The organism is Leclercia sp. TB492 (assembly GCF_049974505.2).
Classification (GTDB): Bacteria; Pseudomonadota; Gammaproteobacteria; order Enterobacterales; family Enterobacteriaceae; genus Enterobacter; species Enterobacter adecarboxylatus_C.
In genome coordinates, this window is the sequence record NZ_CM127572.1 from 738,789 (window position 1) to 796,459 (window position 57,671).

A 57,671-nucleotide genomic window follows, 5' to 3' on the forward strand; every position below is an offset into this window, starting at 1 on the left:
TGCCCGGCGGCGGCGGCGTGAAGGCGGCGATCAAAGGCTATCGCATTGCGATTAAAACCGGTACCGCGAAAAAAGTCGGGCCAGATGGCCGCTACATCAATAAATACATTGCTTACACCGCAGGCGTGGCGCCTGCAAGCAATCCGCGTTTTGCGCTGGTGGTAGTTATCAACGATCCACAGGCGGGTAAATACTACGGTGGCGCCGTTTCCGCGCCGGTCTTCGGTGCCATCATGGGCGGCGTATTGCGCACCATGAACATCGAGCCGGATGCGCTGACAACGGGCGAGAAAAGTGAATTTGTAATTAATCAAGGCGAGGGAACAGGTGGCAGATCGTAATTTGCGCGACCTTCTTGCTCCGTGGGTATCAGGTTTACCTGCGCGAGTACTGCGAGAGATGGTACTCGACAGCCGTGTGGCTGCCTCGGGCGATCTTTTTGTGGCAGTAGTAGGTCATCAGGCGGACGGGCGTCGGTATATCCCGCAGGCGATAGCGCAAGGTGTAGCTGCCATTATTGCTGAGGCAAAAGATGAAGCCGCGGATGGTGAAATCCGTGAAATGCACGGCGTGCCGGTCATCTATCTCAGCCAGTTAACCGAACGTCTCTCCGCGCTGGCGGGGCGTTTTTATAACGAACCTTCAGACCAGTTGCGCCTGGTTGGCGTAACCGGCACCAACGGTAAAACCACCACCACGCAGCTGATGGCGCAGTGGGCGCAGCTGCTGGGTGAAACCAGCGCGGTAATGGGCACCGTGGGTAACGGCCTGCTGGGCAAAGTGAACCCAACGGAAAACACTACCGGCTCCGCCGTCGACGTGCAGCATGTACTGGCCGGTCTGGCCGGGCAGGGCGCAACCTTCGCGGCAATGGAAGTCTCTTCTCACGGGCTGGTCCAGCACCGTGTCGCGGCGCTGAAATTTGCCGCCTCCGTGTTCACTAACCTGAGCCGGGACCATCTCGACTACCATGGCGACATGGACAACTACGAAGCGGCGAAATGGCAGCTGTATGCCACGCACCACTTCGGTCAGGCGATCATTAATGCCGATGACGAAGTAGGCCGCCGTTGGCTGGCTAAGCTGCCGGATGCCGTAGCGGTCTCCATGGCCGACCATATCAATCCGAACTGCCACGGCCGCTGGTTGAAAGCCACCGAGGTTATCTATCACGACAGCGGTGCGACTATCCGTTTTGCATCGAGCTGGGGTGAGGGCGAAATCGAAAGCCGTCTGATGGGGGCGTTCAACGTCAGCAACCTGCTGCTGGCTCTCGCCACCTTGCTGGCGCTGGGTTATCCACTGGCGGATCTGCTCAGCACCTCCGCGCGTCTGCAACCGGTTTGCGGACGGATGGAAGTGTTCACCGCCCCAGGCAAACCTACCGTGGTGGTGGATTACGCCCACACGCCGGATGCGCTGGAGAAAGCGCTGGAAGCGGCTCGCCTGCACTGCGCCGGTAAGCTGTGGTGTGTCTTTGGCTGTGGCGGCGATCGCGACAAAGGCAAACGCCCGCTGATGGGTGCCATTGCCGAGCAGTTCGCCGATATCGCCGTGGTAACAGATGACAACCCGCGTACCGAAGAGCCGCGCGCCATTATCAACGACATTCTGGCCGGGATGCTCGATGCCGGGCGTGCCCGCGTTGTGGAGGGGCGCGCCGAAGCGGTGACCAACGCCATTATGCAGGCCGGTGAGAACGACGTGGTGCTGCTGGCCGGTAAAGGCCATGAAGATTATCAGATCGTCGGCACCAACCGTCTGGACTACTCCGACCGTGTGACCGCGGCGCGTCTGCTGGGAGTGGTGGCATGATTAGCGTAACGCTAAGCCAGCTGGCCACTATCCTGGGCGCTGAGGTCAGCGGCGAGCTGACCTTCGATGCGGTCACCACCGACACGCGTAAAATCACCCCCGGCTGCCTGTTTGTGGCGCTGAAGGGTGAGCGTTTTGATGCGCACGACTTTGCCGGGCAGGCGAAAGCAGCAGGCGCGGGTGCGCTGCTGGTGAGCCGTAAACTGGATATCGACCTGCCGCAGGCGGTGGTAAAAGATACCCGCCTGGCCTTTGGTGAGCTGGCAGCATGGGTTCGCCAGCAGGTTCCGGCGCGCATTGTGGCGCTGACCGGCTCGTCCGGTAAAACCTCCGTTAAGGAGATGACCGCTGCGATCCTCAGCCAATGTGGCAACACGCTTTATACCGCAGGCAATCTGAATAACGATATCGGCGTGCCGATGACGCTCCTGCGTCTGAATCGCGAGCATGAATATGCGGTGATCGAACTGGGTGCTAATCACCAGGGCGAAATCGCCTGGACCGTGAGCCTGACGCAGCCGGAAGCGGCGCTGGTGAATAACCTTGCCGCGGCGCATCTCGAAGGTTTCGGCTCGCTGGAAGGTGTGGCAAAAGCGAAGGGCGAGATCTACACCGGCCTGCCGGTTAACGGCATCGCTATCATGAATGCCGACAACAACGACTGGCTGAACTGGAAAAGCGTCATCGGGGATCGCAAAACCTGGCGCTTCTCACCGAATGCTGCCAATAGCGACTTCACCGCCACCAACGTTCATGTGACCTCCCACGGCACCGAATTTACGCTACAGACCCCAACGGGTGATGTGGATGTACTGCTGCCGCTGCCGGGTCGTCACAATATTGCCAATGCCCTGGCCGCCACCGCGCTGGCGATGGCCGTTGGCGCACCACTGTCGGCGATCAAAACCGGGCTGGCAAACCTGAAAGCTGTTCCCGGACGCCTGTTCCCGATCCCGCTGGCGGAAAACAAACTGCTGTTGGATGACTCCTATAACGCTAACGTCGGCTCCATGACCGCTGCGGTACAGGTGCTGTCAGAGATGCCGGGTTATCGCGTGATGGTAGTGGGCGATATGGCCGAACTGGGTGATGAGAGCGAAGCCTGTCATCTCCAGGTGGGTGAAGCGGCGAAAGCCTCCGGTATCGATCGCGTGTTAAGCGCCGGTCATCTCAGTAAAAATATCAGCCAGGCCAGCGGCGTCGGTGAGCATTTTGCCGATAAAGCGGCGTTGATCGCCAGCCTTAAGGCCCTGGTTGAAGAACAACAAATTGTGACAGTTTTAGTGAAAGGTTCACGCAGTGCCGCCATGGAAGAGGTTGTGCACGCTTTACAGGAGAATGGGACATGTTAGTTTGGCTGGCCGAGCATTTGGTCAAATATTATTCCGGCTTTAACGTCTTTTCCTATTTGACGTTTCGCGCCATCGTCAGCCTGCTGACTGCGTTGTTCATCTCCTTGTGGATGGGCCCGCGCATGATTGCCCGTCTGCAAAAACTCTCTTTCGGTCAGGTTGTGCGTAACGACGGTCCGGAATCACACTTCAGTAAGCGCGGCACGCCAACCATGGGCGGCATTATGATCCTCACCGCGATTGTGGTGTCGGTGCTGCTGTGGGCTTACCCGTCAAACCCGTATGTCTGGTGCGTACTGGTTGTGCTGGTGGGCTATGGCATCATCGGTTTTGTCGATGACTACCGCAAAGTGGTGCGTAAAGACACTAAAGGGCTCATCGCCCGCTGGAAGTATTTCTGGATGTCGGTGATTGCGCTTGGCGTCGCGTTTGCGCTCTATCTGGTGGGTAAAGACACCCCGGCGACCGAGCTGGTAGTGCCGTTCTTTAAAGATGTGATGCCGCAACTGGGCATCTTCTACATCCTGCTGGCCTATTTCGTGATTGTCGGGACCGGCAATGCGGTGAACCTGACCGACGGCCTGGACGGCCTGGCCATTATGCCAACCGTCTTTGTTGCCGGCGGCTTTGCGCTGGTGGCATGGGCGACCGGTAACATGAACTTCGCCAGCTACCTGCACATCCCGTACCTGCGCCACGCCGGTGAGCTGGTGATCGTCTGTACGGCGATTGTCGGCGCGGGCTTAGGCTTCCTGTGGTTTAACACTTACCCGGCGCAGGTCTTTATGGGTGACGTCGGTTCACTGGCACTGGGCGGCGCGCTGGGCATTATTGCCGTATTGCTGCGTCAGGAGTTCCTGCTGGTGATCATGGGCGGTGTATTTGTGGTTGAAACCCTGTCGGTGATCCTGCAGGTAGGCTCCTTCAAGCTGCGCGGACAGCGCATCTTCCGGATGGCGCCAATCCATCACCACTATGAACTGAAAGGCTGGCCGGAACCGCGCGTTATCGTGCGCTTCTGGATTATTTCGCTGATGCTGGTGCTGATTGGCCTGGCAACGCTGAAGGTACGTTAATCATGGCAGATTACCAGGGTAAAAAAGTCGTTATCATCGGGTTAGGCTTAACCGGCCTCTCCTGCGTGGACTTTTTCCTCGCGCGGGGCGTTACGCCTCGGGTGATGGATACGCGTGTCTCTCCGCCTGGTCTGGATAAACTGCCGGAGCAGGTCGAACGCCACCTTGGTGGTCTGAATGAAGAGTGGCTCAATACCGCCGATCTGATTGTCGCCAGCCCGGGCATCGCCCTGGCCCACCCGGCATTGAGCGCCGCGGCGGACGCGGGCGTCGAGATTGTCGGCGATATCGAACTGTTCTGCCGTGAGGCTCAGGCGCCGATCGTTGCTATTACTGGTTCCAACGGGAAAAGTACCGTCACCAGCCTGGTCGGTGAAATGGCGAAAGCGGCAGGGGTTAATGCAGGCGTAGGCGGTAATATCGGTCTGCCGGCATTGATGCTGCTCGATGCGGCCCGCGAGCTGTATATCCTTGAGCTCTCCAGCTTCCAGCTGGAAACTACCTCAAGCCTGCAGGCGGTGGCGGCGACCATCCTTAACGTCACCGAAGATCATATGGATCGCTATCCGTTTGGTCTGCAGCAGTACCGTGCCGCCAAGCTCCGTATCTATGAAAATGCCCGCGTTTGCGTGGTGAATGCCGATGATGCGCTGACCATGCCGGTACGCGGGGCGGACGAGCGCTGCGTGAGCTTTGGCATCAACATGGGCGACTATCACCTGAACCGTCAGCAGGGCGAAACCTGGCTGCGGGCGAAGGGTGAGAAGGTGCTGAACGTAAAAGAGATGCACCTGACGGGTCAGCATAACTACACCAATGCGCTTGCCGCACTGGCGCTGGCGGATGCCGCCGGTCTGCCGCGAGCCACCAGCCTGAAAGCCCTGACCACCTTCAGCGGCCTGGCGCATCGTTTCCAGCTGGCGCTGGAGCATAACGGCGTACGCTGGATCAATGATTCAAAAGCCACCAACGTCGGCAGTACCGAAGCGGCGCTGAATGGCCTGCACGTTGACGGTACCCTGCATCTGCTGCTGGGCGGCGACGGCAAATCTGCCGATTTCTCTTCGCTGAAACAGTATCTCAGCGGTGATAACGTGCATCTTTACTGCTTTGGCAGAGATGGTGCCGAACTGGCGGCGCTGCGTCCGGAGATCGCTGAGCAAACCGACACCATGGAGCAGGCGATGCGGCTGATTGCTCCGCGCGTGAAGCCCGGTGACATGGTGCTGCTTTCTCCGGCCTGTGCCAGTCTCGATCAGTTCAAGAATTTCGAGCAGCGTGGCGATCTCTTCACCCGCCTGGCGAAGGAGTTAGGCTGATGCGCTTCTCGCTCCCTCGCCTGAGAATGCCGCGCCTGCCAGGATTTGGCATCCTGGTGTGGATCTCGTCGGCGTTAAAAGGCTGGGTCATGGGCTCCCGGGATAAAGATTCCGATAGCCTGGTGATGTACGACCGCATGCTGCTCTGGCTCACGCTGGGGCTGGCGGCGATTGGCTTTATTATGGTCACCTCGGCCTCGATGCCTGTCGGACAGCGTCTGGCTAACGATCCCTTCCTGTTTGCCAAGCGTGACGGGCTGTACATCATTCTGGCGTTCTGTCTGGCGATGGTAACGCTACGTCTGCCGATGGCCTTCTGGCAGCGGCACAGTACCGCCATGCTGATCGCCTCGATCGCTATGCTGCTGATTGTACTGGTGGTCGGGAGCTCGGTGAACGGGGCATCGCGCTGGATTGCCTTTGGTCCGCTGCGTATTCAGCCTGCAGAATTCACCAAGCTGTCGCTGTTCTGCTATCTCGCCAACTATCTGGTGCGTAAGGTGGATGAAGTCCGTAACAACCTGCGCGGCTTCTTAAAACCGATGGGCGTAATCCTGGTGCTGGCGGTTCTGCTGCTGGCCCAGCCTGACCTCGGTACCGTGGTGGTGCTGTTCGTCACCACCCTTGCGATGCTGTTCCTGGCGGGGGCGAAACTCTGGCAGTTCATCGCCATCATCGGGATGGGGATTTCAGCAGTGGTGCTGCTGATCCTTGCCGAGCCGTACCGTATCCGCCGTGTAACCTCTTTCTGGAACCCTTGGGAAGATCCCTTCGGCAGCGGCTATCAGCTGACCCAGTCACTGATGGCATTTGGCCGCGGTGAAGTGTGGGGCCAGGGCCTGGGGAACTCAGTGCAAAAACTGGAGTATTTACCCGAGGCGCACACCGACTTCATCTTCTCCATTATCGGGGAAGAACTGGGTTATATCGGTGTGGTATTGGCACTTTTAATGGTATTCTTCGTCGCTTTCCGTGCGATGTCGATCGGCCGGAAAGCACTGGTTATCGACCACCGGTTCTCAGGTTTTTTAGCCTGTTCAATCGGTATCTGGTTCAGTTTTCAGGCTTTAGTCAACGTCGGTGCCGCAGCAGGTATGCTGCCAACCAAAGGTCTGACGTTGCCGTTAATCAGTTACGGTGGTTCGAGTCTGCTGATCATGTCGACCGCCATTATGTTTTTGCTGCGCATAGATTATGAAACGCGTCTGGAAAATGCCCAGGCGTTTACACGAGGTTCACGATGAATCAACCGAAGCGGTTAATGGTGATGGCGGGCGGTACCGGTGGACATGTGTTCCCGGGACTGGCGGTTGCGCACCATTTAATGGATCAGGGCTGGCAGGTACGCTGGCTGGGAACCGCAGACCGCATGGAGGCCGATCTGGTGCCGAAGCACGGGATTGAGATCGACTTTATCCATATTTCCGGCCTGCGCGGCAAGGGTGTTAAAGCCCTGCTGCTGGCGCCGGTGCGTATTTTCAACGCCTGGCGTCAGGCGCGGGCGATCATGAAACGCTTTAAGCCGGACGTGGTGCTGGGGATGGGCGGTTATGTCTCTGGTCCTGGCGGGCTGGCGGCGTGGTCGCTGGGGATCCCGGTGGTGCTGCATGAACAGAACGGCATTGCCGGTCTGACCAACAAGTGGCTCTCCCGCATCGCCAGCAAAGTGATGCAGGCCTTCCCCGGCGCGTTTCCGAAGGCAGACGTGGTGGGTAACCCGGTGCGTGTTGACGTGCTGGCGCTGCCGTTGCCGCAGGAGCGGCTGGTCGGGCGCGAAGGCCCGGTACGGGTGCTGGTAGTGGGCGGCTCTCAGGGGGCGCGCATTCTGAACCAGACGCTGCCGCAGGTGGCGGCGAAGCTTGGCGACAAGGTGACCATCTGGCATCAAAGCGGGAAGGGCGGTCAGCAAACGGTCGAGCAGGCGTATGCCGACGCGGGCCAGCCGCAGCATAAAGTGACTGAATTTATCGACGACATGGCGGCGGCGTATGCCTGGGCCGATGTCGTGGTCTGCCGCTCCGGCGCGCTGACGGTGAGCGAAATTGCCGCCGCAGGCTTACCGGCGCTGTTTGTGCCGTTCCAGCACAAAGATCGTCAGCAGTACTGGAATGCGCTGCCGCTTGAGAAAGCCGGCGCCGCAAAAATCTTTGAACAGCCGCAGTTTACCGCAGACGCGGTCGCCACCACCCTGGCGGGCTGGAACCGGGAGACATTACTGGAGATGGCGCAGCACGCTCGTGCCGCAGCGATCCCGGATGCAACGGAGCGGGTGGCGAAAGAAGTGAGCCTGGCAGCCCAGGTTTAACCCTCGCAGCGCGTGTTGCGCTGCACGAATTTTTTGAAGTAGTCGATGGCGTTTAGAGAATGAATACACAACAACTGGCGAAACTGCGTTCAATCGTGCCCGAGATGCGTCGCGTCCGGCACATTCACTTTGTTGGCATCGGCGGCGCCGGTATGGGCGGTATTGCCGAAGTGCTGGCGAATGAAGGCTACCAGATCAGCGGTTCCGATCTGGCGCCGAACCCTGTTACGCAACAGTTGGCGTCGCTTGGCGCGACCATCTATTTTAACCATCGCCCGGAAAACGTCCTTGATGCCAGCGTGGTCGTGGTCTCCAGCGCAATCTCTGCCGACAACCCGGAAATCGTTGCCGCACACGAAGCGCGTATCCCGGTGATCCGCCGCGCGGAGATGCTGGCCGAGCTGATGCGTTTTCGTCACGGCATCGCCATTGCCGGGACTCACGGTAAAACCACCACCACGGCGATGGTCTCCAGCATTTATGCCGAAGCGGGCCTCGATCCGACCTTCGTTAACGGCGGCCTGGTGAAAGCTGCGGGGGTGCACGCGCGCCTCGGCAACAGCCGTTATCTGATTGCCGAAGCAGATGAAAGTGACGCGTCCTTCCTGCATCTGCAACCGATGGTGGCAATTGTCACCAACATCGAAGCCGACCATATGGATACTTACCAGGGCGACTTCGAAAATTTAAAGCAAACATTTATAAACTTTCTCCACAATCTGCCGTTTTATGGACGGGCGGTGATGTGTGTTGACGATGCGGTGATCCGCGAGCTGCTGCCGCGTGTCGGTCGTCAGATCACCACCTACGGTTTCAGCGAAGATGCCGACGTCCGTGTGGAAAATTACAAACAGATCGGTGCGCAGGGGCATTTCACCCTGGCGCGTCAGGACAAAGAGCTGCTGCAGGTGACGCTTAATGCGCCAGGCCGTCACAACGCCCTGAACGCCGCGGCCGCCGTTGCGGTAGCAACAGAAGAGGGTATTGAAGACGAGGCCATTCTGCGGGCGCTGGAAAGCTTCCAGGGAACCGGCCGTCGTTTCGATTTTCTTGGCGAGTTCCCGCTGGAAAACGTTAACGGGAAGAGCGGGACCGCGATGCTGGTTGATGACTACGGTCATCACCCGACCGAAGTGGATGCAACGATCAAAGCGGCGCGCGCGGGCTGGCCGGATAAAAATCTGGTTATGCTGTTCCAGCCACACCGTTATACCCGTACGCGTGACCTGTACGACGATTTCGCTAACGTGCTGTCACAGGTTGATGCCCTGCTGATGTTGGATGTTTACTCGGCGGGTGAAGCGGCGATTCCGGGGGCAGACAGTCGTTCTTTGTGCCGCACCATTCGTGGTCGCGGCAAGATCGACCCGATTCTGGTCTCCGATCATGCCCAGGCGGCAGCGATGCTTGCTCCGGTATTGACCGGCAATGATTTGATTCTGGTGCAGGGTGCCGGAAATATCGGCAAGATCGCCCGTACGCTGGCTGAAATCAAACTTACGCCGCAAATTTCGGAGGAAGAGCGTCATGGCTGATAAGATTGCGGTCCTGTCTGGCGGTACCTCTGCTGAGCGCGAAGTTTCTCTGAATTCCGGTGCTGCGGTACTGGCAGGGCTTCGCGAAGGCGGCGTTAATGCGCACCAGGTCGATCCGAAAGAGACTGACGTGACGCGCCTGAAAGAGATGGGTTTTGCTAAAGTCTTTATCGCGCTGCACGGTCGCGGTGGTGAAGACGGTACGCTGCAGGGCTTGCTGGACATCATCGGCCTGCCTTATACCGGCAGTGGCGTGATGGCTTCGGCCATCTCCATGGATAAGCTGCGCAGCAAACTGCTGTGGCAAGGGGCTGGTTTACCGGTTGCGCCGTGGGTGGCACTGACCCGTCGTGAATTTGAGCAGGGTCTTGACGCCAGCGTCGCGGATCGTATCGCTGCGCTGGGATTACCGGTAATCGTTAAGCCGAGCCGCGAAGGCTCAAGCGTAGGAATGTCTAAAGTTGACGAAGCAGGCGATATATCATCTGCATTAGCGCTGGCATTTCAACATGATGAAGAAGTTCTGATTGAAAAATGGCTAAGCGGACCGGAATTTACCGTTGCGATGCTTGGTGAAGAAATTTTACCGTCAATTCGTATCCAACCAGCCGGAACCTTCTATGATTATGAGGCGAAGTATCTCTCTGATGAGACGCAATATTTCTGCCCAAGTGGTCTGGAAGCGGAGCGTGAGGCCATTTTAAACGCTCTGGTGCTTAAAGCCTGGCAAGTACTTGGCTGCCGTGGCTGGGGAAGAATCGACGTGATGCAGGATAGCGATGGACAGTTTTATCTGCTGGAAGCCAATACATCACCGGGTATGACCAGTCATAGCCTGGTGCCGATGGCAGCGCGCCAGGCAGGGATGAGCTTCTCGCAGTTAGTGGTTCGCATTCTGGACCAGGCGGGCTGATATGTCTCAGGCTGCGCTGAACACGCGAAACCGTGACGAAGAAGAAGAGTATTCCTCTTCACGGCGGAGTAATGGAACGCGTCTTGCAGGGATTACCTTCCTGCTTGCCGTGCTGTGTACGGTGTTTGTCAGCGGCTGGATGGTGCTCGGCTGGATGGAAGATGCACAACGTCTGCCTCTGTCGAAACTGGTGGTAACGGGTGACCGTCACTACACGCGTAATGATGATATCCGGCAGTCGATTCTGGCATTAGGCTCGCCCGGCACCTTCATGACGCAGGACGTGAATATTATCCAGAGTCAGATTGAGCGTTTGCCATGGATTAAACAGGCGAGCGTCAGAAAGCAGTGGCCGGATGAATTGAAGATTCATCTGGTTGAATATGTACCCATTGCGCGTTGGAATGATCAGCATATGGTTGACGTAGATGGTATTTCTTTCAGCGTCCCGGCCGATCGTGTCAGCAAGCAAAATTTACCCATGTTGTATGGCCCGGAAGGCAGCGAAAACGAAGTGCTGGAAGGCTTCCGTAACATGGGGCAGGTGCTGGCTAAAGATCGTTTTACCCTGAAACAAGCCGCGATGACGGCGCGTCGTTCCTGGCAGTTGACGCTGACGAACGACATTAAGCTGAATCTTGGCCGGGGTGACACGATGAAGCGTCTGGCCCGTTTTGTAGAACTTTATCCCGTTCTGCAGCAACAGGCGCAGGCTGAAGGCAAAAGGATTAGCTACGTTGATTTGCGCTATGACTCAGGCGCATCGGTCGGGTGGAGCCCGGCGCCGGTTGAGGAACCTAATCAGCAACAGAATCAGGCTCAGGTACAGGCAGAATAACAATGATCAAGGCGACGGACAGAAAACTGGTTGTAGGACTGGAGATTGGCACTGCGAAGGTTGCCGCTTTAGTAGGGGAAGTTCTGCCCGACGGTATGGTCAATATCATTGGTGTGGGCAGCTGCCCGTCTCGTGGTATGGATAAAGGTGGGGTAAATGACCTCGAATCGGTGGTGAAATGCGTTCAGCGCGCCATCGATCAGGCCGAATTGATGGCAGATTGCCAGATTTCCTCCGTGTATCTGGCGCTCTCTGGCAAGCATATAAGCTGCCAGAACGAGATTGGCATGGTGCCGATCTCAGAAGAAGAAGTCTCGCAGGAAGACGTCGAAAACGTCGTGCATACTGCGAAGTCTGTACGCGTTCGCGATGAGCATCGTGTACTGCATGTGATTCCGCAGGAGTATGCGATCGACTACCAGGAAGGGATTAAAAATCCGGTAGGACTTTCCGGCGTACGTATGCAGGCAAAAGTGCACTTGATCACATGTCACAACGATATGGCGAAGAACATTGTCAAAGCCGTGGAACGTTGTGGTCTTAAAGTTGACCAACTGATTTTCGCCGGTCTGGCGGCAAGTTATTCTGTGCTGACCGAAGACGAACGTGAACTGGGCGTCTGTGTGGTGGATATCGGTGGTGGTACCATGGACATGGCCGTCTATACCGGCGGTGCGCTGCGCCACACCAAAGTTATCCCTTATGCGGGGAACGTGGTGACCAGCGATATCGCCTACGCCTTCGGCACGCCTCCCAGCGATGCAGAGGCAATTAAAGTGCGCCACGGTTGTGCGCTGGGCTCCATTGTGGGCAAAGATGAGAGCGTTGAAGTGCCAAGCGTCGGTGGACGTCCACCGCGCAGCCTGCAGCGCCAGACGTTAGCTGAGGTCATTGAGCCGCGTTATACCGAGCTGCTCAACCTGGTCAACGAAGAGATTTTGCAGTTACAGGAACAGCTTCGCCAGCAGGGTGTCAAACACCATCTTGCGGCGGGGATTGTATTAACCGGCGGCGCGGCGCAAATTGAAGGTCTTGCGGCCTGTGCTCAGCGCGTATTCCATACGCAGGTGCGCATCGGTGCACCGCTGAACATCACCGGTCTGACGGATTATGCTCAGGAGCCGTATTACTCAACGGCAGTGGGCTTGCTTCATTACGGGAAAGAAACGCATCTCAGTGGCGAAGCAGAAGTAGAAAAACGCGCGTCGGTAGGTTCGTGGTTCAAGCGAATCAATACCTGGCTGCGAAAAGAATTTTAATTTTAGTAAGAGACCGGCGAGAATTAACGGTTTCGGGCGACAGGCACAAAACGGAGAGAAACTATGTTTGAACCTATGGAACTGACCAACGACGCGGTGATTAAAGTCATCGGCGTCGGTGGCGGCGGCGGTAATGCTGTAGAGCACATGGTGCGCGAGCGCATCGAAGGTGTAGAGTTCTTCGCGGTGAACACCGATGCGCAGGCACTGCGTAAGACGGCGGTTGGCCAGACGATCCAAATCGGTGGCGGCATCACCAAAGGGCTGGGCGCTGGGGCAAACCCGGAAGTCGGCCGTAATGCTGCAGAAGAAGATCGTGAAGCACTGCGTGCTGCGCTTGATGGTGCAGACATGGTGTTTATCGCCGCAGGCATGGGCGGTGGTACCGGAACCGGTGCTGCGCCAGTGGTTGCTGAAGTCGCTAAAGATTTAGGTATCCTGACGGTTGCCGTCGTGACTAAGCCTTTCAACTTTGAAGGCAAGAAGCGTATGGCGTTTGCCGAGCAGGGTATCACCGAGCTCTCTAAACACGTGGACTCGCTGATCACTATCCCGAACGACAAGCTGCTGAAAGTGCTGGGCCGTGGCATCTCTCTGCTGGACGCTTTTGGCGCCGCAAACGATGTGCTGAAAGGCGCAGTGCAGGGTATCGCAGAGCTGATTACCCGTCCGGGTCTGATGAACGTCGACTTTGCTGACGTGCGCACCGTGATGTCCGAAATGGGCTACGCGATGATGGGCTCCGGCGTAGCGAAAGGTGAAGATCGTGCAGAAGAAGCCGCTGAAATGGCGATCTCTTCTCCGCTGCTGGAAGATATCGATCTGTCTGGCGCGCGCGGCGTGCTGGTCAACATTACCGCCGGCTTCGACCTGCGTCTGGATGAGTTCGAAACCGTGGGTAACACTATCCGTGCGTTCGCATCCGACAATGCCACCGTGGTAATCGGTACGTCCCTTGATCCGGAAATGAACGATGAACTGCGCGTAACCGTTGTTGCTACCGGTATCGGCATGGACAAACGTCCTGAGATCACCCTGGTGACCAACAAACCTGCTCAGCAGCCGGTGATGGATCGCTACCAGCCGCACGGTATGGCACCGTTGACGCAAGAGCAGAAACCGGCCGCGAAAGTGGTTAATGACAACACAACACAGACCCAGAAAGAGCCGGATTATCTGGATATCCCTGCGTTCCTGCGTAAGCAAGCTGATTAAGAATTAGCTGGAATTAGGGAATTTACGCTCTTTGTGCTAAACTGGCCGCCCGATAGTGATATACACTCTCGGTTGGATAAGTAACTTGGCGAGATTATACGATGATCAAACAAAGGACATTAAAACGTATCGTTCAGGCGACAGGTGTCGGTTTGCATACCGGCAAGAAAGTCACACTGACGTTGCGCCCTGCGCCGGCCAATACCGGGGTCATCTATCGTCGCACCGACTTGAATCCACCGGTAGATTTCCCGGCTGATGCCAAATCTGTGCGTGATACTATGCTCTGTACTTGCCTGGTGAACGAGCATGACGTGCGGATCTCTACCGTAGAGCACCTGAATGCCGCCCTGGCGGGTCTGGGTATCGACAACATCGTTGTTGAAGTCGATGCGCCAGAAATCCCGATTATGGATGGCAGCGCTGCACCGTTCGTTTATCTGTTGCTGGATGCCGGCATTGAAGAACTGAACAGTGCGAAGAAATTTGTGCGTATCAAAGAGACCGTTCGTGTCCAGGATGGCGACAAATGGGCTGAGTTCAAGCCGTTTAATGGTTTTTCGTTGGATTTCACCATCGACTTCAACCATCCGGCGATTGATTCCAGCACCCAGCGCTATGCGATGAACTTCTCTGCTGATGCGTTTATGCGTCAGATCAGTCGTGCACGTACTTTTGGTTTCATGCGTGATATCGAATATCTGCAGTCCCGCGGCCTGTGCCTGGGCGGCAGCTTCGATTGTGCCATCGTTGTTGACGATTATCGCGTACTGAACGAAGACGGCCTGCGTTTTGAAGATGAATTCGTTCGTCACAAAATGCTGGATGCGATTGGGGACCTGTTCATGTGTGGTCACAATATTATTGGTGCGTTTACCGCGTATAAATCCGGTCACGCTCTGAACAACAAACTGTTGCAGGCTGTTCTGGCAAAACAGGAAGCCTGGGAATATGTGACCTTCGAAGACGAAGCTGAACTGCCACTGGCGTTCAAAGCACCGAGCACGGTTCTGGCGTAACGGCAGATCCCGTTATCTAAATTCGACTGGTTGACCTGGCACTCTCTCCGGCCAGCAAGACCAGTCGTTTTTGTTTTTATCCTTCCCGAATTGCCCTGGTCAATGGCGCGTTTGCTGATTTCATCACCATTTTTAACCTTCTCCGAGGTTCATTACTGCTGCTGTGAAGTAGCTTTAGTGGTAATATCTGGGCGCGAAAAATAAAAAATCTTAGGGTAAGCCAGAAGGCTTGCATACTTGTGGTGGGGCAATTGAGCGGAATTCTGACGCGCTGGCGACAATTTGGCAGACGTTACTTCTGGCCGCATCTCCTTCTGGGGATGGTCGCGGCGAGTCTTGGCCTGCCCGCGCTCTGTAATAACGCCGAAGCTGCGAATCCTGCGAAGACCACCACCACCCGACAAGATCTGAACACGCGGGTTAATTTCACTAATCTCGCCCTGCTGGAAGCGAACCGCCGACCCAATTTCACGGTGGATTACTGGCATCAGCACGCTATCCGCACCGTTATTCGCCATCTCTCTTTCGCCATGGCGCCGCAGGCGTTGCCTGCCGTTGAAGAATCCCTGCCGGTTCAGGCGCACCATCTGGCGCTGCTGGATACGCTCAATACACTGCTTACCCAGCAGAGCGAGCCGCCGGTCATTGTTCGCCAGATTGCTCTTACCGCATTCTATCCTCAATCCGTTTTCTCCGTGTCCGCCTGGATTAGCCAGGTACAAGGCATCCGCGCCGGACCTCAACGCCTCAGCTAAATTAACGCTTTTCAATACCTTAATTTAACTGCCCATGATGGGGCGTTTGAGAATTTATTATGTTAATCAAATTACTAACTAAAGTTTTCGGTAGTCGTAACGATCGTACCCTGCGCCGTATGCGCAAAGCTGTCAGCGTCATCAATGGTCTTGAGCCGGCGATGGAAAAACTCTCTGATGACGAGCTGAAAGGCAAAACCGCCGAATTCCGTGCCCGCCTCGAAAAAGGCGAAACCGTTGAAAGCCTGATCCCTGAAGCCTTTGCCGTCGTTCGTGAAGCGAGTAAGCGCGTGTTCGGTATGCGTCACTTCGACGTGCAGCTGCTGGGCGGTATGGTCCTGAACGACCGCTGCATCGCCGAGATGCGTACCGGTGAAGGTAAAACCCTGACCGCGACCCTGCCAGCTTACCTGAACGCCCTGTCCGGCAAAGGCGTACACGTCGTGACCGTCAACGACTATCTGGCGCAGCGTGACGCCGAAAACAACCGCCCGCTGTTCGAATTCCTCGGCATGAGCGTCGGGATCAACATGTCAGGCCTGCCGGCTCCGGCGAAACGCGAAGCCTACGGCGCGGATATCACTTACGGCACCAACAACGAATACGGTTTTGACTACCTGCGCGATAACATGGCATTCAGCCCGGAAGAGCGCGTCCAGCGTAAACTGCACTATGCGCTGGTGGATGAGGTTGACTCCATTCTGATCGATGAAGCGCGTACCCCGCTGATCATCTCCGGCCCGGCTGAAGACAGCTCCGAGATGTATCGCAAAGTCGACAAAATCATTCCACACCTGATCCGTCAGGAAAAAGAAGACTCTGACACCTTCCAGGGTGAAGGCCACTTCTCGGTGGACGAGAAAGCCCGTCAGGTGAACCTGACCGAGCGTGGTCTGGTTCAGATCGAAGAGCTGCTGGTTGCCCAGGGTATTATGGAAGAGGGTGAGTCGCTCTACTCCCCGAGCAATATCATGCTGATGCACCACGTGACCGCAGCGCTGCGCGCACACGTGCTCTTCACCCGCGACGTGGACTACATCGTCAAAGATGGCGAAGTCATTATCGTCGACGAACACACCGGCCGTACCATGCAGGGTCGCCGCTGGTCCGATGGTCTGCATCAGGCGGTTGAAGCCAAAGAGAACGTCGATATCCAGAACGAGAACCAGACTCTGGCCTCCATTACCTTCCAGAACTACTTCCGTCTGTACGAAAAGCTGGCGGGGATGACCGGTACGGCGGATACTGAAGCCTTTGAATTCAGCTCTATCTACAAGCTGGATACCGTGGTGGTTCCAACCAACCGTCCGATGATTCGTAAGGATATGCCGGACCTGGTCTACATGACCGAAGCGGAGAAAATTCAGGCCATCATCGAAGATATTCGCGATCGTACCGCCGCGGGCCAGCCGGTTCTGGTGGGTACTATCTCCATCGAAAAATCGGAAGTGGTGTCCGAAGAGCTGACCAAAGCCGGTATCAAACACAACGTTCTGAACGCCAAGTTCCACGCCAAAGAGGCGGATATCGTTGCTCAGGCGGGTTACCCGTCAGCCGTGACCATCGCCACCAACATGGCGGGTCGTGGTACCGATATTATGCTTGGCGGTAGCTGGCAGGCAGAAGTGGCCGCGCTGGAAGACCCAACCCCGGAACAGATCGCGCAGATCAAAGCCGACTGGCAGGTTCGCCACGATGCCGTCCTGGCCGCGGGCGGTCTGCACATCATCGGTACTGAACGTCATGAGTCCCGCCGTATCGACAACCAGCTGCGTGGTCGTGCGGGTCGTCAGGGTGATGCCGGTTCATCCCGCTTCTACCTGTCGATGGAAGATGCGCTGATGCGTATTTTCGCCTCTGACCGTGTGTCAGGCATGATGCGTAAACTGGGCATGAAACCGGGCGAAGCGATTGAGCACCCATGGGTGACCAAAGCCATCGCTAACGCCCAGCGTAAGGTGGAAAGCCGTAACTTCGATATTCGTAAGCAGCTGCTTGAGTACGATGACGTGGCCAACGATCAGCGTCGCGCTATCTACACCCAGCGTAACGAACTGCTGGATGTAAGCGATGTGAGCGAAACCATCAACAGCATCCGCGAAGACGTCTTTAAGGCGACTCTCGATGGCCACATTCCTCCGCAATCTCTGGAAGAAATGTGGGATATCGAAGGCCTGCAGGCGCGTCTGAAGAACGACTTTGACCTGGATCTGCCTATCCAGGAGTGGCTGGATAAAGAGCCGGAGCTGCATGAAGAGACCCTACGCGAGCGTATTTTTGCGACCGCCATTGAGGTTTATCAGCGTAAAGAAGAAGTGGTCGGCGCTGAGATGATGCGTCACTTCGAGAAAGGCGTGATGCTGCAAACGCTGGACTCCCTGTGGAAAGAGCACCTGGCGGCGATGGACTATCTGCGCCAGGGGATCCATCTGCGCGGCTATGCGCAAAAAGATCCGAAGCAGGAGTACAAGCGCGAATCCTTCGCCATGTTTGCCTCAATGCTTGAATCGCTGAAATATGAAGTGATCAGCACCCTGAGCAAGGTGCAGGTGCGTATGCCGGAAGAAGTTGAAGAGATGGAACAGCAGCGCCGCGAAGAGGCTGAACGTCTGGCCCAGATGCAGCAGCTTAGCCATCAGGACGATGAAGAAGCCGCTGCGGCCGCGATCGCCGCACAGGCCGGTGAGCGTAAGGTTGGTCGTAACGATCCGTGCCCATGTGGTTCCGGTAAAAAATACAAACAGTGCCATGGCCGTCTGAGCTAAGCATTAAACCAACTGAAAAGGCGCAGATATCTGCGCCTTTTTTATGGAATCAAGACAATGAAAACACTGCAAATCGCTGTCGGGATCATTCGCAATTCCGATAACCACATCTTTATTACCCAACGTGCAGCCGATGCGCACATGGCGAATAAGTGGGAGTTTCCTGGCGGAAAGATCGAGTCTGGCGAAACGCCGGAACAGGCGCTGATCCGCGAACTTCAGGAAGAGGTGGGGATCACCCCGCTGGGAGCGACCCTGTTCGATAAACTGGAATATGCATTCCCCGATCGGCATATCACGCTATGGTTCTGGCTGGTGGAAAGCTGGGAAGGCGAGCCGTGGGGTAAAGAGGGGCAGCCTGGGAACTGGGTTGAACTGAGCGCAGAGGATGCCGACAAGTTCCCGCCGGCAAATGCGCCTGTTATTGCCCGGTTAGTGGGCAACCTGTAAGCCTGCCCGGCGAAACGCCAGCAGGCTATTATTGTTACTGCTGGCTTTCGCTCCAGTCATCGCTGTCAGAGAGACCGCCTTCGCTCGGAATGCGTTTCTCTTCCGCAGCCCATTCACCGAGATCGATCAGCTGGCAACGTTTGCAGCAAAAAGGACGGAAAGGACTCTGCTCGCCCCAGATAACGGGCTTCCCACAGGTGGGACAGTTCACGGTGGTAACATCAGACATCATGACTCCTTAACAACACGCCAGCTCAAAGTCGAGACGTTCCGGCACCAGACCATGTTCACTGTCGAGCGGCATGAAACGAATCGCAAAGCGGCTCTTGTGACCTGAAATTTGCGGATAAAGCTGATCGGCAAGGGTCAGCTGCAGGCGCAGCAGGTCTGCATCCTCGCCGTTATCCTGATAAAAACCGTTCAGGCTGGTTTGCTTGCGGAACGGTGCGGAGTTGCGAATCAAATCAAGGATCAGCGACAACGCCTGCGTCAGCGGCTCAAGGCTGCCGAGCCAGCTTTGTACCTGGACATCACGCTGCTCCTGCGGCATATGCAGCCAGATATGTAATGTCGGTAAATCGAAACTGCAGCAGCCGCCAGGAATGCTCAGGCGCTGACGAACCAGCGCCACCAGACGATCTTCACGCAGAAACTGGCCGATACGCGGCGCAGCCATCAACACCGTGCTGTGGTGTTTCAGCTGCTGGCGCAGGCTGTCGATGCGGCTATTATCCACACCGGGGACTTCGGCCCAGGCCTGTAATTTACGCTGCTGACGCTCCAGCTCTTTCAGTAATTCAGTGCGGACTTCGCCGCGCTCTAGCACATCCAGCAGGTCACTTACGTTACGGAAAAAATGCAGCGCCGTGGTGTGGTCGTGTACCGGAAGGAGGCCTGAAAGCTGCTGGATTAAAAACTCGATGCGCAGCCAGGTACGCATTTTTTCATTGAGCGGATGCTCAAAAAGAACGTGGGTGTGCATTATGCTTTTTCCTGTAAAACAGCCTGCGCCAGGTAGTGCTGATGCAGGCGGGCAACATCGGAGGCAATGGCATCCGGTGCGCCGTTATTATCAATAACATCATCCGCGACGGCAAGGCGCGCTTCACGCGTGGCCTGCGCGGCAAGAATTTGTTCGGCATGTTCGCGCGCGACGTTATCGCGGGCGATGGTGCGCTGAATTTGGGTTGCCGGAGAGACATCCACCACCAGTACCCGGTCAGCTTTCTCATGGAGCTTGTTTTCCACCAGAAGCGGTACAACCCAGAGAACATAAGGTGAGGTTGCCTGAGAGATCTGCCTCTGTGTCTCCTGCTGTATCAGCGGATGGAGGAGGGCGTTAAGCCAGGCTTTTTCTTCAGGATGCGAGAAAATGCGTTCGCGCAGCATCCGACGGTTAAGGGTACCGTCAGGCGCGATGGTGTCGTGGCCGAAATGTTCTGCGATAGCACATAATGCCGGTGTACCGGGCTCTACCACCTGGCGAGCAATGATGTCGGCATCAATAATCGTGACACCCAGACGAGAGAAGGCGTCGGCCACAGTGCTCTTGCCACTGCCAATGCCCCCCGTTAACGCAACGATGTACCCCATTAATTAAAATCCTGGGAAATATTCATTATTGATATCAATTGCTTAAGATTTAATCTTTTGGCAGCAAAGGTTAAGCGCTGCTTACGGACTTTTTACCAGGTAAATTTATAGGATTGTAGCGTAAAAAAAGTGATTTTCGCAGTCTTGCGCAACAGGTATTAGTGCGTATGATAGCGTCACTGGAGTTGTGTGTTTCGTTTTTCGACATTTACCCCAGGAATCCGCAAATGCGTATCGAAGAAGATCTGAAGTTAGGTTTCAAAGACGTACTTATCCGCCCTAAACGTTCTACTCTGAAAAGTCGCTCCGACGTTGAACTTGAACGTGAATTCACCTTTAAGCATTCCGGTCAGACCTGGTCTGGCGTACCTGTTATCGCCGCCAATATGGATACGGTTGGGACTTTTGCGATGGCTAAAGCACTGGCCTCCTTCGATATTCTGACCGCTGTGCACAAGCACTACAGCGTTGAAGAGTGGAATGCGTTTGCAGGCTCCGTATCTGAAACCATTCTCAAGCACGTGATGGTTTCCACCGGCACCTCAGACGCCGATTTCGAAAAAACGAAACAGATCCTGGTCGCTAACCCGAACCTGAACTTCATCTGCATTGATGTCGCGAATGGTTACTCTGAGCATTTCGTGCAGTTCGTCAGCAAAGCGCGTCAGGCCTGGCCGACCAAAACCATTATTGCGGGTAACGTGGTTACCGGTGAAATGTGTGAAGAGCTGATCCTGTCCGGGGCAGATATCGTTAAAGTGGGCATCGGCCCGGGTTCTGTCTGCACCACCCGCGTGAAAACCGGTGTTGGCTATCCGCAGCTTTCTGCGGTGATCGAGTGTGCTGATGCAGCCCATGGCCTCGGCGGGCAGATCATCAGCGACGGCGGTTGCACCATGCCGGGTGACGTGGCGAAAGCCTTCGGCGGCGGCGCAGACTTCGTGATGCTTGGCGGGATGCTGGCGGGTCACGAAGAGAGCGGCGGTACCGTTGTTGATGAAAACGGTGAAAAATTCATGCTCTTCTACGGCATGAGCTCTGAATCGGCGATGAACCGTCACGTAGGCGGTGTTGCTCAGTATCGAGCGGCAGAAGGTAAAACCGTCAAGCTGCCACTGCGCGGCCCGGTTGAGAATACCGCGCGTGACATTCTCGGTGGCCTGCGCTCTGCATGCACCTATGTGGGCGCATCCCGTCTGAAAGAGCTGACCAAGCGCACTACCTTTATCCGCGTACAGGAACAAGAAAACCGCATTTTCAACAGCCTGTAATGCTCTCTCGCTGGCGCGTTTCGCGCCAGCGTTATCCCGCACTCATCGCATCCCCCAGATGAAAGATCGGCAGGTACATCGCGACCACCAGCGTGCCGATAATTAACCCCGTCACAATTAACAGCAGCGGCTCCAGCAGCGAGGCCAGATTGTCGGCTTGCTGAAAAGTCTGTTCATTATGATGCTGTGCCAGATTACTCAGCATGGTATCCAGCGCCCCTGACGATTCGCCGGTACGCACGAGCTGAATACAGAGCGGCGTAAATATCTCGGCTTCATTCAGGGCTGACCAGATGGGTGCACCTTGCATAACGCGATGGCGTATCGTCTGTAGTTTCTCCTGCCAGAAGGGGCACGTTAGGGTCTCCTCCGTACTTTCCAGCCCCTGTAGAAAGGTGATGCCTGCCTGCTGTGTGAGTGACAGAACGGTAAAAATCTGGCTGAGCTTTTGCCCACGGACCAGCGGGCCAATCACCGGACTGCTCAGCAGCAGACGCTGTATGAGGCGCTGCCATCGCCGGTTACGGCGAACAAATACCAGTCCAGATGCCGCCGTCAGCAGACTTAGCATCAGCCCCGCCCCCCACTCCTGAAGCGTGGTTGCCAGCGCCATCACGGCCCGGGTCAGAGCAGGTAAGGGCGTATTGAAGGTTTTGTAGATCGCGGCAAATTCCGGCAGCACCATAGTCACCATCGCCAGCACCACGGCGACGGCCAGGGCAAGAATAATCAGCGGATAGCGCAGCGCCTTTTTGACCTTCGCGCTGAGCTGTTGCTGCGTTTTTTGCTGTTGCGCCAGCTGACGACAACACTCAACGAGCTTGCCGGTCAGCTCTCCGGTTTTCATCATCGAAATATAGAGGGGAGGGAAGACATGCGGCCATTTTCTCAGGGCGTCAGAAAAAGCGCACCCGGCGCTGAGATCGTCAGCTACGCTTTGCAGCAGCGCCTGCCACTGTCGGGCAGGGTGCTGCTGCGCCAGAAGCGTCAGACCTGCCGAGAGCGTTAAGCCCGCCTGCAGCAACGTCGCCAGCTGGTGGATCGCCTCGTAGCGATGTTGCGCCTGCCAGCGCGCTTGCTGCAGGCTTCGTTTGAGCTCAAGAGGAAAAAGATCCCGACCCAACAGGACGCTCCACGCCGTTTGTTTGTCGGGGGCCCAGAGCGCGCCTGTCTGTTGCTCCCCCTGCTGGCTGAGTGCCCGCCAGCGCCAGAGTTGATTACCTGCCATCCGATTCGCCCAGCATCTGCACCAGTTCCCCGAGCGTGGTGTGGCCTTGCTCTACCGCCATACAGCCATGCTCAAACAGCGTGACCATACCCGCCTGCCTGGCCAGCTTTTCGATCTCTTCGACCGGTGCTCCGTTGGCGATGGCAGTACGCAGTTCACGAGTGATCACCATTACCTCGAAGATTGCTACCCGGCCATAAAAGCCGTGATAGCAGCGGTCACAGCCCACCGGCTGCCAGTGCGGCAAAGGGCGAGGCCATAGCGCCTGGGGTAATGGTGTATCCCGGTGCATCTCTGTACGACAGTGTGGGCACAGTCGGCGCACCAGCCGCTGGGCGATCACCATTGACAGCGCCGAGGAGATCATCCAGCGCGCCACGCCCATCTGTTGCAGGCGCACCAGCGTCTCAGCGGTGGAGTTAGTATGCAGCGTTGACAATACCAGATGGCCTGTCTGCGCGGCGTTGATGGCGATCTCCGCCGTTTCGCCATCGCGTATTTCACCCACCATAATGATGTCAGGATCCTGGCGCAAAAACGCCCGCAACACGCTCTGGAAGGTTAACCCCGCCCGGGGATTGATGGGCGTTTGATTCAGCCCGTCCAGCGGAATTTCGACCGGGTCTTCAACGCTGCAGATGTTCACCTTAGGTGTGTTCCGGGACTGCAATGCGCTGTAGAGGGTGACGGTTTTGCCGCTGCCGGTGGGGCCGGTCACCAGGATCAGCCCCTGCGATTTTTGCAGCGCGCTGGCGAATAGCCGCTGTTGGGTTTCACTCATCCCCAGTTGCTCAAGCCGTAGCGCCTGTTGCTCCTGTTGCAGAAGCCGCAGCACGATCTTTTCGCCGCTGCGACACGGGAGCGTGGCAATACGAAACGAGACCGGGGAGCCCGAAAGCTCGACCGTGAATTGCCCGTCCTGAGGTAAGCGACGCTCTGCGATATCCAGGTTGCCCAGCACTTTCAGCCTGGCGATAAGCGTTGTGCCCAGTTCGGCCGGGAGCGGTTGTTGCGGGTAGAGCACGCCGTCAATGCGTAACCGGATCTGCCAGCTCTCTTCGGCGGGCTCAATATGAATATCCGACGCCCGCTGGCTCAGCGCCTGGGTCAGGGTGTGGTTGAGTGTTTCGATGGCGGAACGCGTCGAGGTGGCGACTACGGGCAGATGCGTCTCCTGGCTGGTTTGCTGGTGCTTTTCCATGCGCTCGGCGGTCCAGCATTCGATATCGATTCTTTTCTGCGTCGCGAAACGTAACGCTTCCAGCAGTTCGGGCGGTGGGTTGTCGACCACTGCAATATTGATCCGGTCCGGGGCGCAGGTCAGCAGCAGGGCGTTGTGGCGCCGACAGAGGGCCGTTAAGCGATCGGCATTCATTGCTCGCTCTCCTGCTCGGCCGTAAAGCGGAACACCTCTTCGCAGGCCTGCTTCAGCGCGCTGTCCTCGCCCACGGTGCAGAGACGTTTCCAGCCGGTAATGCCGTTGCCGTTATCCCACTGCGGGGTCATCACTACATCGAGACCGTTGAGACTCTCCTGTCCGGTCAGAGTGACGACGCCTTTGGCGATGCTCATCCCGGAGACATAGCGGCTGGTCGCCGGGGAGGGGATACCGTTGACGCCAGCATCGCAGCTCTCTGTCCCGCCATGATCGAGGGCGCAGAGTTCGACTGCGGTACGGTAGGGCATAAAGGTTTGCAGCATATCGGTGAGGGCAGCTTTTCTCAGGTAGTTCTGGTAAGCCGGAATGCCAATCGCGCTGAGAATAGCCACGATGCCGATGACTACCATTAATTCGATGAGGGTAAATCCTTTTTGTCTTTCCATGGGTCGCTCCTTATGTTGACGCAGGCTACTGTGGCAGCGGGTCAGACCGGGGGCGAGGGGTAAAAATTGATTCGTGAAGCGTGATTCCGCGGGATGTGCGCGCGTTACAGAATAATGCAGCAGGTTTGCGGGGCAGGTCGTAAATCGGGCTTGCCCGGCCTGTGCAGACCGGGCTTTCTGTCACTTAGCGAAAGCGCATCGACAGATCGAGGGCGCGAATGTGTTTGGTCAGGGCGCCAACGGAGATGAAATCGACGCCGGTTTCGGCAAACTCGCGTAAGGTTTCGTGCGTCACGTTACCGGAAACCTCCAGACGGGCCTGGCCGTTGGTGCGTTTCACCGCTTCACGCATCTCTTCGGTTTTGAAGTTATCCAGCATGATGATGTCGGCACCGGCTTTCAGCGCATCGTCCAGCTCCTGCAGGTTCTCCACTTCCACTTCAACCGGCACATCCGGGTGCAGCCAGAAGGCTTTTTCCACGGCCTGGCGTACGGAGCCAGAGGCAATAATGTGGTTCTCTTTGATCAGAAACGCATCGGACAACCCCAGACGATGGTTGGCACCGCCGCCGCACAGCACGGCATATTTCAGGGCGGTACGCAGGCCCGGCAGCGTTTTACGCGTATCCAGCAGCTGGGTATTTGTCCCTTCCAGCAGGTCGACATAGCGGCGTGCTTCGCTGGCGACGCCTGAGAGCGTCTGAACAAAGTTCAGCGCGGTGCGTTCACCGGTCAGCAGGACGCGTGATGAGCCCTCAAGCTCAAACAGCGGCTGGTTAGCGTTGATGCTGTCGCCATCCTCGACATGCCACGTCACCTTCACACCGTCACCGGCCAGCTGAATAAAGACTTCCTCCACCCAACGTTTACCACAGAAAACACCGTCCTCACGGGTGATCACGACCGCATGGGAACGGGCATCTTCCGCCAGCAGTTGGGCGGTAATGTCGTTGTCAGCATTAACGTCTCCACCCAGATCTTCGCGCAGCGCATTGGCGACGCTTACCGGAATATCGAGATTAATACGTTCCAGCAGTACGTTACGTCTGTGGTCGGGGTTGTAGCGGCGAGGCGGCATGTTAAAACTCCAAATTGGTAACGAATCATAAGATTGAAACATGCTACTCTGAACCGGGAATCAGCACCATATATAAGGAGATCCTGCATGCACTCAGAACATGGCTGGCTGGCAGATGCACGGCGTGTTCCTTCGCCACACCACGATTGCCGTCCGGAGGATGAGATCCCGTCGCTGCTGGTGGTGCATAACATCAGCCTGCCGCCTGGCGAGTTTGGCGGCCCGTGGATTGACGCGCTATTCACCGGGACAATCGATCCCGATGCTCACCCCTTTTTTGCGGAGATCGCCCACCTGCGCGTTTCTGCCCATTGTCTGATTCGCCGTGACGGTGAAATCGTCCAGTATGTTCCCTTCGATAAACGAGCCTGGCATGCAGGCGTGTCTCAATATCAGGGGCGTGAACGCTGCAATGACTTCTCTATCGGCATCGAGCTGGAAGGAACGGATACGCTGCCTTACACCGATGCGCAGTATCAGCAGCTGGCCGCGGTGACGCGCACCCTCATTAGCCTCTACCCGGGTATCGCCCACAACGTGACCGGGCACAGCGATATTGCGCCGCAGCGCAAGACCGATCCTGGCCCGGCATTTGACTGGCAAAGATTCAACACACTGCTTACCGCCCTGTCAGATAAGGAGATGACATGACGTTATTTACCATGCTGCTGGTGATGATTGCTGAGCGTTTGTTCAAGCTGGGCGAGCACTGGCATCTGGATCACCGGATGGAAGTGCTGTTTCGTCGCATCCGCCATTTTTCCATGATCCGCACCCTGCTGATGACGGCGGGGGTGATGCTTGTCGTGTTCCTGCTGCTGCGTTCGCTGTATGGCCTCTTCTTTAATGTGCCGCTGCTGGTGGTGTGGATCCTGCTCGGCGTCCTCTGCATTGGCGCCGGCAAGGTGCGTCTGCACTACCATGCCTACCTGAAGGCAGCAACTAACAATGATGCCCATGCCCGTGGGGCGATGGCCAGCGAGCTGACCCTGATCCACGGCGTTCCGCCGGAGTGCAACGAACGCGAGTTTTTACGCGAGCTGCAGAACGCGTTGCTGTGGATTAACTTCCGCTTCTATCTGGCACCGCTGTTCTGGTTTGTGGTGGGCGGCGCGTGGGGCCCGGTTCTGCTGATGGGCTATGCGTTTTTACGCGCCTGGCAGAGCTGGCTGGCGCGCTACCTGACCCCGCACGAGCGTTTGCAGTCCGGCATCGACGCCATTCTGCACGTGCTGGACTGGCTGCCGGTGCGGCTGTTCGGGGTGGTGTATGCCCTGATTGGACATGGCGAGAAAGCCCTGCCGGCATGGTTCGCCTCGCTGGGGGATCGACATACCTCGCAGTACCTGGTGTTAACGCGTCTGGCGCAGTTCTCCCTGGCGCGTGAGCCGCATACCGATAAGATCGAAACGCCGAAAGCAGCGGTTTCAATGGCCAAGAAAACCTCTTTTGTGGTGGTGGTGATTGTGGCGCTGCTGACGATTTACGGCACGCTGATCTAAACCAGCGTGCCGCAGGTCTTACACTGTATCCGCTGACGGGATGCCAAATTCAGGCATCCCGTTTTCATTCCAGCGAATCAGTTTCAGGCGGGTGTGGCGGTTCGGATCGTAGAGCGGGTCGCCCTCGATTTCGGTGTAATTACGTGCATGGTAAATCAGCACGTCTTCGCCGTCCGGCGTTTGGGTAAAGCTGTTGTGCCCCGGGCCGTACTGGCGATTTTCGTAGCTGGTGGTGAACACCGGCTGCGGCGATTTATGCCAGTTTTCCGGGTTCTGCGGGTCGGCATTAAGGTCGATCCACAGCAGTCCCATGCAGTAGTTTTCATCCGTGGCGCTGGCGGAGTAGCTGATAAACAACCGCTCGCCGTGGAACAGCACCGCCGGGCCTTCGTTGACCCAAAACCCACGGCACTCCCAGTCATACTCCGGTTTACTGAGCATTACCGGCTTGCCTTTTAGCGTCCAGGGATTCTCCATTTCGCACAGGTACAGGTTCGAGTTACCGGTGATATCCGGGGCTTTTTGCGCCCAGAGGTACCAGCGTTTCCCCTGATGAACAAAGGTGGTCGCATCCAGCGCAAAGGTATCGAACGGGGTTTCGATCTGCCCTTTCTCGACCCAGGTGCCGGTGAGCGGGTCGCTGTCGCTACACTCCAGGGCGAACATCCGGTGCTGGAACATCCCGAGCTTATCCAGTGCCTGGGTGTGCGTCGCGGCAAAATAGATGTACCACTTGCCGTCAATGCTGTGCAGTTCCGGGGCCCAGATCAGCTGGCTCATTGGGCCGGTGGCCGGCTTGCGCCAGACCACCACTTCATCGGCGCTGCGTAACCCTTCCAGCGTGTCGGCGCGGCGGATCGCCAGCCGGTCGTATTCCGGCACCGAGGCAATAAAGTAGTATTGCCCTTCATGATGAAGAATGTACGGGTCAGCACGTTGTTCAATAAACGGGTTTGGCCAGGTTTGCATTCGGCTTTCCTTATTTAGTCTCAGCGGCTTTGAGTTCCTGAAAATCGTTCAGCTCGCGATAGTTGTTCCGGCGTTTTTCAAGATCGGACTGAATCTGCTTCATGGTTTCGCGATCGACCTTCAGCAGACGAACCACGCCCGCGGTAATGAGGTACCCGACGCCAGGAATCACGGTAAAGAGCAGCACGATGCCGTTGATGGCGTCCGCGCTTTGCGCTTTTGCACCCGCGTCGTAACCGTACCAGGAGAGCAGGAAGCCCACCATCGCCCCGGCAATCGCCAGCCCCAGCTTGAGGAAGAAGATGTTGCCGGAGAAACTGATCCCGGTGATGCGTTTACCGGTTTTCCATTCGCCGTAGTCATCCACGTCGGCCATCAGCGACCAGTGCAGCGGAGACGGGATCTGGTGCAGGATGTTCAGCAGGAAGTAGAGCACCACAATGGTCACGGTGGCTTGCGGGTCGAAGAAGTAGAAGGCGCAGGAGAAAATCGCCAGGGCGATGTTGGTCCAGAAGAAGACCTTCAGCTTACACCAGCGGTCGGTCAGCACTTTTGCCAGCACGCTGCCGAGCATCATGCCCACCACGCCCAGGCTGATAAACAGGGTAGCGAAGTGGGTGCTCTGGCCCATGACCCAGGTGACGTAATACATGGTTGCCGCCATGCGGATAAAGCCCGGACAGACGTTGCACAGGGTCAGCAGCAGAATGCGGACCCACTGGTCGTTCTTCCACACGTCTTTCAGATCGTTTTTCAGTTCGTCATTGGTTTGCACCGCCGGACGCACGCGCTCGCGCACGGTAGAAAAGCTGAACAGGAACATGCAGGTGCCAATCAGCGCCAGCACGGTCATCGCCATCTGGTAGCCTTTAGCTTTGTCCTCGCCGCCGAACCAGTCGGCCATCGGCAGCAGCGTCAGCGACAGCAGCAGCGTGGCGATGCCGACCATCACGAAGCGGTAGGACTGACAGGCTACGCGCTCTTTCGGATCGTTGGTGATCACGCCGCCCAGCGAGCAGTAAGGAATATTGATGGCCGTATAGGTCAGAGAGAGCAGGAAGTAGGTAACAAAGGCATAGATAACTTTGCTGTTGTAGGTCCAGTCCGGGGTGGTAAACATCAGGATGCTGAACAGCGCATAGGGGAAGGCGATCCATAAAAGCCATGGACGAAAACGCCCATACTTACTGCGGGTACGATCGGCAATGGCGCCCATAATCGGGTCGGTAACGGCATCGATGACGCGTACGGAGAGCAGCAGCACGCCCACCAGCGCCGGGGCCAGGCCGAAAATATCCGTATAAAAATAGTTCACAAACAACATGATGGCGCCAAAGATGATATTGCATCCGGCATCCCCCATTCCATAGCCGATCTTTTCTTTTACTGACAGTTTATTGTTATCCATCGACGATTCTCCGAGTTACGGTATGGAGAGAATTATTCGCTGCCAAAGCAAAATATGCGTTGCAGTATAACGTCGGTGATATGGATAAAATGGCTGTAGACGGGAAAGTGTGAGGAAGGTAACAACCCTCTGCGTCCGGCGGGACGCAGAGGGATAGAACATTAATGCGCTTTTACGGCTTTGGCATTTTTCTCTTTAAACATATAGCCGACGCCGAGGATGATAATCCAGACCGGGATCAGGTAGACCGAAATCGCCATGCCCGGGGTCATCAGCATGATAATCAGCACCGCCGCCATGAAGAGCAGACAGACCCAGTTACCCAGCGGGTAGAGCAGGGCAGGGAAGCGCGTTTTCACGCCCTGCTGCTGCTTCGCACGACGGAATTTCATGTGTGCCAGGCTAATCATCGCCCAGTTGATTACCAGGGCGGAAACCACCAGCGCCATCAGCAGGCCGAAGGCCGATTCCGGTGCCAGGTAGTTGATCAGCACGCACAGCGCTGTCACAACCGCCGACACGATAATGGTGTTAACCGGCACGCCACGCTTATCGACATTGAGCAGCGCTTTCGGGGCGTTGCCCTGCTGGGCCAGGCCGAACAGCATACGGCTGTTGCAGTAAACGCAGCTGTTATAGACCGACAGCGCCGCGGTCAGTACCACTACGTTCAGGGCGTTAGCCACGAAGGTGTCGCCCAGCTCGTGGAAGATCAGGACAAACGGGCTGGTGTCAGCGGTGACGCGGGTCCACGGCAGCAGGGAAAGCAGCACGGCCAGCGAGCCCACATAGAAGATCAGGATACGGTAGATCACCTGGTTGGTCGCTTTCGGGATGCTCTGCTCCGGGTTGTCTGCTTCAGCGGCGGTGATACCCACCAGCTCCAGACCACCGAAGGAGAACATAATGATCGCCATCATCATGACCAGACCGGTCATACCGTGCGGCAGGAAGCCGCCCTGATCCCAGAGGTTGCTCACGCTGGCCTGCGGACCACCGTTGCCGCTGAAAAGCAGCCAGCCGCCAAACAGGATCATCGCCACAACCGCGATAACTTTAATAATGGCGAACCAGAACTCCATCTCACCGAACACTTTCACGTTGGTGAGGTTAATGGCGTTGATCACCACGAAGAAGACCGCCGCGGAGACCCAAGTCGGGATCTCAGGCCACCAGAACTGGACGTATTTACCGACCGCGGTCAGTTCCGCCATCGCCACCAGCACATACAGCACCCAGTAGTTCCAGCCGGACGCGAATCCGGCAAAGCTGCCCCAGTATTTATAGGCAAAATGGCTGAAGGAACCGGCTACCGGCTCTTCGACCACCATTTCACCCAGCTGACGCATAATAAGAAAGGCGATAAAACCGGCAATGGCGTAACCCAGAATAATTCCCGGACCGGCAGACTGAATAACCGATGCGCTGCCCAGGAACAGGCCGGTACCGATAGCGCCACCGAGAGCAATAAGCTGAATATGGCGGTTTTTAAGGCCGCGCTTCAGCTGATCGCCGTGCTGTTGACCATCCATTATGAAACCTCGTGTGTGGTTGTTATGTTCACGCTCTGGCGTGTGTAATTATGAAATTCCATTTCATGTATTTATTAGTTTACGGTTCAATTGGCTGAAAAAACCGGATGTGTCTTCCGTATTTGGAAGAATAGTGTTAAGCGACGGCGAATGCACCTGCTTTATGCGAGGAGAAAGCGAGTTCGAATAAAAAGAAAGCATTTGTAAATCGTCCCGTTTAAGTCCCTTTATCAACCTATAGAATAAAAATGCTCCATAAGTGGGCAGTTTTTCACTTTTTGCTCCGCTAAATCGGTTCAGATCGCACTTTTCCCCGTTTCGATAAAGTTAAAACTGCCTCTTTGGGAGTAATCAATTCATTTGTGCAGAGTTACATTTTTGAAACGTTATTTCTGTAAGGTTGTTAAAATAAGCAGGGTTTACTGATTTCGGTCAAAACCAATATGGACAGAAGGTGAATACTTTGTTACTTTAGCGATACGAATATGAAATTGGTAAGACCAATTGACTCCGGGCAAAAAGGCGTAAGACAGGGAATATGGCCTACAGCAAAATTCGCCAACCAAAATTATCCGATGTGATTGAGCAGCAGCTGGAGTTTTTGATCCTTGAGGGGACCCTGCGCCCCGGTGAAAAACTGCCACCTGAACGCGAACTGGCTAAACAGTTCGACGTTTCCCGTCCCTCGCTGCGTGAGGCGATCCAACGTCTCGAAGCCAAGGGCTTACTGCTTCGTCGCCAGGGTGGCGGAACCTTTGTGCAAAACAGCCTGTGGCAGAGTTTCAGCGACCCGTTAGTGGAGCTGCTCTCCGACCACCCAGAATCCCAGTTCGATCTGCTTGAGACCCGTCACGCGCTGGAAGGCATCGCGGCTTACTACGCGGCGCTGCGCAGCAATGATGAAGATCGTGAACGCATTCGCGAACTCCATCAGGCCATTGAACGGGCCCAACAGTCCGGCGATCTCGACGCCGAGTCCGACGCCGTCGTCCAGTATCAAATTGCCGTCACTGAAGCAGCCCACAACGTGGTGCTCCTCCATCTGCTACGCTGCATGGAGCCAATGCTTGCCCAGAACGTTCGTCAGAATTTTGAATTGTTGTATGCCCGTCGGGAGATGCTCCCGCTGGTCAGCAACCATCGCACTCGTGTATTCGAGGCGATAATGGCCGGGGAGCCGGAGCAGGCGCGTGAAGCGTCGCACCGTCACCTGGCTTTCATTGAGGAAATCTTGCTGGACCGCAGCCGTGAACAGAGTCGTAGAGAACGTTCACTGCGCCGCATACAGCAACGAAAGGATTAAGCGCCAGTTTTTTAGAGCGCGGCAACTAAACGCAGAACCTGTCTTATTGTGTTCTTGCCCAAGAATACAATGGGACAGGTTCCAGACAAATCAACGTATTAGATAGATAAGGAATACCCCCATGTCAGAACGTCTCCAAAATGACGTGGATCCGATCGAAACTCGCGACTGGCAACAGGCGATCGAATCGGTCATCCGTGAAGAAGGTGTTGAGCGCGCTCAGTATCTGATTGAACAGATGCTTTCTGAAGCCCGCAAAGGTGGCGTGAAAGTAGCTGCAGGTGCAGGGGCTAATAACTACGTAAACACGATTGCCGTCGAAGACGAACCGGAATACCCGGGCAATCTGGATCTGGAACGCCGCATCCGTTCTGCAATTCGCTGGAACGCCATCATGACCGTTCTGCGCGCGTCCAAAAAAGATCTGGAGCTGGGCGGCCACATGGCTTCCTTCCAGTCTTCTGCAACCGTTTATGAAGTGTGCTTCAACCACTTCTTCCGCGCGCGCACCGAGAAAGACGGCGGCGACCTGGTGTACTTCCAGGGCCACATCTCTCCGGGCGTCTACGCACGTGCGTTCCTGGAAGGTCGTCTGACTGAAGAGCAGATGAACAACTTCCGTCAGGAAGTTCACGGTAAAGGCCTGTCTTCTTATCCGCACCCGAAACTGATGCCAGAATTCTGGCAGTTCCCGACCGTATCCATGGGTCTGGGTCCAATCGGTGCGATCTACCAGGCTAAATTCCTGAAATATCTGGAACACCGTGGTCTGAAAGACACCTCCCAGCAGACCGTTTACGCCTTCCTGGGCGACGGCGAAATGGATGAGCCAGAATCTAAAGGTGCGATCACCATCGCGACCCGTGAGAAGCTGGACAACCTGTGCTTCATCATCAACTGTAACCTCCAGCGTCTGGATGGTCCGGTAACCGGTAACGGCAAGATCATCAACGAACTGGAAGGCATCTTCGCAGGTGCTGGCTGGAACGTGATTAAAGTCATGTGGGGCGGTCGTTGGGATGAGCTGCTGCGTAAAGACACCAGCGGTAAGCTGCTTCAGCTGATGCAGGAAACCGTTGACGGCGACTACCAGACCTTCAAATCCAAAGACGGTGCCTACGTACGTGAGCACTTCTTCGGTAAATACCCTGAGACCGCAGCGCTGGTTGCAGACTGGACTGACGATCAGATCTGGGCCCTGAACCGTGGTGGTCACGATCCGAAGAAAGTCTACGCTGCACTGAAAAAAGCGCAGGAAACCAAAGGCAAAGCAACTGTAATCCTGGCTCATACCGTTAAAGGTTATGGCATGGGTGACACTGCCGAAGGTAAAAACATCGCGCACCAGGTTAAGAAAATGAACATGGACGGCGTGCGTTATATCCGCGACCGTTTCAACGTTCCAGTAACCGACGAGCAGGTTGAAAACCTCTCTTACATCACCTTCCCTGAAGGTTCTGAAGAGCACACCTATCTGCACGCTCAGCGTCAGAAACTGAACGGCTACCTGCCGTCCCGTCAGGTGAACTTCACTGAGAAACTGGAACTGCCAGCGCTGGAAGACTTCTCTCAGCTGCTGGAAGAGCAGAACAAAGAGATCTCCACCACTATTGCCTTCGTTCGTGCCCTGAACGTGATGCTGAAGAACAAGTCGATCAAAGATCGTCTGGTTCCAATCATTGCTGACGAAGCGCGTACCTTCGGTATGGAAGGTCTGTTCCGTCAGATCGGTATCTACAGCCCGAACGGTCAGCAGTACACCCCGCAGGACCGCGAGCAGGTTGCATACTACAAAGAAGACGAGAAAGGTCAGATCCTGCAGGAAGGTATCAACGAGCTGGGTGCAGGCGCATCCTGGCTGGCTGCTGCGACCTCTTACAGCACTAACAACCTGCCGATGATCCCGTTCTACATCTACTACTCCATGTTCGGTTTCCAGCGTATCGGTGACCTGTGCTGGCAGGCTGGCGACCAACAGGCTCGCGGCTTCCTGGTAGGTGGTACTTCCGGTCGTACGACCCTGAACGGTGAAGGTCTGCAGCACGAAGATGGTCACAGCCACATTCAGTCTCTGACTATCCCTAACTGTATCTCTTACGACCCGTCGTACGCGTACGAAGTGGCAGTCATCATGCATGACGGTCTGACCCGTATGTACGGTGAAGCGCAAGAGAACATTTACTACTACATCACCACCCTGAACGAAAACTACCACATGCCGGCCATGCCAGCAGGTGCCGAGGAAGGTATCCGTAAAGGTATCTACAAACTTGAAACCGTTGCAGGTAGCAAAGGTAAAGTTCAGCTGCTGGGCTCCGGCTCTATCCTGCGTCACGTCCGTGAAGCAGCACAGATCCTGGCGAACGACTACGGCGTAGGTTCTGACGTTTACAGCGTAACCTCCTTCACCGAACTGGCACGTGATGGCCAGGATTGTGAGCGCTGGAACATGCTGCACCCAATGGAAACCCCACGCGTTCCGTACATCGCTCAGGTGATGAACGACGCGCCAGCGGTGGCTTCTACTGACTATATGAAACTGTTCGCTGAGCAGGTTCGTACTTACGTACCAGCTGATGACTATCGCGTTCTGGGTACTGACGGCTTCGGTCGTTCTGACAGCCGCGAAAACCTGCGTCACCACTTCGAAGTTGATGCTTCTTACGTGGTTGTAGCAGCACTGGGCGAACTGGCTAAACGTGGCGAAATCGATAAGAAAGTGGTTGCGGATGCAATTACCAAATTCAACATCGATGCAGAAAAAGTTAACCCGCGTCTGGCGTAAGAGGTAAAAGAATAATGGCTATCGAAATCAATGTACCGGACATCGGGGCTGATGAAGTTGAAATCACCGAGATCCTGGTCAAAGTAGGCGACAAAGTTGAAGCTGAACAGTCGCTGATCACCGTAGAAGGCGACAAAGCCTCTATGGAAGTCCCGTCTCCACAGGCTGGCATCGTTAAAGAGATCAAAGTCTCTGTTGGCGATAAAACCGAGACTGGCAAACTGATCATGATTTTCGATTCCGCCGACGGTGCAGCAGCTGCAGCACCTGCGCAGGAAGAGAAGAAAGAAGCCGCTCCGGCCGCCGCTGCTCCAGCAGCTGCCGCGAGCGCGAAAGAAGTCAATGTGCCTGACATCGGCGGTGACGAAGTTGAAGTCACTGAGATCCTGGTGAAAGTAGGCGATACCGTTGCGGCCGAGCAGTCTCTGATCACCGTAGAAGGCGACAAAGCCTCTATGGAAGTCCCGGCGCCGTTCGCGGGTACCGTTAAAGAGATCAAGATCAACACCGGCGACAAAGTGTCTACCGGCTCCCTGATCATGGTCTTCGAAGTGGCAGGCGCAGCGCCTGCTGCCGCCCCTGCTCAGGCTGCTGCTCCGGCACAGGCTGCTGCTCCAGCCGCGGCTGGCGGTGCGAAAGACGTTAACGTACCGGACATCGGCGGTGACGAAGTTGAAGTGACCGAAGTGATGGTGAAAGTGGGCGACAAAGTTGCTGCTGAACAGTCACTGATCACCGTTGAAGGCGACAAAGCTTCTATGGAAGTGCCTGCGCCGTTCGCGGGTACCGTTAAAGAGATCAAAATCAGCACCGGCGACAAAGTGTCTACCGGCTCCCTGATTATGGTCTTCGAAGTGGAAGGCGCTGCGCCTGCTGCGGCTCCGGCTGCCGCTGCCGCTCCGGCACCTGCTGCTGCACCGGCTCAGGCTGCTAAACCTGCGGCACCAGCTGCGAAAGCGGAAGGCAAATCTGAGTTCGCTGAAAACGACGCTTACGTCCACGCGACTCCGCTGATTCGTCGCCTGGCGCGCGAATTTGGTGTGAACCTGGCGAAAGTGAAAGGCACCGGTCGTAAAGGCCGTATCCTGCGCGAAGACGTTCAGGCTTACGTGAAAGACGCGGTGAAACGCGCCGAAGCTGCACCTGCTGCAGCCACCGGTGGCGGTATCCCGGGCATGCTGCCATGGCCGAAAGTGGACTTCAGCAAGTTCGGCGAAATCGAAGAAGTGGAACTGGGCCGTATCCAGAAGATCTCTGGTGCGAACCTGAGCCGTAACTGGGTGATGATCCCGCACGTTACCCACTTCGATAAAACTGATATCACCGATCTGGAAGCGTTCCGTAAACAGCAGAACGCCGAAGCTGAGAAGCGTAAACTGGACGTGAAATTCACCCCAGTGGTCTTCATCATGAAAGCCGTTGCTGCGGCGCTTGAGCAGATGCCACGCTTCAACAGCTCCCTGTCCGAAGACGGCCAGAAGCTGACGCTGAAGAAATACATCAACATCGGTGTTGCGGTTGATACGCCAAATGGTCTGGTTGTTCCGGTCTTCAAAGACGTGAACAAGAAGAGCATCACTGAGCTGTCCCGTGAACTGACCGTGATCTCCAAGAAAGCGCGTGATGGTAAGCTGACTGCCGGCGAAATGCAGGGCGGCTGCTTCACTATCTCCAGCATCGGCGGCCTGGGCACCACCCACTTCGCGCCGATCGTGAACGCGCCGGAAGTGGCGATCCTCGGTGTCTCCAAGTCTGCGATGGAGCCGGTGTGGAATGGTAAAGAGTTTATGCCGCGTCTGATGATGCCGATTTCTCTCTCCTTCGACCACCGCGTGATCGACGGTGCTGATGGTGCGCGCTTCATTACCATCATCAACAACACCCTGAGCGACATTCGCCGCCTGGTGATGTAATCGAAGAGCCGGCCTGACGGCCGGCTTTTTTCTGGTAATCTCATGCAGTTCGTGAGTTTATTGGCGAAAGCAAAAATTCGTGAGCCGTTTGTTGTTTAAAAATTGTTAACAATTTTGTAAAATGCGAGCGGATAGAACGACCCGGTGGACGACGGGTATAAATTAAGAGGTCATGATGAGCACAGAAATCAAAACTCAGGTCGTAGTACTTGGGGCAGGCCCGGCAGGTTATTCCGCAGCATTCCGTGCCGCGGATTTAGGTCTGGAAACCGTCATCGTAGAACGTTACAACACCCTCGGTGGTGTTTGTCTGAACGTCGGCTGTATCCCTTCTAAAGCGCTGCTGCACGTAGCCAAAGTTATCGAAGAAGCCAAAGCGCTGGCTGAACACGGTATCGTCTTCGGCGAGCCGAAAACCGATATCGACAAGATTCGTACCTGGAAAGAGAAAGTTATCACTCAGCTGACCGGCGGTCTGGCCGGTATGGCCAAAGGCCGTAAAGTGAAAGTGGTAAACGGTCTGGGTAAATTTACCGGGGCAAACACCCTGGAAGTGGAAGGCGAAAACGGCAAAACCGTGATCAACTTCGACAACGCGATCATCGCGGCGGGCTCCCGTCCGATCGAACTGCCATTCATTCCACATGAAGATCCACGCGTGTGGGACTCCACCGATGCGCTGGAGCTGAAAACCGTTCCTGAACGCCTGCTGGTTATGGGTGGCGGTATCATCGGTCTGGAAATGGGCACTGTATACCATGCGCTGGGTTCACAGATTGACGTGGTTGAAATGTTTGACCAGGTTATCCCGGCTGCTGACAAAGACATCGTTAAAGTCTTCACCAAACGCATCAGCAAGAAGTTCAACCTGATGCTGGAAACCAAAGTGACTGCCGTTGAAGCGAAAGAAGACGGTATTTACGTTTCCATGGAAGGCAAAAAAGCCCCATCCGAGCCACAGCGTTACGACGCCGTGCTGGTGGCTATCGGCCGTGTGCCGAACGGTAAAAACCTGGATGCAGGTGCAGCGGGCGTGGAAGTTGACGACCGTGGCTTCATCCGCGTTGACAAGCAGCTGCGCACCAACGTGCCGCACATCTTTGCTATCGGCGATATCGTCGGTCAGCCAATGCTGGCGCACAAAGGTGTTCACGAAGGCCACGTTGCCGCAGAAGTTATTGCCGGTATGAAGCACTACTTCGATCCGAAAGTGATCCCATCTATCGCTTACACCGAGCCAGAAGTTGCCTGGGTGGGTCTGACCGAGAAAGAAGCGAAAGAGAAAGGCATCAGCTACGAAACCGCCACCTTCCCGTGGGCTGCTTCTGGCCGTGCTATCGCTTCCGACTGCGCAGACGGTATGACCAAACTGATCTTCGACAAAGAGACTCACCGTGTGATCGGTGGTGCGATTGTCGGCACCAACGGCGGCGAGCTGCTGGGTGAAATCGGTCTGGCGATCGAAATGGGCTGTGACGCTGAAGACATCGCGCTGACCATCCACGCTCACCCGACTCTGCACGAGTCTGTTGGCCTGGCGGCAGAAGTGTTCGAAGGCAGCATCACTGACCTGCCAAACGCGAAAGCGAAGAAGAAGTAATTTTCTTCCGGCATGAAAAAAGCGGCTCTCGAGCCGCTTTTTTTATCCTGCAAAAACCTACTGCGCCACCAGTTGCCAGCCATCGTCCGGGTTAAAGGTCGGCATCGCTTTCGCTTCCTCCGCTGACTTCTCGCCCAGATTGGCCTGCCACACCCGATCGTTGCCGTTAATCATAAAGCTCATCACTCCGGTCTCGCCGTAGCTCACCGGCCAGGCGATCATCGCAAAGCCTGATATGCTGTCCGGCAGGATGCGGAAATGGTAGCCGTGATACCCCTGACCCGGCTCTTTCGGGCTGAAAGCCGGGCCGAGCGGGCTGGGCGCTTCACCGGGTTTCACCGGCCAGTAGAGCCCGTCTTTTTTACCCTCGCTGCTGACAATTTTCTGCGCATACTGGGTGGTGAGGGCGTAATAGCTCTCCTGCGCATCCACGTAAGCGTGCAGTGCCTCGATGGCGGCCAGCTCGTTGCGGCCCACTTCGCGGTTGAGGATCTCCTCTTTGGCTTCCTGCATATCGAACTGCCAGCCCTCGGCGCGTTTCACCACCGGGATTGGCAGCTGCCAGTGGTACTCGCCCACGGTGAGCCAGGCCATGTCGCCGTCGATCACCGTGTGATGGTTCACCTGCCAGTCGCGCTTAAAGCGATCCACCGCTTCCGGGTCAACGCCATCGGACGGTAAAAAGGTGCGCCAGTCCTCGCCGAGCAGGTTGCCGAGCTCTTTGTCGTTCTGCTCGTTAATCGCCTTCGCCAGCGCATCGGTTGCCTGTTCGGGCGTGCTGAAATGCTGTTGGGCAAAGACGCCGGTCGATACCATGAACAGCATCATTGCGCTAAGTAATTTACTTTTCATTGTCGTCTCCCTTAACGATGACGTAGTTCACGGTGTTCACCGCCGCCCCGGCGTTCAGACATCTGGGCTCTGCCGCCGCTGCGCTGTTCCAGATTGCGGGCCGACTGCTGACGGCTCTGCATCCCACGCTGCTGCTGCGCCTGCCAGTTGGCCGAGCGGCTGTCGTTGCCGCTGAGGGCGTTGGCCCGCTGGTGCGTCTGCGTTGCCCGCTGCCGGGTCTGCTCGCTGCGCTGTTGCGGCTGCGTCTTGCGGGCGGTCTCATGACGTGTCGCCGTACGCTGGGTATTGCTTTCCCGTTTTGCGGTATGCGGGCGATCGCTGTCGTATCCCCGGTAGTTATCGCGCCGGGAGATTTGATTCAGCTGCTGGTTTGCCGCCTGACGCTGCCCGTCACGGGTAGCCGGACGCGCCGTCTGGGACAGATTTTTGCCCGTTGAACGCTCCATCTGGGTCATTGCCGCCTGGCGCTGGGCGTCGCGATTAACCGTACTTTGCGGCGTTGTGGCCCTGACGCTGGTATTGGCGGTCCGGCGCACGGCGGTGTTGTTCTGCGGATAGCGGTTATTCAGCTGGCTGGTGGCGTAGGGCACGCCGCCGCGATAGGCCGGGTTGTGCTGCCAGCCGCGGTTGGCATCCAGTCGCTCGCCACTGATTTTATTGAAGTTATCCACGTTGATGTTGATGTTGTTATCACCATTACGCGAATAGCCACCGTGGTGATCGCCCCCATGATGGTCGTGATCCCAGTCATCATCGTCATCCCAGTCGATATTGCTGAAGATGGCGTAGGTCGTGGCGACCCCGAGGCTGAAGCCCAGCCCTTTGACCAGGCTGTCGGTGAACTGCTCCCCCGGAGGCGGCGGCAGATAGACCGGTGGGTAGCTGGTGTTCGGCCAGGTGCCGTAAACCGTGCTGGGGTTGTAGGTCGGGACGTACACTACCTGCGGATCGGCGGATTCAATCTTGATGACCGTCGGGGCAGGGGATGATGTCGAGGTTGAGGTTGAGGTTGAGGTCGAAGCAGAGGCTTTTGGTGGTTCGGTTTTCGCCACCGTCGTCACCGTCTGCTGCGGTGTGGACTGCAGGGCGCCGGTCTGCTGCGCCAGCAGGCGTAAGCGCTGAACGGAGTCCATCACATCCTTCGGCTGGGCAAGAAACGCGTCGCCGAGATTCTGCACCCAGGGCGGATTTTCCCCCATCAGCGACATCAGCTGCGGGAAGGCGACCAGCGATTTCACGCTCGGATCCCAGGGCTGCCCCGCGACGGCCTGCACCGCCGCATCCCCCTGCATGCGGGGATTATCCCGCGACCACTGGGCCGCCTGGATCACGTTCGCCGGATAGGTGGCGGCCATCAACACTTGCGACAGCAGCGCGTCCGGGTAGAGGGCAACCGGGGCAACCCACTGATCGATTTGCGCTGCGGTGTAGGCCACCGGCACCTGAGGTACAGCCGCCGGGGCGGTTTGCGCTGTCGGCGCGGGCTGTACGGGTGGCGGTGGCTGAGTGAGGGTATCCGGTGCGCGGCTATTAACGTAGACGACGCCTGAGGCGGCTAACAGCCCGGCGCTACACAGGAGAGCAAGCAGATGTGGCTTAAGGGGCAACTTCATAATAAGACTCCGACGAGAGCGAGGCCGTAAGGCGTTTACGTTGCCGCGAGTATATGCACCCGGGTATTACTTTTTTGACTTAAACTGGGAACCGTGCCGACCGGCCGGAGAAAGAGTGTGAGCATTTATTACACAGATTATATCCGATGACGCAGAATCCGTTGGGGTTTCAAAAGACACTCGCAAGCTGCTTTTTTGCGGAGAAAATTCTTCCCGCCACGCCGCTATACCATGCTTAACGATTCAGCAAACAATTTAATGTTGCTTTTTTGTAAACGGATTAACACTGTGTGAAAATCCTGCTATGCTGCCCGACGCGGTATCGGGCATTTACCCTACAAACTGCTGTCTCACAGGAGCGTGAAGAGAACGCCGGCCGCATATGACAATGAGAGCGAGGAGAACCGTCGTGCTAGAAGAATACCGTAAGCACGTAGCAGAACGTGCCGCCGAGGGGATTGTACCGAAACCCTTAGATGCTACCCAGATGGCTGGGCTCGTCGAGCTGCTGAAGAATCCGCCACAAGGCGAAGAAGAATTCCTGTTAGATCTGTTGATCAACCGTGTACCGCCAGGCGTCGATGAAGCCGCCTACGTCAAAGCCGGTTTCCTTGCTGCGATTGCTAAAGGCGACGCAACCTCCCCACTGGTTACCCCTGAAAAAGCGATTGAACTGCTCGGCACCATGCAGGGTGGTTATAACATTCATCCGCTGATTGATGCGCTGGACAGCGATACGCTGGCGCCGATTGCCGCCAAAGCCCTGTCCCATACGCTGCTGATGTTCGATAACTTCTATGACGTCGAAGAGAAAGCGAAAGCGGGCAACACCTACGCGAAGCAGGTCATGCAGTCCTGGGCTGACGCTGAATGGTTCCTGAGCCGCCCTGCGCTGGCGGAAAAAATGACCGTCACCGTCTTCAAGGTGACCGGCGAAACCAACACCGATGACCTCTCTCCGGCGCCGGATGCCTGGTCACGCCCGGATATCCCACTGCACGCCCTGGCGATGCTGAAAAACGCCCGTGAAGGCATTGAGCCGGATCAGCCGGGTGCCGTAGGCCCGATCAAGCAGATCGAAGCGCTGCAGCAGAAAGGTTTCCCGCTGGCCTACGTCGGTGACGTCGTCGGTACCGGTTCTTCCCGTAAATCCGCGACCAACTCCGTGCTGTGGTTTATGGGCGATGACATCCCTCACGTGCCGAACAAACGCGGCGGCGGTCTGTGCCTCGGCGGCAAAATTGCCCCTATCTTCTTCAACACCATGGAAGATGCTGGCGCACTGCCAATCGAAGTTGACGTGAATAACCTGAACATGGGCGACGTGATTGACGTTTACCCGTTCAAAGGCGAAGTGCGCAACCACGAAACCAACGAACTGCTGGCAAGCTTTGAGCTGAAAACCGACGTGCTGATCGACGAAGTGCGTGCCGGTGGCCGTATCCCGCTGATCATCGGTCGCGGCCTGACCACCAAGGCGCGTGAAGCGCTGGGTCTGCCGCACAGCGACGTATTCCGTCAGGCGAAAGACGTTGCGGAAAGCAACCGTGGTTACTCTCTGGCGCAAAAAATGGTGGGTCGCGCATGCGGCGTAGCCGGTATCCGTCCGGGTGCTTACTGCGAGCCGAAGATGACCTCCGTGGGCTCTCAGGACACCACCGGTCCAATGACCCGTGACGAACTGAAAGACCTGGCGTGCCTGGGCTTCTCGTCTGACCTGGTGATGCAGTCCTTCTGCCACACCGCGGCCTATCCGAAGCCGGTTGACGTCACCACGCACCACACGCTGCCGGACTTCATTATGAACCGCGGCGGTGTCTCTCTGCGTCCGGGCGACGGCGTGATCCACTCCTGGCTGAACCGCATGCTGCTGCCGGATACCGTCGGTACCGGTGGTGACTCCCACACCCGTTTCCCGATTGGGATCTCCTTCCCGGCGGGCTCTGGTCTGGTGGCCTTTGCGGCTGCAACCGGCGTGATGCCGCTGGACATGCCGGAATCCGTTCTGGTGCGTTTCAAAGGTAAAATGCAGCCGGGCATCACCCTGCGTGACCTGGTCCATGCGATCCCGCTGTACGCCATCAAACAGGGCCTGCTGACCGTTGAGAAGAAAGGTAAGAAAAACATCTTCTCTGGCCGCATCCTCGAGATCGAAGGTCTGCCGGATCTGAAAGTTGAGCAGGCGTTCGAACTGACCGATGCCTCCGCTGAGCGTTCCGCTGCGGGCTGTACCATCAAGCTGAACCAGGCGCCAATCGAAGAGTACCTGACCTCCAACATCGTGCTGCTGAAGTGGATGATCGCTGAAGGCTACGGCGACCGTCGTACCCTGGAGCGTCGTATTCAGGGCATGGAGAAATGGTTGGCGGATCCACAGCTGCTGGAAGCCGATGCTGACGCAGAATACGCGGCGGTTATCGACATCGATCTGGCCGACATCAAAGAGCCAATCCTGTGTGCACCGAACGATCCAGACGACGCGCGTCTGCTCTCTGACGTCCAGGGCGACAAGATCGACGAAGTGTTCATCGGTTCCTGTATGACCAACATCGGTCACTTCCGTGCTGCCGGTAAACTGCTGGATACCCACAAAGGCCAGCTGCCGACCCGTCTGTGGGTGGCACCGCCAACCCGTATGGACGCGGCTCAGCTGACCGAAGAGGGCTACTACAGCGTGTTCGGTAAGAGCGGGGCGCGTATCGAAATCCCTGGCTGTTCCCTGTGTATGGGCAACCAGGCGCGCGTGGCTGACGGTGCGACTGTGGTTTCCACCTCAACCCGTAACTTCCCGAACCGTTTAGGTACCGGTGCAAACGTCTACCTGGCCTCTGCGGAGCTGGCGGCAGTTGCGGCGCTGATTGGCAAGCTGCCAACGCCGGAAGAGTACCAGACCTTTGTGGCGCAGGTTGATAAGACCGCGGTAGATACCTATCGCTATCTGAACTTCGATCAGCTCTCTCAGTACACCGAGAAGGCTGACGGGGTGATCTTCCAGACAGCAGTATAATCACCGCACCCGTCTGAATGCCCGGTGGCGCTACGCTTACCGGGCCTACAAGACCCATCGCAACCGCGGTGGGTTTTTTATTTTCATTCCTTCCACGCGTTCCGCTTTTTTTCTTCCCCTGTGCTGCGATAATTACTTCAAGGGCTTTGCAGAGGAAAATACTATGGATTACGAATTTCTGCGTGATATCACCGGGGTGGTGAAAGTGCGTATGTCGATGGGCCACGAGGTGGTCGGTCACTGGTTCAATGAGGAAGTGAAAGAGAACCTGAGCCTGCTCGATGAAGTGGAACAGGCTGCGCGCGCGATTAAAGGCAGTGAACGATCCTGGCAACGCACCGGGCATGAATACACGCTGTGGATGGACGGTGAAGAGGTGATGGTGCGCGCCAACCAGCTGGAGTTTTCCGGTGACGAGATGGAAGAGGGGATGAACTACTACGATGAAGAGAGCCTGTCGCTGTGCGGCGTGGAAGACTTTCTTCAGGTGGTGGCGGCCTACCGCGATTTCATGAAACAGAAGTAATATCCGGAGCCTCCCTGCTCCGGACGCATCTTATACGGCCGGAATGTTGCGGCCGTAGTAAATTTCGCGCATCTCTTTCCACAGCAGGTCGGTAATGACCTTGCGCTCGTCTTCGCTTAAATCTTCCGGCTTTGTGTGGAACATATAGTGCTTAAGGTCGAACTCCTTCAGCAGCATTTTGGTATGGAAGATATTTTCCTGATAGACGTTCACATCCACCATGTCATACAGCGATTTCATATCCTCAGACATGAAGTTCTGAATCGAGTTAATTTCATGATCGATAAAGTGCTTCATGCCGTTGATATCACGGGTAAAGCCGCGCACGCGGTAATCAATGGTTACGATGTCGGACTCAAGTTGATGAATTAAGTAATTCAGCGCGTTGAGGGGCGAAATCACACCGCAGGTCGACACTTCAATATCGGCACGGAAAGTACATAGCCCGCCTTCCGGGTGACTCTCCGGGTAAGTGTGCACGCAGATATGGCTCTTATCGAGATGGGCCACCACCGCTTCCGGCAGCGGGCCAGGGTGCTCGGTGTTATCGATAAGCGTGGGGTCAACCGGCTCTTCGCTAACCAGAATAGTGACGCTGGCACCCTGGGGCTCATAATCCTGACGGGCGATGTTCAGGATATTGGCGCCGATAATAGAGCAGGTTTCTGACAGGATCTCGGTCAGTCGGTTGGCGTTATAGAGTTCATCGATATAGGCGATATAACCATCGCGCTCTTCCGCCGTTTTCACATAGCAGATATCGTAAATACAAAAACTCAGGCTTTTGGTCAGGTTGTTAAAGCCATGCAGTTTCAGCTTTTTCAATTCATTCACCCCCTCAGAGCGTCTTGCAAATATTGCGGCAAAGCAAAGGCTGCGGTATGGACGGCCGGGTTGTAATAACGGCAGGTCAGATTGGCGTGCTGGAAGCGCGCCTGAATAATGCCGGTAGAGAGATGACGCAGGGCTTCATTATCCGTCGCCCAGGCAAAGGTCATCACGCCGCCGTAGTAGGTCGGGATCGCCGCCTGATAGAAGCTCACGTCGGTAAAGTAATGGCTCAGCTTACGGTGGCTGTCGAGGGCCTCATCCTGCTGCAGGAAGCAGACGCCGTTCTGGGCGACAAAGACGCCGCCGGGGTTCAGGCAGCGTTTGCAGCCCTCATAGAACGCAGAGGTAAACAGGCTCTCGCCCGGCCCAATCGGATCGGTGCAGTCGGAGATGATCACATCGAAGGTTTGCGTCGTCTGGTTAACAAAATTAACGCCGTCGTCGATCACAAGCGTGAAGCGCGGATCGTCGTAGCTTCCGGCATTGTGATTGGGCAGATACTGGCGGCAGAAGGAGACCACACCGGCGTCGATCTCTACCATGGTGATGCTTTCAATCGTTTTGTGGCGGGACACTTCACGCAGCATAGCGCCGTCGCCGCCGCCGATGATGAGCACATGTTTCGCATTGCCGTGGGCCAGCAGCGGTACATGGGTCATCATCTCGTGATAAATGAATTCATCACGCTCGGTAGTTTGCACCACACCATCGAGCGCCATCACCCGGCCAAAGGCCGCGTTTTCGAAAATGATCAGATCCTGATGATCGGTTTTCTCGTGATAGAGCACGTTATCAATGGCAAAGTACTGTCCAAACTGGTCATGCAGCGTTTCGTGCCACAATGTCTTTTCGGCCATGGGATGATACCTCCTTTGTTAACACCCGGTTAAAACGGGCGAAACATCATAGCTAACAATGACCGTGGTTGCACGGTCATCAATTCAGCAAAAGGGCATCGGGAGGGGAGTTACTTAACGTAGGCGAGCAGGCTCAGCGAGTCGCGAGCCAGGGCTTTACATTTTTTTGCCGTGGGAATGCCGATGCCGCTGAGATCGCGGTAGCTGTCTTCACCGAGGGTTTTCATATCGAAACTGTCGTAGTTGCTCAGATCCCACTGGTTCTGCTGAGCAAAGAAGACCAGCGCGCGACGAATCTGACCGTTAGGTAAATTCTGGTAGCCACAGTCATTTTTCAGAAATACAAACACCGCCGTTAAATCCGCCATGTCTTCGGCTTCATTTTCACTCAGCGCATAGCTGTTTGCGCAACTTATCATCAGGGTGCTGAACAGGATTGTTCGGAAAAACGTCTTCATTGCTTCTACCAATACGTCACGGAAATTCAACGTTAGCACACTTCCCGCCGGTGCGACGATCTTTATTATTTCCGCTTTTCTTGACCTTCCGGCAAGGGGAGGGTTTATGCTCATGGCATCGCCTGCTGCGAATAAGGAGATGAACATGCAACGCCGTGATTTTTTAAAATATTCTGCCGCACTGAGTGTCGCCAGTGCGTTACCGCTGTGGAGCCGAGCTGCTTTTGCCGCTGAGCATCCCGTTCTGCCAATCCCCAATTTACTCACCCCCGATGCGCGTAATCAGGTGAAGCTGGTGGTGCAGGCGGGCAAAACGACCTTCGGACCGCACAACGCCACCACCTGGGGCTACAACGGCAATCTGCTGGGCCCGGCCATTCAGCTACGCAAGGGAAAAGCGTTAACCGTTAATATTCACAACACCCTTAATGAAGAGACCACCGTCCACTGGCATGGTCTGGAAGTGCCGGGCGAGGTGGACGGGGGCCCGCACGGCATCATCAAACCCGGCGGCCAGAGAACGGTGACCTTTACCCCGGAGCAGCGTGCGGCGACCTGCTGGTTCCATCCTCATCAGCACGGAAAAACCGGGCATCAGGTGGCGATGGGGCTCGCCGGGCTGGTGCTGATTGAGGATGACGAAAGCCGCCTGCTGCGCCTGCCAAAGCAGTGGGGCATTGACGATGTGCCGGTGATCGTCCAGGACAAAAAGTTCGCCGCTGACGGGCAGATTGACTATCAGCTGGATGTGATGAGCGCCGCGGTGGGCTGGTTTGGCGATACGCTGCTGACCAACGGCGCGATCTACCCGCAGCACAATGCCCCGAAAGGCTGGCTACGCCTGCGCCTGCTCAACGGCTGTAATGCGCGCTCGCTTAACTTTGCCGCCAGCGATAAACGCCCGCTGTACGTGGTCGCCAGCGACGGAGGGCTACTGGCTGAGCCGGTGAAAGTGACCGAGCTGCCGATGCTGATGGGCGAGCGTTTTGAGGTGCTGGTGGATATCAGCGACGGTAAGGCGTTTGACCTGATGACCCTGCCGGTCAGCCAGATGGGAATGGCGGTGGCGCCGTTCGATAAGCCGCAGCCGGTGCTGCGCATTCAGCCGCTGCTGGTAACGGCTTCCGGCGAGTTGCCGGATACGTTGACCAGCATGCCAGCTCTGCCGTCGCTGGAGGGGCTGACCCAGCGGAAACTGCAGCTGTCGATGGATCCGATGCTCGACATGATGGGCATGCAGGCCTTAATGAAGAAGTACGGCCATCAGGCCATGGCGGGGATGGATCACGGCCAGATGGATCATGGCAACATGGGCGGGATGGATCACAGCATGCATGGGTTCGACTTCCGTAACGGCAACCGGATTAACGGCAAAGCCTTCGATATGCACACGCCGCAGTTCGCGGCCGCGAAAGGGCGGTATGAGCGTTGGACGATCTCGGGGGAAGGGGACATGATGCTGCATCCGTTCCATATTCACGGCACCCAGTTCCGCATCCTGACGGAAAACGGTAAAGCGCCTGCGGTGCATCGCGCGGGCTGGAAGGATACGGTGCGCGTTGAGGGCGGGGTGAGCGAGGTATTAGTGAAGTTCGATCATGACGCGCCGAAAGAGTATGCCTATATGGCGCACTGCCATCTGTTAGAGCATGAAGATACGGGGATGATGCTCGGATTCACGGTATAAAAAAGCCGGGTGGCGGCTACGCCTTACCCGGCCTACAGTTCTAAAAACGGCAACTTTCGTTGCCGTTTTGCTTTTACTTCTCGTCAGGCAACGCATAGGCAACAATATAGTCGCCCATCTTCGTCCCAAACGAACCGTGACCACCTGCGGAGATCACCACAAACTGCTTACCATTGGCCTCATAGGTCATTGGCGTGGCTTGTCCACCAGCTGGCAGACGACCCTGCCACAGTTTCTCACCGTTGCTCATGTTGTACGCGCGCAGGTAGTTATCGGCAGTTGCACCAATAAACAGCACGTTACCGGCGGTGGAGATTGGGCCACCCAGCATCGGCATACCCATATTGAACGGCACCGGGATCGGCATCGGGAACGGCATGCTGTCCTGTGGCGTACCAATACGTTTTTTCCATACGACCTGATTGGTTTTCAGATCCAGCGCGGAGATATAACCCCAGGCAGGCTGTTTACACGGCAGGCCAAACGGAGAGAGGAACGGGTTCAGCGTCACGCCGTACGGCACGCCGTACTGCGGCTGAATACCGGATTCGGTACCGGTACCCTGCGCGTCTTTCGGCTGCTCCATTGGGTTGCCCGGACCGCGTGGGATCAGCTTCGAGACAAACGGCAGCGCCATCGGGTTGGCAATCGCCACCTGACGGTTCGGATCCACGGAGATACCGCCCCATTCGAACATCCCCAGGTTACCCGGGAAGACCAGTGTGCCCTGCTCGGACGGTGGTGTGAAGATGCCTTCATAGCGCATCTGGTGGAACATCACGCGACACACCAGCTGGTCAAACATCGTGGCGCCCCACATGTCTGCCCCACTGAGGTCTTTCTTCGGACGGAAGCTCAGATCCGAGAACGGCTGGGTTTTGGTGACGTAGTCGCCTTTCGCTGCGCCCTGCGGAACCGGTTTTTCCGGCGCCGGCACGACCAATTGGCCGTTACGACGATCCAGCACGAAGATATTGCCGGTTTTCGCCGGGGCGTAGATCACCGGTACGGTCTGGCCGTTAACGTTGATGTCCGCCAGCGTCGGCTGGGACGGCATATCCATATCCCACAGATCGTGATGAACGGTCTGATAGCTCCAAGCCAGTTTACCGGTGGTTGCGTTCAGCGCCAGGACAGAGCTGGCATAACGTTCCTGTTCCGGCGTACGGTTACCACCCCAGATATCCGGTGTGGTCACGCCCATCGGCAGGTAGACCAGGTCCAGCTTCGCGTCATAGGCCGCTGGTGCCCAGGAGTTCGGCGAGTTGAAGGTAAAGGTGTGTTCATCCGACGGGATAGCGTTTGGATCTTTCGCACCCGGATCAAAGGCCCACAGCAGTTTACCGGTGTTGACGTCAAAACCGCGGATAACGCCGGAGGTTTCGCGCACGGAGAAGTTATCCGTTACTGAACCGGCAATCACGATGGTTCTGTCAGTGATGATTGGCGGCGAGGTTGGCTCATACAGACCCGGAGTTTGATCCGGCATGTTGGTCTGCAGATTCAGCACGCCTTTGTTGGCAAAGGTTTCGCACAGCTTGCCGGTTTCGGCGTTAATGGCAAACAGACGACCGTCGTTGACCGGCAGCATAATGCGGCGCGGACAGTCGGCGATCACTTCCGGACTGGCGTTATCAGCGCGTGCTTCGTGGTAAGAGACACCACGGCAGGTCACGTGCTGGAACGAGTTATTGGTCTTCAGCTGCGGATCGAAGTGCCATTTCTCTTTACCGGTGGCGGCATCCAGCGCGAACAGACGCTGGTGAGCAGTACAGAGGTAAAGCATGTTGCCCACTTTAATCGGCGTCACTTCGTTGGTCAGTTCGCCCGGATCGTTGGGTTGCTTCAGGTCGCCGGTACGGAATACCCAGGCCTCTTTCAGATTGTGCACGTTATCGGCATTGATCTGCTTCAGCGGGGAGTAGCGTTGGCCTTCCTGATTACGACCATAGGCAGGCCAGTCGGCATCTGCCACTTCGGAAATCGGTGCGGCAGGGGTGGCGTCGGCATTCAGCGTGCCTTTCACCTCCTGCGGATCGTTAAAGCCAGCCCAGGTCAGGATCCCGCCGCTGATCAGCAGCGCCACGACCAGCGCGGTAACGGCACCGCCGGAGCGTACGAACAGTCGACGCCAGACGAAGGGCAGGATCAGCCAGATACCGAAGAAGACCAGGATATCGCTGCGCGGGGTCAGAGCCCAGAAGTCAAAACCGACCTCCCAGACGCCCCAGATCATCGTGGCAAGCAGTAAGGCGGCATAAAGCCACAGTGCTGATTGTTTACTGCGCCATAACATCAGGGCGACACCTAACATGACTACGCCAGCAATGGGGTAGTACCAGGAACCACCAATGGCTACCAGCCAGACTCCACCTATTAACAGGTAGAGCCCGCACAGGGCTGCGAACAGCGCTGTTAGCTTCACGAGTAACCGTGAATGTTGAACTTTTGTTTCCGCCATAAAAAGTACTCTTTAAGTTTGTTAATTTTTTGATAGCAATTAAGTATAGGACTTAACAAGTGTGATCGGAATCACAAATCTGGCTTTTATGAACAGATGCGCCAGGAGGATCTATTTGCTGGTATACTTCAGGGCTTATGTAGCGATGCCGGATGTGAAGCCATCGGCATTGAGAAATTCGTTATAAAAACATACGGTTAGTAAAATGAAACATACTGTTGAAGTGATGATCCCGGAAGCGGAGATCAAAGCGCGTATCGCCGAACTCGGTCGTCAGATCACCGAACACTATAAAGACAGCGGCAGCGAGATGGTGCTGGTGGGTCTGTTACGCGGTTCCTTCATGTTTATGGCCGATCTCTGCCGCGAAGTGCAGGTCTCCCATGAAGTCGATTTTATGACCGCCTCCAGCTATGGCAGCGGTATGTCGACCACTCGTGATGTGAAAATTCTCAAAGACCTGGATGAAGACATTCGCGGCAAAGATGTTCTGATTGTTGAAGACATCATCGACTCCGGTAACACCCTGTCGAAGGTGCGCGAAATTCTCAGCCTGCGTGGACCAAAATCGCTGGCGATCTGTACCCTGCTGGACAAACCGACCCGCCGTGAAGTTCAGGTTCCCGTGGAGTATGTCGGTTTCTCAATTCCGGACGAATTCGTGGTGGGCTACGGCATTGACTATGCTCAGCGCTATCGTCATCTGCCGTATGTCGGCAAAGTGGTGCTGCTGGACGAGTAAATTAAGGTGGGTATTGCCCGGTGGCGCTACGCTTACCGGGCCTATGGACCGCGCTTTTGTAGGCCGGGTAAGGCGACGCCGCCACCCGGCTTTTTTACAGGCTTATTTGTGATTTTCGTGCTTCTGGGTCAGGTTTGAGACGCCCCGACGGTAGCGCTGCTCCAGGGTTTCCCGGTTGGTGGCGGTCACTTCCAGATCGCGCAGCAGGCCGTCGTGAATGCCATACGCCCAGCCGTGGATCGTCACTTTCTGCCCGCGTTTCCAGGCCGACTGCATAATGGTGGAGTGACCGAGGTTGTACACCTGCTCCATCACGTTCAGTTCACAGAGGGTATCCAGGCGACGCTCCTGCGGCATTTGCCCCAGCAGTGAGCTATGTTTGAACCAGATATCACGAATGTGCAGCAGCCAGTTGTCGATCAGACCCAGTTCCGTGTTCTCGACCGCCGCCTGAACGCCGCCGCAGCCGTAGTGACCGCAAATAATGATGTGTTCCACATCCAGCACGTCGACCGCATACTGCACTACGGACAGGCAGTTCAGGTCGGTGTGGATCACCAGGTTCGCGACGTTACGGTGAACAAAGAGTTCGCCCGGTTCGAGGCCAGTCAGACGTTCAGCGGGAACGCGGCTGTCGGAGCATCCAATCCAGAGAAAGCGTGGTTTCTGCGCCTGAGACAGTTTCTCAAAAAATCCGGAATCTTCCTCCAGCAGCATCTTTGACCATAGTGCGTTATTGCTGATGAGTGTATCTATGTCATTCATGGAGATAAACGGCCTGTAACCGGGTTAATGCGTTGCGCTAATATAGGGCAACTCGATTTTTTTTAAAACAACACTTCGCGTGTCAGCACTATAGGTAACTCTATTTCATGACCATTGCACTGGAGCTCGAGCAGCTTAAAAAAACCTATCCGGGTGGTGTCCAGGCACTGCGCGGCATAGATCTTAAAGTCGAAGCCGGTGATTTTTATGCGCTTCTGGGGCCCAACGGGGCAGGTAAGTCCACCACCATCGGGATTATCAGCTCGCTGGTGAATAAATCCTCCGGCCATGTAAAAGTCTTCGGCTACGACCTGGAAAAGGACGTGGTGAACGCCAAACGCCAGCTGGGGCTGGTGCCGCAGGAGTTTAACTTCAACCCGTTTGAGACCGTGCAGCAGATTGTGGTCAACCAGGCGGGCTACTACGGCGTGGAGCGTAAAGAGGCGGTTGAGCGCAGCGAAAAATATCTCAAGCAGCTCGATCTGTGGGAAAAACGCAACGAACGTGCGCGGATGTTGTCCGGCGGTATGAAGCGCCGCCTGATGATCGCCCGGGCGTTAATGCACGAACCAAAACTGCTGATTCTGGATGAACCGACCGCCGGGGTGGATATCGAACTTCGCCGCTCGATGTGGGGCTTTTTGAAGGATTTAAACGACAAAGGCACCACCATTATCCTGACCACTCACTATCTGGAAGAGGCGGAGATGCTGTGCCGTAATATCGGCATCATTCAGCACGGCGAGCTGGTGGAGAACACCTCGATGAAGAGCCTGCTCTCCAAGCTGAAATCCGAAACCTTCATCCTCGATCTGGCGGCGAAAAGCGCGCTGCCGAAGCTGGAAGGTTATCAGTACCGTCTGGTGGATACCTCAACGCTGGAAGTGGAAGTCCTGCGCGAGCAGGGGATCAACAGCGTCTTCAGCCAGCTGAGCCAGCAGGGGATTCAGGTATTAAGTATGCGTAATAAAGCAAACCGACTGGAAGAGCTGTTCGTCTCCCTGGTCCATGAGAAACAAGGAGATCGCGCATGATGCAGCTTTACTGGGTGGCGCTGAAAAGTATCTGGGCCAAAGAGATCAACCGCTTCATGCGCATCTGGATCCAGACCCTGGTGCCGCCGGTGATCACCATGACCCTCTACTTTATTATCTTCGGCAACCTGATTGGCTCGCGGATCGGTGAGATGCACGGCTTCACCTATATGCAGTTTATCGTGCCTGGCCTGATTATGATGGCGGTGATCACCAACGCCTATGCCAACGTGGCGTCGTCGTTCTTCAGCGCCAAGTTCCAGCGCAACATTGAAGAGCTGCTGGTGGCCCCGGTGCCCACCCACGTTATCATTGCTGGCTACGTCGGCGGTGGCGTGGCGCGCGGCCTGTGCGTCGGCGTGCTGGTAACGGCCATTTCTCTGTTCTTCGTGCCGTTCCAGGTGCACTCCTGGCTGTTTGTCGGCCTGACGCTGCTGCTGACGGCGGTCCTGTTCTCGCTGGCCGGTCTGCTGAATGCGGTATTCGCCAAAACCTTTGACGATATCAGCCTGATCCCGACCTTCGTTCTGACGCCGCTGACCTACCTCGGCGGGGTGTTCTACTCCCTGACGCTGCTGCCGCCGTTCTGGCAGGGGCTGTCACACCTGAACCCGATCGTCTATATGATCAGCGGCTTCCGCTTTGGCTTCCTCGGCATTTCCGACGTGCCGCTGGCAACCACCGTCGGCGTGCTGGTGATCTTCATCGTTGCCTTCTACCTGCTGTGCTGGAACCTCATCCAGCGCGGACGCGGACTGCGCAGCTGATCCTCAGGCCCGGCGGCGTCCTGCTGCCGGGCCGGTTTATTGACCACCATCACCCCCTCATTCCCCTGTCCCCGCTAGACTACCCCTTTCTGAGGAGAGGTGACGATGCTGGGTTGGGTGATCACGTGCCATGATGAACATGCGCAGGAGATGGCGGAGAAGCTCGCCGTCCGGTTTGGGCCGCTGGTGCAGTGCCAGGTGGTTAATTTCTGGCGCGGATTAAGCGTCAATATGCTCAGCCGCATGCTGTGCGATGCCCAGCATCATGTCGACAGCGGAGACGGGGTAATCTTTCTGACCGACATCTCCGGCGCGGCGCCCTATCGTGCAGCAGCACTGCTCAGCCACAAGCACGACAACTGCGAGGTGATCTCCGGCATCAGCTATCCATTGCTGGAGATGATGTATCCTCTGCGGGAGATGACCGACAGCATCGGCTTTCGCGACACCATCGTTGCCCGTGGCGCACCGGAGGTCAGCAGCCTGTGGCATCAGCAGCAGAAAAACCCGCCCTTTGTCCTGCTCCATAGCCCGGAGAAATATTAAGCATTGGTATTGCTGGCGCTTTTGTTACAATGACGTCCGTTTTTCGTACTGAATAAATCCCTATGCTCTCGCGTATTTTTTTCCTGCTTCTGCTGCTGGTCTCCGGCGGCGTGTCTGCCAGTCTGCTCAGCCAGCAAGGGCTCCCGCCTCGCTATATGCAAACCACCGAAGATGCCGCCATCTGGGCGCAGGTGGGTAACAAAGTCGTCACCGTCGGCAACGTGCGCGCCGGGCAGATTATTGCAGTGGTGCCCACTGCGGCGGATTACTATGAGTTTCGCTTTGGCTTTGGCACCGGCTTTATCGACAAAGAGCATCTGGGCGAGGTGCAGGGGAAGCAGCGCGTGGAGGACAGCCTCGGCGATCTGAACAAGCCGCTCAGCAACCAGAACCTGATCACCTGGAAGGATACGCCGGTCTACAATGCCCCCAATGCCGGCAGCGCCCCGTTCGGCACCCTGACAGACAATCTGCGCTACCCGATCCTCAGCAAGCTAAAGGATCGACTTAATCAGACCTGGTACCAGATCCGCATCGCCAACCGCCTGGCCTGGGTCAGTAGCCTGGATGCGCAGGAGGATAATGGCCTGCCGGTGCTGACCTATCACCATATCCTGCGGGACGAAGAGAACACCCGCTATCGCCATACCTCCACCACCACCAGCGTGCGCGCCTTCAATAACCAGATGGCCTGGCTACGCGATCAGGGTTATACCACGCTGACGATGTACCAGCTGGAAGGCTATGTACGCAACAAGATGAATCTGCCGGCGCGCGCGGTGGTCATCACCTTTGACGACGGCCTGAAGTCAGTCAGCCGCTACGCCTGGCCGATCCTGAAGCAGTACGGTTTTCACGCCACGGCGTTCATTATCTCCTCGCGGATCAAAGCCCACCCGCTGAAATGGGATCCGAAGACGCTGCAGTTTATGAGCATCTCCGAGCTGCGTGAGATCCAGGATGTCTTTGACGTGCAGTCGCACACCCATTTCCTGCATCGGGTGGATAACAACCGCCATCCAATCCTGCTGAGCCGCAGCTATCACAACGTATTGATGGATTTTAAACACTCCCGCCGCGCGCTGGCGCAGTTTAATCCGCACGTGTTGTATCTCTCTTATCCGTTCGGCGGCTATAACGACATCGCGGTAAAAGCGGCCAACGACGCCGGTTTTCACCTGGCAGTGACCACGGTGCAGGGCAAAGTAAAGCCGGGGGATAATCCGTTTCTGTTAAAACGGCTCTACGTCCTGCGCACCGATTCGCTGGAGAAGATGTCGCGGCTGATCAGCAACCAGCCGCGGGGTTAGGGCTACTCATAATCGAGTGTAAAGGTGGCGGCGGCGTTAAAGTCGCCCGCTTTGAGCGTCTGACCATCCTTTTTCAGCTGCGCCGAAAAGTTGAGGTTCTCCTGGGCTGACCAGTCATTGCTGCGATCGTAGACAGCGCTGTTTGAACCGTCCGGCATCATACTGAGGTTTTTATCGGTATTGGTCACCTTTACCCCCATCCCGCTGGCGCTGCCGCTGCTTTTTCCCAGCAGTTCATTGTCGGCAGAGAGATACGCGGTAGTCATCTTCACCGACAGCTTCGCGGTATAGCAGTTCTCGAGCGTCAGTGAGAACGGAATTTCTCGCGTCATCTCCTGCTTCACGTCGCTTAAAAAATAGTCCCCGAGCGCCACGTTGTTATTGCTGACGTTGCTGCCCTGCGCCACGCCTAGCGCACAACTACTGGCAGGAACGGTGAAATTCAGGGTGCTGGATGAGGCCACAAAGGTGATGACCGGCTGGGTGGTTCCCCCAATCTGAAAACGTGCCAGCGTGCCGTTCAGGGAAAATCCGTTCGGTACGCCCTTTTGCGGCCGGAAATCAGGCGTTACCCACATCGTCATCTTCAGCCGCCACTGGGCATCGGCGCTTTCCCACGGGTACCCGCTGCTGATGGAGGGGAAAACATCTTCCGAACCGTTGCCGCCTTTCAGAAACAGCGACAGGTCGGGATGATCGCCGCTGTTGCCACAGCCGTCGGCGGTATAGCAGGTCAGCTCGAGGGTAAAATCGATCCCCGGAATGGTCGTCTTGATCAGGGCATAGCCTTCAGGCGTGGTGTAGCGGGTGTCCAGGCTGGCGCCGGCGTCGGTAATGAAATGCACCGCGTTATCCCAGGGCTCAAGCGTTTTACACCCCAGCGGATTACCCCCCCTGAAGGGGATAACAAAGGTGTAGGTGGCGTTCAGGCGGGTTGGTGTAGTGACTTTGCCCGGATCCAGCACCATAAGCGGTGAGTTGCCCACTGCGTAAGCCCCCGCCGCGTCTTCATTGATGTAGCAACTCATGTCAGCCAGCGCCGGACGGGTCAACAGCAGGACGAACAACCCGGCGAGTAAAATAAGCAAGGCTCTCACACCGATCTCTCTTTTTCTTACGGCAGGGCGCAGGGCAGATTTGCCCTGCGCACAGATTTACTGGTATTCCACCAGGAAGGTGATCAGCGATGAGGCATCGCCGGGCGTCACATCGTCGATGGTTTTGTCATCGGCAATCACGATACGGGCGTTCATCGCCAGACTGGCGCCGCCGTCGGCGATCACCACCTTTTGTAACGTTCGGGTTTTACAGCTCAGACGAACGCCGTTATCCACGTCGCCATTCCAGAGCTCGAATGCCGTGGCATGGGTTGCGCCAAAGTTATCGCTGGTGGAGGTCGAGCAGTCGCCGCCAGCACCTGCCATCGCCGTGACCTGTGCGGTACGCACTCCCGAACAATTGCTCAGAACGACGTTGAAGGCTTCAGTACGGCTCTTGTTAATTAGATCGGATTTAAATACGTCGTTAAATTTAATCTCCGTTGCCTCTGCACCCGCGGCATCCGTCACGTTTGCCGTACAGGTTCCCGGTACA

The 57,671-nt window shown here is 56.3% G+C and carries 50 protein-coding genes (2 of these 50 cut by a window edge); 31 read left to right on the plus strand and 19 right to left on the minus strand.

Annotation, left to right across the window (positions count from 1 at the left end; translation table 11 throughout):
- The 16 genes from ACP4QI_RS03465 to mutT form a co-directional block, all read left to right on the plus strand.
- On the plus strand, positions 1–341 hold the end of the coding sequence (locus ACP4QI_RS03465; protein WP_032616530.1) for a peptidoglycan glycosyltransferase FtsI. It extends 1,426 nt beyond the left edge of the window; only the last 341 of its 1,767 coding nucleotides appear in the window; its start codon lies off the left edge, out of view; it ends in the stop codon at positions 339–341.
- Positions 328–1,815: a UDP-N-acetylmuramoyl-L-alanyl-D-glutamate--2,6-diaminopimelate ligase gene (murE, locus tag ACP4QI_RS03470; protein ID WP_156262909.1), complete on the plus strand. Its 1,488-nt coding sequence runs from the start codon at positions 328–330 to the stop codon at positions 1,813–1,815. The genes ACP4QI_RS03465 and murE overlap by 14 nt, the downstream gene beginning before the upstream one ends.
- The gene (gene murF, locus ACP4QI_RS03475; protein WP_426495551.1) at positions 1,812–3,167 is read left to right on the plus strand and encodes a UDP-N-acetylmuramoyl-tripeptide--D-alanyl-D-alanine ligase; all 1,356 of its coding nucleotides are present in this window, start codon (positions 1,812–1,814) and stop codon (positions 3,165–3,167) included. Before murE ends, murF begins: the two co-directional genes overlap by 4 nt.
- Positions 3,161–4,243, plus strand: coding sequence for a phospho-N-acetylmuramoyl-pentapeptide-transferase (gene mraY, locus ACP4QI_RS03480; protein ID WP_142488230.1), 1,083 nt, complete (start codon positions 3,161–3,163; stop codon positions 4,241–4,243). Before murF ends, mraY begins: the two co-directional genes overlap by 7 nt.
- 2 nt (positions 4,244–4,245) lie before the next feature.
- Positions 4,246–5,562 carry a UDP-N-acetylmuramoyl-L-alanine--D-glutamate ligase gene (gene murD, locus ACP4QI_RS03485; protein ID WP_142488231.1) on the plus strand — a complete coding sequence of 439 codons (1,317 nt, stop codon included), beginning with the start codon at positions 4,246–4,248 and terminating at the stop codon, positions 5,560–5,562.
- Complete coding sequence (gene ftsW / locus ACP4QI_RS03490; RefSeq protein WP_142488232.1) at positions 5,562–6,806, plus strand: cell division protein FtsW; 1,245 nt, start codon at positions 5,562–5,564, stop codon at positions 6,804–6,806. The genes murD and ftsW overlap by 1 nt, the downstream gene beginning before the upstream one ends.
- On the plus strand, positions 6,803–7,867 hold the full coding sequence (murG, locus tag ACP4QI_RS03495; RefSeq protein ID WP_426495552.1) for an undecaprenyldiphospho-muramoylpentapeptide beta-N-acetylglucosaminyltransferase: 1,065 nt from the start codon (positions 6,803–6,805) through the stop codon (positions 7,865–7,867). Before ftsW ends, murG begins: the two co-directional genes overlap by 4 nt.
- A gap of 59 nt (positions 7,868–7,926) precedes the next feature.
- Complete coding sequence (murC, locus tag ACP4QI_RS03500) at positions 7,927–9,402, plus strand: UDP-N-acetylmuramate--L-alanine ligase (RefSeq protein WP_142488234.1); 1,476 nt, start codon at positions 7,927–7,929, stop codon at positions 9,400–9,402.
- The gene (locus ACP4QI_RS03505) at positions 9,395–10,315 is read left to right on the plus strand and encodes a D-alanine--D-alanine ligase (RefSeq protein ID WP_142488235.1); all 921 of its coding nucleotides are present in this window, start codon (positions 9,395–9,397) and stop codon (positions 10,313–10,315) included. Before murC ends, ACP4QI_RS03505 begins: the two co-directional genes overlap by 8 nt.
- Position 10,316: 1 nt before the next feature.
- Positions 10,317–11,153 (plus strand): cell division protein FtsQ, encoded by an 837-nt coding sequence (gene ftsQ / locus ACP4QI_RS03510; protein WP_142488236.1) that lies wholly within the window; start codon positions 10,317–10,319, stop codon positions 11,151–11,153.
- Between the two features lie 2 nt (positions 11,154–11,155).
- Positions 11,156–12,412 (plus strand): cell division protein FtsA, encoded by a 1,257-nt coding sequence (gene ftsA, locus ACP4QI_RS03515; RefSeq protein WP_032616543.1) that lies wholly within the window; start codon positions 11,156–11,158, stop codon positions 12,410–12,412.
- 63 nt (positions 12,413–12,475) lie between these two features.
- Positions 12,476–13,627: a cell division protein FtsZ gene (ftsZ, locus tag ACP4QI_RS03520; protein ID WP_142488237.1), complete on the plus strand. Its 1,152-nt coding sequence runs from the start codon at positions 12,476–12,478 to the stop codon at positions 13,625–13,627.
- A 101-nt stretch (positions 13,628–13,728) separates the two neighbouring features.
- Positions 13,729–14,646 (plus strand): UDP-3-O-acyl-N-acetylglucosamine deacetylase, encoded by a 918-nt coding sequence (lpxC, locus tag ACP4QI_RS03525; protein WP_142488238.1) that lies wholly within the window; start codon positions 13,729–13,731, stop codon positions 14,644–14,646.
- A 251-nt stretch (positions 14,647–14,897) separates the two neighbouring features.
- On the plus strand, positions 14,898–15,401 hold the full coding sequence (gene secM / locus ACP4QI_RS03530; RefSeq protein ID WP_426495553.1) for a secA translation cis-regulator SecM: 504 nt from the start codon (positions 14,898–14,900) through the stop codon (positions 15,399–15,401).
- Between the two features lie 59 nt (positions 15,402–15,460).
- Positions 15,461–18,166 carry a preprotein translocase subunit SecA gene (gene secA, locus ACP4QI_RS03535; RefSeq protein WP_142488240.1) on the plus strand — a complete coding sequence of 902 codons (2,706 nt, stop codon included), beginning with the start codon at positions 15,461–15,463 and terminating at the stop codon, positions 18,164–18,166.
- 57 nt (positions 18,167–18,223) lie between these two features.
- Positions 18,224–18,616, plus strand: coding sequence for an 8-oxo-dGTP diphosphatase MutT (gene mutT, locus ACP4QI_RS03540; RefSeq protein ID WP_285127357.1), 393 nt, complete (start codon positions 18,224–18,226; stop codon positions 18,614–18,616).
- Positions 18,617–18,650: 34 nt separating this feature from the next.
- Here mutT and yacG read toward each other — a convergent pair whose 3' ends face one another.
- Genes yacG through coaE form a run of 3 tightly spaced genes read right to left on the minus strand, consistent with a single transcriptional unit; the run spans position 18,651 to position 20,209 of the window.
- Positions 18,651–18,845 carry a DNA gyrase inhibitor YacG gene (yacG, locus tag ACP4QI_RS03545; protein WP_142488242.1) on the minus strand — a complete coding sequence of 65 codons (195 nt, stop codon included), beginning with the start codon at positions 18,843–18,845 and terminating at the stop codon, positions 18,651–18,653.
- Positions 18,846–18,854: 9 nt separating this feature from the next.
- A complete protein-coding gene (zapD, locus tag ACP4QI_RS03550; RefSeq protein WP_156262916.1) occupies positions 18,855–19,598 on the minus strand; it encodes a cell division protein ZapD in 744 nt (247 codons plus the stop codon).
- Positions 19,598–20,209, minus strand: coding sequence for a dephospho-CoA kinase (gene coaE / locus ACP4QI_RS03555; RefSeq protein ID WP_142488244.1), 612 nt, complete (start codon positions 20,207–20,209; stop codon positions 19,598–19,600). Before coaE ends, zapD begins: the two co-directional genes overlap by 1 nt.
- A gap of 227 nt (positions 20,210–20,436) precedes the next feature.
- Between coaE and ACP4QI_RS03560 the strand changes: the two genes are divergently transcribed.
- Positions 20,437–21,480 carry a GMP reductase gene (locus tag ACP4QI_RS03560; protein ID WP_142488245.1) on the plus strand — a complete coding sequence of 348 codons (1,044 nt, stop codon included), beginning with the start codon at positions 20,437–20,439 and terminating at the stop codon, positions 21,478–21,480.
- A 31-nt stretch (positions 21,481–21,511) separates the two neighbouring features.
- On the opposite strand, the gene hofC is transcribed toward ACP4QI_RS03560, so the two are convergent.
- The 4 genes from hofC to nadC all read right to left on the minus strand — a co-directional run bounded on the left by hofC (position 21,512) and on the right by nadC (position 25,610).
- A complete protein-coding gene (gene hofC / locus ACP4QI_RS03565) occupies positions 21,512–22,708 on the minus strand; it encodes a protein transport protein HofC (RefSeq protein WP_426495554.1) in 1,197 nt (398 codons plus the stop codon).
- On the minus strand, positions 22,698–24,083 hold the full coding sequence (gene gspE, locus ACP4QI_RS03570) for a type II secretion system protein GspE (protein WP_156262918.1): 1,386 nt from the start codon (positions 24,081–24,083) through the stop codon (positions 22,698–22,700). Before gspE ends, hofC begins: the two co-directional genes overlap by 11 nt.
- On the minus strand, positions 24,080–24,532 hold the full coding sequence (ppdD, locus tag ACP4QI_RS03575) for a prepilin peptidase-dependent pilin (protein ID WP_142488248.1): 453 nt from the start codon (positions 24,530–24,532) through the stop codon (positions 24,080–24,082). Before ppdD ends, gspE begins: the two co-directional genes overlap by 4 nt.
- A 184-nt stretch (positions 24,533–24,716) precedes the next feature.
- Positions 24,717–25,610, minus strand: coding sequence for a carboxylating nicotinate-nucleotide diphosphorylase (gene nadC / locus ACP4QI_RS03580; protein WP_142488249.1), 894 nt, complete (start codon positions 25,608–25,610; stop codon positions 24,717–24,719).
- Positions 25,611–25,697: 87 nt separating this feature from the next.
- On the opposite strand from nadC, the gene ampD reads away from it, so the two are divergent.
- Positions 25,698–26,261 carry a 1,6-anhydro-N-acetylmuramyl-L-alanine amidase AmpD gene (ampD, locus tag ACP4QI_RS03585; RefSeq protein ID WP_142488250.1) on the plus strand — a complete coding sequence of 188 codons (564 nt, stop codon included), beginning with the start codon at positions 25,698–25,700 and terminating at the stop codon, positions 26,259–26,261.
- Positions 26,258–27,112 (plus strand): beta-lactamase regulator AmpE, encoded by an 855-nt coding sequence (gene ampE / locus ACP4QI_RS03590; protein WP_142488251.1) that lies wholly within the window; start codon positions 26,258–26,260, stop codon positions 27,110–27,112. The genes ampD and ampE overlap by 4 nt, the downstream gene beginning before the upstream one ends.
- An 18-nt stretch (positions 27,113–27,130) precedes the next feature.
- Here the strand turns inward: ampE and ACP4QI_RS03595 are convergent, their stop codons facing one another.
- The 3 genes from ACP4QI_RS03595 to aroP form a co-directional block, all read right to left on the minus strand.
- Complete coding sequence (locus tag ACP4QI_RS03595; protein ID WP_426495555.1) at positions 27,131–28,081, minus strand: glycoside hydrolase family 43 protein; 951 nt, start codon at positions 28,079–28,081, stop codon at positions 27,131–27,133.
- A 10-nt stretch (positions 28,082–28,091) separates the two neighbouring features.
- Positions 28,092–29,489, minus strand: coding sequence for a glycoside-pentoside-hexuronide (GPH):cation symporter (locus tag ACP4QI_RS03600; RefSeq protein WP_285127351.1), 1,398 nt, complete (start codon positions 29,487–29,489; stop codon positions 28,092–28,094).
- A gap of 161 nt (positions 29,490–29,650) precedes the next feature.
- Positions 29,651–31,021, minus strand: coding sequence for an aromatic amino acid transporter AroP (aroP, locus tag ACP4QI_RS03605; protein WP_142488254.1), 1,371 nt, complete (start codon positions 31,019–31,021; stop codon positions 29,651–29,653).
- 538 nt (positions 31,022–31,559) lie between these two features.
- On the opposite strand from aroP, the gene pdhR reads away from it, so the two are divergent.
- The 4 genes from pdhR (at position 31,560) to lpdA (ending at position 38,622) form a co-directional block, all read left to right on the plus strand.
- A complete protein-coding gene (gene pdhR / locus ACP4QI_RS03610; RefSeq protein ID WP_103947083.1) occupies positions 31,560–32,324 on the plus strand; it encodes a pyruvate dehydrogenase complex transcriptional repressor PdhR in 765 nt (254 codons plus the stop codon).
- A gap of 121 nt (positions 32,325–32,445) precedes the next feature.
- Complete coding sequence (gene aceE, locus ACP4QI_RS03615; protein ID WP_142488255.1) at positions 32,446–35,109, plus strand: pyruvate dehydrogenase (acetyl-transferring), homodimeric type; 2,664 nt, start codon at positions 32,446–32,448, stop codon at positions 35,107–35,109.
- Between the two features lie 14 nt (positions 35,110–35,123).
- Positions 35,124–37,022, plus strand: a complete 1,899-nt coding sequence (gene aceF, locus ACP4QI_RS03620; RefSeq protein WP_426495556.1) for a pyruvate dehydrogenase complex dihydrolipoyllysine-residue acetyltransferase — start codon at positions 35,124–35,126, stop codon at positions 37,020–37,022.
- Positions 37,023–37,197: 175 nt separating this feature from the next.
- A complete protein-coding gene (lpdA, locus tag ACP4QI_RS03625; protein ID WP_142488257.1) occupies positions 37,198–38,622 on the plus strand; it encodes a dihydrolipoyl dehydrogenase in 1,425 nt (474 codons plus the stop codon).
- 57 nt (positions 38,623–38,679) lie between these two features.
- Here lpdA and ACP4QI_RS03630 read toward each other — a convergent pair whose 3' ends face one another.
- Both ACP4QI_RS03630 and ACP4QI_RS03635 read right to left on the minus strand, forming a co-directional pair.
- Positions 38,680–39,474, minus strand: coding sequence for a DUF2950 family protein (locus ACP4QI_RS03630; RefSeq protein WP_426495557.1), 795 nt, complete (start codon positions 39,472–39,474; stop codon positions 38,680–38,682).
- An 11-nt stretch (positions 39,475–39,485) separates the two neighbouring features.
- Complete coding sequence (locus ACP4QI_RS03635; RefSeq protein WP_426495558.1) at positions 39,486–41,087, minus strand: DUF3300 domain-containing protein; 1,602 nt, start codon at positions 41,085–41,087, stop codon at positions 39,486–39,488.
- A 409-nt stretch (positions 41,088–41,496) separates the two neighbouring features.
- On the opposite strand from ACP4QI_RS03635, the gene acnB reads away from it, so the two are divergent.
- Positions 41,497–44,094, plus strand: coding sequence for a bifunctional aconitate hydratase 2/2-methylisocitrate dehydratase (acnB, locus tag ACP4QI_RS03640; protein ID WP_142488260.1), 2,598 nt, complete (start codon positions 41,497–41,499; stop codon positions 44,092–44,094).
- A 163-nt stretch (positions 44,095–44,257) separates the two neighbouring features.
- Positions 44,258–44,620 (plus strand): protein YacL, encoded by a 363-nt coding sequence (gene yacL, locus ACP4QI_RS03645; protein ID WP_142488261.1) that lies wholly within the window; start codon positions 44,258–44,260, stop codon positions 44,618–44,620.
- 30 nt (positions 44,621–44,650) lie between these two features.
- Here the strand turns inward: yacL and speD are convergent, their stop codons facing one another.
- The 3 genes from speD to ACP4QI_RS03660 form a co-directional block, all read right to left on the minus strand.
- Positions 44,651–45,445 carry an adenosylmethionine decarboxylase gene (gene speD / locus ACP4QI_RS03650; RefSeq protein ID WP_426495559.1) on the minus strand — a complete coding sequence of 265 codons (795 nt, stop codon included), beginning with the start codon at positions 45,443–45,445 and terminating at the stop codon, positions 44,651–44,653.
- A 5-nt stretch (positions 45,446–45,450) separates the two neighbouring features.
- Positions 45,451–46,308 carry a polyamine aminopropyltransferase gene (gene speE / locus ACP4QI_RS03655; RefSeq protein WP_231313061.1) on the minus strand — a complete coding sequence of 286 codons (858 nt, stop codon included), beginning with the start codon at positions 46,306–46,308 and terminating at the stop codon, positions 45,451–45,453.
- A 110-nt stretch (positions 46,309–46,418) separates the two neighbouring features.
- Positions 46,419–46,766, minus strand: a complete 348-nt coding sequence (locus tag ACP4QI_RS03660; protein WP_103178301.1) for a YacC family pilotin-like protein — start codon at positions 46,764–46,766, stop codon at positions 46,419–46,421.
- Positions 46,767–46,911: 145 nt separating this feature from the next.
- Between ACP4QI_RS03660 and cueO the strand changes: the two genes are divergently transcribed.
- Complete coding sequence (gene cueO / locus ACP4QI_RS03665) at positions 46,912–48,453, plus strand: multicopper oxidase CueO (protein WP_285111148.1); 1,542 nt, start codon at positions 46,912–46,914, stop codon at positions 48,451–48,453.
- A 73-nt stretch (positions 48,454–48,526) separates the two neighbouring features.
- Here cueO and ACP4QI_RS03670 read toward each other — a convergent pair whose 3' ends face one another.
- Positions 48,527–50,914: a glucose/quinate/shikimate family membrane-bound PQQ-dependent dehydrogenase gene (locus ACP4QI_RS03670; protein WP_142488265.1), complete on the minus strand. Its 2,388-nt coding sequence runs from the start codon at positions 50,912–50,914 to the stop codon at positions 48,527–48,529.
- Positions 50,915–51,119: 205 nt separating this feature from the next.
- Between ACP4QI_RS03670 and hpt the strand changes: the two genes are divergently transcribed.
- A complete protein-coding gene (hpt, locus tag ACP4QI_RS03675; protein ID WP_142488266.1) occupies positions 51,120–51,656 on the plus strand; it encodes a hypoxanthine phosphoribosyltransferase in 537 nt (178 codons plus the stop codon).
- Between the two features lie 102 nt (positions 51,657–51,758).
- Here the strand turns inward: hpt and can are convergent, their stop codons facing one another.
- Positions 51,759–52,421 carry a carbonate dehydratase gene (can, locus tag ACP4QI_RS03680; RefSeq protein WP_285127343.1) on the minus strand — a complete coding sequence of 221 codons (663 nt, stop codon included), beginning with the start codon at positions 52,419–52,421 and terminating at the stop codon, positions 51,759–51,761.
- 107 nt (positions 52,422–52,528) lie between these two features.
- Here can and ACP4QI_RS03685 point away from each other — a divergent pair, with 107 nt between their 5' ends.
- The 4 genes from ACP4QI_RS03685 (at position 52,529) to ACP4QI_RS03700 (ending at position 56,078) form a co-directional block, all read left to right on the plus strand.
- Entirely contained in the window at positions 52,529–53,455 is a 927-nt protein-coding gene (locus ACP4QI_RS03685; protein ID WP_106994272.1) for an ABC transporter ATP-binding protein, read from the plus strand.
- On the plus strand, positions 53,452–54,222 hold the full coding sequence (locus ACP4QI_RS03690) for an ABC transporter permease (protein ID WP_032616576.1): 771 nt from the start codon (positions 53,452–53,454) through the stop codon (positions 54,220–54,222). The genes ACP4QI_RS03685 and ACP4QI_RS03690 overlap by 4 nt, the downstream gene beginning before the upstream one ends.
- Before the next feature lie 105 nt (positions 54,223–54,327).
- The gene (locus ACP4QI_RS03695) at positions 54,328–54,768 is read left to right on the plus strand and encodes a PTS sugar transporter subunit IIA (protein WP_426495560.1); all 441 of its coding nucleotides are present in this window, start codon (positions 54,328–54,330) and stop codon (positions 54,766–54,768) included.
- A 62-nt stretch (positions 54,769–54,830) separates the two neighbouring features.
- Complete coding sequence (locus ACP4QI_RS03700; RefSeq protein WP_426495561.1) at positions 54,831–56,078, plus strand: polysaccharide deacetylase family protein; 1,248 nt, start codon at positions 54,831–54,833, stop codon at positions 56,076–56,078.
- Positions 56,079–56,080: 2 nt separating this feature from the next.
- Here the strand turns inward: ACP4QI_RS03700 and ACP4QI_RS03705 are convergent, their stop codons facing one another.
- Positions 56,081–57,166, minus strand: coding sequence for a fimbrial protein (locus ACP4QI_RS03705; RefSeq protein ID WP_426495562.1), 1,086 nt, complete (start codon positions 57,164–57,166; stop codon positions 56,081–56,083).
- Positions 57,167–57,232: 66 nt separating this feature from the next.
- Positions 57,233–57,671, minus strand: the 3' portion of a protein-coding gene (locus ACP4QI_RS03710) for a fimbrial protein (protein WP_426495563.1). It continues 116 nt past the right edge of the window; only the last 439 of its 555 coding nucleotides appear in the window; its start codon lies beyond the right edge, outside the window; it ends in the stop codon at positions 57,233–57,235.

Coding starts and splice junctions, on each gene's coding strand:
- murF (WP_426495551.1), top strand. CDS start 1,812: ATGATTAGCGTAACGCTAAGCCAGCTGGCCACTATCCTGGGCGCTGAG.
- mraY (WP_142488230.1), top strand. CDS start 3,161: ATGTTAGTTTGGCTGGCCGAGCATTTGGTCAAATATTATTCCGGCTTT.
- murD (WP_142488231.1), top strand. CDS start 4,246: ATGGCAGATTACCAGGGTAAAAAAGTCGTTATCATCGGGTTAGGCTTA.
- ftsW (WP_142488232.1), top strand. CDS start 5,562: ATGCGCTTCTCGCTCCCTCGCCTGAGAATGCCGCGCCTGCCAGGATTT.
- murG (WP_426495552.1), top strand. CDS start 6,803: ATGAATCAACCGAAGCGGTTAATGGTGATGGCGGGCGGTACCGGTGGA.
- murC (WP_142488234.1), top strand. CDS start 7,927: ATGAATACACAACAACTGGCGAAACTGCGTTCAATCGTGCCCGAGATG.
- ACP4QI_RS03505 (WP_142488235.1), top strand. CDS start 9,395: ATGGCTGATAAGATTGCGGTCCTGTCTGGCGGTACCTCTGCTGAGCGC.
- ftsQ (WP_142488236.1), top strand. CDS start 10,317: ATGTCTCAGGCTGCGCTGAACACGCGAAACCGTGACGAAGAAGAAGAG.
- ftsA (WP_032616543.1), top strand. CDS start 11,156: ATGATCAAGGCGACGGACAGAAAACTGGTTGTAGGACTGGAGATTGGC.
- ftsZ (WP_142488237.1), top strand. CDS start 12,476: ATGTTTGAACCTATGGAACTGACCAACGACGCGGTGATTAAAGTCATC.
- lpxC (WP_142488238.1), top strand. CDS start 13,729: ATGATCAAACAAAGGACATTAAAACGTATCGTTCAGGCGACAGGTGTC.
- secA (WP_142488240.1), top strand. CDS start 15,461: ATGTTAATCAAATTACTAACTAAAGTTTTCGGTAGTCGTAACGATCGT.
- mutT (WP_285127357.1), top strand. CDS start 18,224: ATGAAAACACTGCAAATCGCTGTCGGGATCATTCGCAATTCCGATAAC.
- yacG (WP_142488242.1), bottom strand. CDS start 18,845: ATGTCTGATGTTACCACCGTGAACTGTCCCACCTGTGGGAAGCCCGTT.
- zapD (WP_156262916.1), bottom strand. CDS start 19,598: ATGCACACCCACGTTCTTTTTGAGCATCCGCTCAATGAAAAAATGCGT.
- coaE (WP_142488244.1), bottom strand. CDS start 20,209: ATGGGGTACATCGTTGCGTTAACGGGGGGCATTGGCAGTGGCAAGAGC.
- ACP4QI_RS03560 (WP_142488245.1), top strand. CDS start 20,437: ATGCGTATCGAAGAAGATCTGAAGTTAGGTTTCAAAGACGTACTTATC.
- hofC (WP_426495554.1), bottom strand. CDS start 22,708: ATGGCAGGTAATCAACTCTGGCGCTGGCGGGCACTCAGCCAGCAGGGG.
- gspE (WP_156262918.1), bottom strand. CDS start 24,083: ATGAATGCCGATCGCTTAACGGCCCTCTGTCGGCGCCACAACGCCCTG.
- ppdD (WP_142488248.1), bottom strand. CDS start 24,532: ATGGAAAGACAAAAAGGATTTACCCTCATCGAATTAATGGTAGTCATC.
- nadC (WP_142488249.1), bottom strand. CDS start 25,610: ATGCCGCCTCGCCGCTACAACCCCGACCACAGACGTAACGTACTGCTG.
- ampD (WP_142488250.1), top strand. CDS start 25,698: ATGCACTCAGAACATGGCTGGCTGGCAGATGCACGGCGTGTTCCTTCG.
- ampE (WP_142488251.1), top strand. CDS start 26,258: ATGACGTTATTTACCATGCTGCTGGTGATGATTGCTGAGCGTTTGTTC.
- ACP4QI_RS03595 (WP_426495555.1), bottom strand. CDS start 28,081: ATGCAAACCTGGCCAAACCCGTTTATTGAACAACGTGCTGACCCGTAC.
- ACP4QI_RS03600 (WP_285127351.1), bottom strand. CDS start 29,489: ATGGATAACAATAAACTGTCAGTAAAAGAAAAGATCGGCTATGGAATG.
- aroP (WP_142488254.1), bottom strand. CDS start 31,021: ATGGATGGTCAACAGCACGGCGATCAGCTGAAGCGCGGCCTTAAAAAC.
- pdhR (WP_103947083.1), top strand. CDS start 31,560: ATGGCCTACAGCAAAATTCGCCAACCAAAATTATCCGATGTGATTGAG.
- aceE (WP_142488255.1), top strand. CDS start 32,446: ATGTCAGAACGTCTCCAAAATGACGTGGATCCGATCGAAACTCGCGAC.
- aceF (WP_426495556.1), top strand. CDS start 35,124: ATGGCTATCGAAATCAATGTACCGGACATCGGGGCTGATGAAGTTGAA.
- lpdA (WP_142488257.1), top strand. CDS start 37,198: ATGAGCACAGAAATCAAAACTCAGGTCGTAGTACTTGGGGCAGGCCCG.
- ACP4QI_RS03630 (WP_426495557.1), bottom strand. CDS start 39,474: ATGAAAAGTAAATTACTTAGCGCAATGATGCTGTTCATGGTATCGACC.
- ACP4QI_RS03635 (WP_426495558.1), bottom strand. CDS start 41,087: ATGAAGTTGCCCCTTAAGCCACATCTGCTTGCTCTCCTGTGTAGCGCC.
- yacL (WP_142488261.1), top strand. CDS start 44,258: ATGGATTACGAATTTCTGCGTGATATCACCGGGGTGGTGAAAGTGCGT.
- speE (WP_231313061.1), bottom strand. CDS start 46,308: ATGGCCGAAAAGACATTGTGGCACGAAACGCTGCATGACCAGTTTGGA.
- ACP4QI_RS03660 (WP_103178301.1), bottom strand. CDS start 46,766: ATGAAGACGTTTTTCCGAACAATCCTGTTCAGCACCCTGATGATAAGT.
- cueO (WP_285111148.1), top strand. CDS start 46,912: ATGCAACGCCGTGATTTTTTAAAATATTCTGCCGCACTGAGTGTCGCC.
- ACP4QI_RS03670 (WP_142488265.1), bottom strand. CDS start 50,914: ATGGCGGAAACAAAAGTTCAACATTCACGGTTACTCGTGAAGCTAACA.
- hpt (WP_142488266.1), top strand. CDS start 51,120: ATGAAACATACTGTTGAAGTGATGATCCCGGAAGCGGAGATCAAAGCG.
- can (WP_285127343.1), bottom strand. CDS start 52,421: ATGAATGACATAGATACACTCATCAGCAATAACGCACTATGGTCAAAG.
- ACP4QI_RS03685 (WP_106994272.1), top strand. CDS start 52,529: ATGACCATTGCACTGGAGCTCGAGCAGCTTAAAAAAACCTATCCGGGT.
- ACP4QI_RS03690 (WP_032616576.1), top strand. CDS start 53,452: ATGATGCAGCTTTACTGGGTGGCGCTGAAAAGTATCTGGGCCAAAGAG.
- ACP4QI_RS03695 (WP_426495560.1), top strand. CDS start 54,328: ATGCTGGGTTGGGTGATCACGTGCCATGATGAACATGCGCAGGAGATG.
- ACP4QI_RS03700 (WP_426495561.1), top strand. CDS start 54,831: ATGCTCTCGCGTATTTTTTTCCTGCTTCTGCTGCTGGTCTCCGGCGGC.